The organism is Rossellomorea sp. ABR4_004 (assembly GCF_056159585.1).
This window is the reverse complement of record NZ_JBSWVM010000002.1, coordinates 1-57,671: the sequence shown is the minus strand read 5'-3', so window position 1 is coordinate 57,671 and position 57,671 is coordinate 1. Positions and strand designations below refer to the sequence as shown.

Here is a 57,671-nt window from a genome sequence, read left to right as displayed (position 1 = left end):
TCAGTGATATTAATCCTGTCACTGCTCAAACCGTGGCAGAAACCTTTAACATTCCGAATGTGTTCAGTGATTATCGGGACATGTTCGGGCATGTGGATGCTGTAACAATTTGTACTCCGAATAAATTTCATGCGGAAATTACGATTGCTGCGCTCAAAGCAGGTCTCCATGTGTTTTGTGAAAAACCAATGGCCATGACTCCTGAAGAATGTGAAATGATGATCGAAGCTGCGGAACAGTCAGGGAAGGTTCTGGCTGTCGCTTATCATTATCGTTTTATGAAGGACTCACGTGCTGCGAAGCGAGTGATCATGGAAAATGAAATTGGTGAACCAATGGTCGCAAGGGCAAGAGCGATCCGCCGCCGCAAAGTCCCTGGCTGGGGAGTATTTACCAACAAGGAGCTGCAAGGTGGTGGCAGCTTGATCGACTACGGATGTCACTTTCTGGATCTATCTCTATGGCTTCTTGGGAACCCTGCACCTGTTGAAGTGACAGGGACGACCTATAACAGGCTTAGTAGAATGCCAGTTCAAGTGAATCAGTGGGGAGACTTCGATAAAGAGAAATTTGAAGTTGACGACCATGTTACGGCTTATATCAAGTTCGATAACGGTGCTTCCATGCTCTTCGAAACGTCTTGGTCTGCAAACGTCAAGAGCGATGAAGAAAGCATGAGCATTTCAGGCGAAACGGGGGGAATCGATCTATTCCCGTTCCAAATGAACCAAATGAAACATGGCATGCTTCTGAATAGTGAAGCGGATTGGGTTCCCGGTGAAGATGATCCGAGTCTTCCACAAGCCCGGAACTTTATCAACAGCTGTCTCGGTTTAGAGGAGCTAGTTGTGAAGCCCCTGGAAGCTATGCAAGTGTCTCAAATCATTGATGCCATTTACAAAAGCAGTGAAACCGGACAAAGCATCCGATTGAAATAGGAGGAAGCACAAATGAAACTAGGTGTATTTACTGTATTATTTTCACAGAAGAATCTTGATGAAATGCTGGATTATGTAAAAGAAGCCGGACTTCATGCAGTTGAAATCGGCACGGGAGGATATCCTGGAAATGCTCACTGTGACCTGGACGCCCTTTTAGAAAGTGAAGAAAAGAGAAACGAATACTTAGAGAAAGTTACATCAAGAGGCCTTCAAATCAGTGCCTTCAGCTGTCACGGAAATCCGATCTCGCCAGATGCAGCATTTGCGGAAGAATCCCATGTGGCACTTCAGAAAACGATAAAGCTCGCAAGCTTAATGAATGTACCGGTTGTTAACTGTTTTTCTGGAACAGCAGGTGACCATGAAGGAGCAAAGCATCCGAACTGGCCTGTATCCCCTTGGCCGAATGAATATGGGGATATTCTCAAATGGCAATGGGAAGAAAAATTGATCCCATATTGGAAAGAGATAGGGAAGCTTGCAGAGGATCATAGCGTAAAAATCGGTTTAGAGCTGCACGGAGGCTTCCTTGTTCATACCCCGTATACGTTATTGAAGCTTCGTGAAGAAACATGTGACGCGATCGGTGCCAACCTGGATCCAAGTCACCTGTGGTGGCAAGGAATCGATCCGGTTGCCGCGATTAAAATACTGGGTAAGGAAAATGCGATACATCATTTCCATGCGAAAGATACGTATATCGACCAAGACAATGTCAACATGTACGGTCTGACGGATATGCAGCCTTACGGAAATATCCAAACAAGAGCGTGGTCCTTCCGTTCAGTGGGTTGTGGACATTCCTTGCAGGAGTGGTCTGATATGATGAGTGCACTGCGAACATTCGGATATGATTATGTGGTAAGCATCGAGCATGAGGATCCGATCATGTCGATTGAAGAGGGCTTCGGACGTGCCGTGAAGAATCTGAAGTCGATCTTGATTGAAGAACAGCCATCGGATATGTGGTGGGTATAGGTTTTATAAGGAGGGAGTCCATTGGGCTCTCTTTTTTTTGTGGGGGAGTGGCGTGATTGTATTAGTCTCAAATAAGAGGTAAATAATTTACATTTAATGTAAATGATCTGGGGTTTCTTCAGATTAGCTATGGGTTCTCGTACAAGATTCTCAATAAAAAACAGGATCCCACCAAACAGGGATCCTGCTCAATCTTCTATCCACCCACCACTTCATAGGATCCTTCCCCGCCATGGATCCCGATGAACATATCCATTAACGATTTCGTGAGTTTGCCGCTTTCTTCTATAGTAAGGGAGGGCTTCAGAAAGATGATTTGAACGGCATTTTTGGTTTCTTCGCCGACGGGTGCACGGTCTGAGTCAACGAATGGACTTCCGAAAGGTCCGTCCCCGTCACAGGCGACGATCAGGTTTTCCAGGGAGTTTTCCCGGCCGTTTAGTCCTGTGTAGGTTTGTCCTGTTTCTCCCACTTTTATCTCTATTTTGTCTCCTTTAAGTTGAGCCCTGTCGTAAATACCGATGGGCACTTCGTATTGAAGGGAGAAGAAGTTGTTGAGATCGATACTTGAGTTAATCGTGCTCAGATAATTCTGTTTTTTAACCCGGCGAAAGAGGGCTTCGGCAGAGTGACGATAGCGATTCGGGTCCTTTCCCGTTTTCTTGAAGATGTCCCGCCACGCGGCAATTCCTTCTATTTCCGTCACATTTTTATCGTGAAGATCAAAGAAGATGGATTCTTGGAACAGTTGAAGTCTGCCTTTGAGCATTTGGGGAGAAGCTCCGACTTCGATATGATGGTATTGAATGAATCCCACTTTGAAATCAGGGATTTTGGACGTTATAGGTGAATCGATCGTGATTTCCACTTATTTTCCCTCCACATTTGTTTTAAAATAGTTTATCATAATACACGTTGCCATTTCACGTAAGTAGCCGTAAATATATTAATAGATGGAAGGGAGGAAAGGGCAATGGATATGGATCAGTTAAAACAGGATATCATTGATTATAGTAAGGAAATCGGGATTGATAAAATTGGCTTTACGACAGCAGGTGCGTTTTCGGAAATGAAGAACCGGCTTCTTCGTCAGGAAATGCTTGGATATCAATCCGGTTTTGAAGAGAAAGACATTGAAAAGCGGGTCGACCCCTCATTAATCTTCGATAGTCCCAAATCGATTATTGCCATCGCCCTTGCCTATCCTTCAAAGATGAAAAATGCTCCACAAAGCAAACGGGGAGAAAGGCGTGGGATCTTTTGCCGGGCATCATGGGGGACGGATTATCACCATGTGCTCCGGGATCGTCTTTCAAAGCTTGAAGAATATATCGTATCAAGAGTTCCCCAGGCACGTTTTAAATCAATGGTGGATACTGGTGAACTTGTGGATCGTGCGGTGGCAGAGCGGGCAGGCATTGGCTGGAGCGGAAAGAACTGCTCGATTATCACGCCCGAGTTCGGATCCTATGTGTATCTCGGGGAAATGGTGACAAACCTTCCGTTTGCTCCTGATACACCGATGGAGGACCAATGTGGTACATGCAATAAATGCGTGGATGTCTGCCCAACCGGAGCTCTTATAGAAGGCGGTCAGCTGGATGCTCAGAAATGCATTGCCTTTTTGACGCAGACGAAGGGCTTTCTTGCGGATGAGTACCGGGTTAAGCTTGGGAACCGTCTTTATGGATGTGACACCTGCCAAACGGTATGTCCTGAAAATAAAGGGATGGACTTTCATTTTCACGAAGAAATGGAGCCGGATCCTGAAATTGCAAAGCCGCTATTAAAGCCGCTTTTAAAAATCAGTAACCGTGAATTTAAAGAAAAGTACGGTCATGTATCCGGTTCATGGAGAGGTAAGAAGCCGATTCAGCGAAACGCGATCATCGCACTCGCCCATTATAAGGATACAACAGCCATTGACGATCTGATTGATGTGATGAAAAAAGATGTGCGGCCAGTCATTCGCGGTACCTCTGCCTGGGCCCTTGGTAAAATAGGCGGAGTAGAAGCAGAAGTTGCGTTACTCGCGCAGCAATCGGTTGAAACGGATGAGGAAGTACTAAATGAAATTCAAAAAGGTCTTAACCTTATAACCAAATAATCTAAAAGGGTAAACTCTCATTATCACCTGAGTTTATCCTTTTTTGTTTTGAACAGTCCCTTCTCTGCATAACAATTAGGGAGGAGGGAAGACAATGATCAGAAAGCTGTTAATGGAAAAGGTCCAACATGTGATTGATGAATATACAACCCGTAGTCAGTCAGACTATCACAGTGACAAAGTGAAAAGAAAGAAGGAATCTTGTCTTCAGCGGAATGCGGAAATTGTAAAGGTGGATGCAGCAGGGAAAATCCAAAGCATGACACCTCAGCGAAATGAAACACAAAACATTTTATATGATGTTCACTATAAATATCTTATTAAGCAAGGCGATCTTCTTTATCTAGAAGAAGAAGTAGAGAATAGACATGCATCCTTTTATATGGATAGGATCTATGAAGACGGCGAGATTCCAATTCAATATGAAGAGAATGTCGTACGTGAAGAGAGTTCAACCTTCGACGGGAAAGAGGCTAGAGTGACGTATCAATATGATCGGCTTAGTGCGGTGCAGTATGCTGAACGATGGTGGAACAGCTATAACCCTGCGTTTAAGAAGTTCGAGAATGATTGCACGAACTATATTTCACAGTGCCTCCATGCCGGGGATGCTCCAATGCGGGGGTATCCTGCTAAGGGAAAGGGCTGGTGGATGAGAAATCAGAACTGGAGCTATAGCTGGACGGTGGCGAATTCCATGAGGTGGTATATCCCGAATTCGACGGTCGGGTTAAGGGGGAGACAGGTAAATGACGCTAAAGAGTTGAAGCTTGGTGATGTCATCTGCTATGACTTCGAAGGGGATGGGCGTTTTGACCATACTACAATCGTGACGGGAAAAGATGCTGCGGGAGAGCCTCTCGTGAATGCCCATACGTTCAACAGCAGAATGCGATATTGGAAATATGAGGACTCGACTGCTTATACACCCAATATCAAATATAGATTTTTTACAATAGTAGATGACGGCTAAGTCTTGTTCTATGGGGAGGAAATGGTATAATGTCACTTAGAGTTTTATGAATGAGGTGACAGTAACATGGGAGTACATGTTGTATTATATCAACCAGAAATCCCTGCTAATACAGGGAATATTGCGAGAACGTGTGCAGCAACGGATACAACTCTGCACTTGATACGTCCACTCGGGTTCTCAACAGATGATAAAATGTTAAAACGGGCAGGCCTTGATTATTGGCAGTTTGTAAACATTGTATACTATGATTCAATTGAAGAGTTCTTCGAGAAAAATGACGGCGGAGAATTTTTCTACTTAACAAAATACGGAAAGATCCCTCACACTGACTTTGATTACAGTGTAGAAGAGAAGGATTACTTCTTTATTTTTGGCAGGGAGACATCAGGACTGCCGGATGACATCATCCAAAATAATTTGGATCGTGCCCTGCGCATACCAATGAACGAAAACGTCCGTTCATTGAACCTTTCCAATACAGCGGCGATTCTGATCTATGAAGCATTAAGACAAAGGAATTATCCTGGTCTGTTATAAAAAACGAGGAATGAGAATCATATGATTTTCATTCCTTTTTTTGTTTGGCTTATACTAAGGGAAAGAATGTGAAGGAGAGAGTACATAATGAACGAAACCATTGAAACGATTCTTAAGCATCGATCCATTCGTCATTTCAAGAATGAGCCATTGACAGAGGAGCAAATCCGGACCATTGTCTCGAGTGCCCAGGCTGCGAGTACGTCGAGTTATATTCAAGCATATACAATCATCGGGGTGAAGGACACTGCTAAAAAGAGGAAGCTTTCAGAGCTTGCCGGTCCACAATCATATGTAGAGGAAAACGGTCATTTCTTTGTATTCTGTGCCGATTTGTACCGCCACGAGAAAATAGGTGAATGGGAAAATGCAGATGTCATTCCTACACTGGAAAGCACGGAGAAATTCATGGTGGCTTTGATTGACGCTTCACTAGCGGCTCAAAATGCGTCCATTGCCGCAGAATCGATGGGATTGGGCATTTGCTATATTGGAGGAATCCGAAATGATCTGGAATCAGTGAGTGAACTGCTGGAGCTTCCTGATCGGGTCATTCCTTTATTCGGGCTGGCTGTCGGTTTCCCTGAAGGAAGTTCTGATGTGAAGCCGAGGTTGCCAATGGAAGCCGTTTATCATGAGGATTCATATCAACGTGATGAGGGGTCCATGAAAGAAGAACTTGATCGTTATGACGAAACCATCTCTTCCTATTATCATGCACGAACGGCGGGCAAACGATCGGATCGATGGACGGAGCAAATGGCCAACATGCTTTCAGGGAAGAAGCGCATGTATATGAAGGAATTTATAGAGAAGAAGGGATTCAATAAAAGGTAGATCTCTTTGGTCCAGATAAAGAATCTTGGAAAAAGCCCGAAAGGATCAAATCCTTTTCGGGCTTTTTTTCCTAATCCATCTCCAAAAGCTCAATCTGAAAGTGTTCTGTGACTAACCGGATAAATTCCCTTGTTGTCTTAGGCAGATAGAAGTCTCTTTTCCATACGATTCCGTAGCTTGCGTTGTTCATGTTCTCAATTTCCACCAGTTGAACATCTTTATGCTTAAATACTTGCAAAGCACTATGGGGAACGATGGAGGAAGCGAATCCTTGTTCTACAAGATTGGCAAGGAGGACGGTATCCGAACATTCTGCCTTTACATTTGGAGTCAACCCGATTGAAATAAATGACTGGACAATCATTTCGTACAAGCCCAAACTTTGTGTACTGGGAAGGATTAATGGCTGATGAACAATATCCTCTAATGTAATCGTGTCAAGACTTGGAGTCGGAACACTCGTAATGAAGTAAAATGGCTCATCTTGAAGGACCACCTTCGCCATATTGTCTGCTGAAAAGGGCATTCGGATCAGTGCAGCATCAATCTCGCGTAATTCTAAAAGATGAATGAGCTGTGAGGATTCATTTTGATGAATATTATAAGTGATGTTCGGAAATTTCTTTTCATACTTTGCTAAAATATGTGGCAAATCAATGTCAGATAATGTATTTACACCAATCCTCAGCTTGCCTTTTTCTCCTGAACCAATTTCTTTCACTTCTGCCTCTGCAGCCTCCAGCAGCTTGATCATCTGATATGAATGCTGATAAAGGGCTTTCCCGGCCTCTGTAATCACCAGTTTTCTCCCTTTCCGGTAAAACAGGCTCACACCGAGATTCTCTTCCATCGTGCGCAGCTGTTGACTTAGGGGTGGCTGAGACATATGTAGTCGTTTTGCTGCAGCAAGTATTGTTTTTTCTTCTACAATCGTCATGAAGTAGCGCAGTTGTTTAAGGTCCAGAATGGGAATCACCTCTCTTATATGAAAAATATATAATAATTCAATTTAATAGATATTATTCATATAAATCAAGCCGTGATACCCTAAAAGTTGTTAGGGGGAGTGAAAATGAAGAAAATGCTTATTGCTATCTTTATCAGCACTCTGGCGGGATGTTCGTACAATGCTCAAGAGGAGGAAAAAGAAGTGATTTTCACCTATATAAAAGAAGGATATATTGAAGAAGTTGAAACGTTAATTGATGAAGGTGCCGATATTAATCAACAGGATGCCCTCGGTAGAACGCCTGTAATGCTTGCGACGTATCAAAATAACCCGGATATGGTTCGTTTGCTTATTGATAAGGGAGCTGATATTCATTTAAAGGATGAATTAAAAAACAATCCCTTTCTGTATGCTGGTGCAGAAGGAATGAATGACATTCTGCTTCTGACGATCGAAGCAGGAGCAGATCCTGCTTTAGTAAATCGATATGGCGGAACTGCGCTTATTCCAGCTGCGGAAAAAGGTCACGGTGAGACCGTCAAACTTCTATTGGAAAAAACAAACGTCGATATCAATCATGTAAATGACCTTGGCTGGACAGCCTTGATGGAAGCCATTGTATTGAGTGATGGAGGAAAGGTGCATCAAGAGATTATTGCCACATTAATCGAGTATGGTGCCGATGTAACGATACCTGATCAGGAAGGAAAATCACCAATTGAGCATGCCAGGGAAAGAGGTTTTGTTGAAATTGAGAAGATGCTGCTTAAAGCCGGAGCGGTTAAAGTATCATGAAATACAAAGGGCAGTTCGTAAGAATAACCCTGCAAAGCTTTCAATGGCTCATGTTTTTGATCGGAACGTCGATTGCTCTTCCGATTGTAATTGGTAGTGTGTTTGGATTAAGTGAGACCGAGATATCAGGGTTAATGCAAAGAACGCTTTTCCTGGTTGCTCTAGGCTCCATTCTTCAGAAAGTAATTGGACATTCCCTTCCGATTATTGAAGGACCGGCTGGATCCTGGGTAAGTGTCTTTGTTATTTTGGCTGGCTTTTCTAAGCAAATTGGCCTGTCGGTGGAAGAATCACTATCACTTGGCATGGGCTCACTTGCTTTAGCAGGATGTATACTGATTCTCATGGGATTAGTGAAAAACAAATCATTTTACGAAAGAGTATTTCCACCTTTAGTTTCAGGTGTTTTTTTATTACTTCTAGCGATTCAGCTTAGTGGCATCTTTTTTAAAGGGATGATCGTACAAGAAGAAGGAGTTGTTGATTGGAAACTGACGATGCTTGCCATATTCGTTTTTGTCTTTATTGTCATTCTGTCAATTAAAGCAAAAGGATGGGGAAAGCAGTTTTCACTCTTAATCGGTATCATCGTTGGCTGGGGTGTGTTCGCCCTGTTCGGTGGTGCTTCCAACCCTGTTGGCCAGAGGGAACTTAATGGTGTAGCTTTCCCAGAACTATTTTCATGGGGACCACCTGCAATCAATGGCACTATCATAACTGCGACTATTCTGTTTTCTTTTACGCTCATTCTAAACAATATTGCAGCCATTGATTCGATGTATGAGGTATTTGATGGAAAGAAAATCAATAAACAAGACAGTATAAGAAGAGGGTTTATCATCGGAGGAATCAATCATTGGTTATCGTCCATTTTTTCTGCTCTTGCCATTGTGCCCTTGCCGGTTACATCAGGCTTCGTACAAACGACGAAACAAAGAAATGGTCTTCCATTTCTTATAGCAGCAGGCAGTTTATTACTTATTTCCTTTATGCCACAAGTGGTGCATGTAGTGTCCACTTTGCCTGTAGCCGTCGCGAGTGCAGCATTGCTTTCGACAATCGTGAATATGTTTAACATTTCTTTAAAAAAGATTACTTCTAATGAGTTGAATCACAGGGAGTTATCCATCATTAGTATTTCACTTTTGGGCGGCACTAGTCTCTTCTTTCAATCTCCGGATCTTTTCGAAGATCTTCCAAGTTCCCTTCAAATTGTCATGAGTAATGGTTTGATCGTCGGGACAGTTGTGGTGATTGGTCTTAATTTAATATGGCGCAATAACTAAAAAAACTGGCCATGGCCAGTTTTTTTAGTTTATGAATTAGTTGGAGCCGGGTTTATCATTATATCCAGCAGTGAAAATCGCTACTAAGAACGCTAAAGATACACCTATAATCATTATAGTACCCATGTTGGTAACCTCCCAGTTTCACTTATTCCACAGTCTGTCTTTAGTATAGCCTATTTTTTATTTGATGTGAATGAAATCGTTTAATTTTTTGTTGATCTGTGACAGCTTGGCTGATTGATAATAGAAGCATTATTTTTTCAAAAGTCTCATTCTGCTGTTTATAGTGAATACTGAACCTTTGTCTGTAATAAATATATCTTGTTAACATGTTCAGGTGAACAAGCGCATAGAGTATATTAATCGTCTCTCATTAAGCGACAGGGGGAGGTCCTTATGGATATTTTAAAAAAAATCGAACATTATCGAGAAGAAGAAGAGAAACTGAAATGGGAAGGGACGTTTGCTCAGTATTTAGACCTGCTGAAAGAGAAGCCTTGGGTTGGGCAATCCGCTCATTCAAGAGTCTTTAATATGATTAAGGATGCCGGAGTTGAAGAGGTCGAAGGGAAAAGAAAGTATAAATTCTTCAGCAATCAATTATTTGGCTTAGAAGAGGCGCTGGAAAGACTCGTTGAAGAATACTTTCATCCTGCTGCGAAGCGATTGGATGTCAGAAAGAGAATCTTGTTATTGATGGGGCCAGTCAGTGGAGGGAAATCAACTCTTGTTTCCATGCTGAAACGCGGGCTGGAACAATATTCCCGGACTGAAAGAGGAGGCGTCTTTTCAATCAAAGGCTGTCCGATGCACGAAGATCCGTTGCATCTGATTCCTCAACATTTACGTGAAGATTTTTACAACGAATATGGCATTCGCATTGAAGGAAATCTCTCTCCGTTAAATACTATGCGTTTGGAGAAGGAATATCATGGCCGCATAGAAGACGTTCAGGTCGAAAGAGTCTTTTTCTCTGAAGATAAACGTGTCGGAATCGGTACGTTCAGTCCATCTGATCCAAAGTCACAGGATATTGCCGATTTAACAGGAAGTATCGACTTCTCCACGATTGCTGAATTTGGTTCTGAATCAGATCCACGGGCTTACCGATTCGATGGTGAGTTAAATAAAGCAAACCGTGGATTGATGGAATTCCAGGAAATGCTGAAGTGTGATGAAAAGTTCTTATGGCACTTATTATCCCTTACTCAGGAAGGAAACTTCAAGGCAGGGCGGTTTGCACTGATTTCAGCTGATGAGCTAATTGTGGCCCATACGAATGAAACTGAGTATCGATCCTTCATTTCAAACAAAAAAAATGAAGCCTTACACTCACGTATTATCGTTATGCCGGTTCCTTATAATCTGAAGGTCACCCAGGAAGAGAAAATATATGAGAAAATGATCAACGAAAGTGATGTGTCGAACGTACACGTGGCCCCTCATACGTTACGGGTTGCGGCGATGTTCACCATTTTGACCCGATTGAAGGAACCTAAGCGCGGTGATATTGATTTAATCAAGAAAATGCGCTTGTACGATGGTGAAAATGTCGAAGGATTTAACTCCGCTGATGTGGATGAAATGAAGAAGGAATACCAGGATGAAGGAATGAGCGGAATCGATCCGCGTTATGTCATTAACCGGATCTCGTCTACGATCATTCGAAAAGAAATCCCTACTATTAACGCTTTAGACGTTCTTCGGGCTTTGAAAGAAGGACTGGATCAACATCCATCAATTACGAATGAACTTCGTGATAAGTATTTGAACTTTATCTCCCTGGCCCGTAAGGAATATGATGATATCGCTAAGAAAGAAGTTCAGAAAGCCTTCGTGTATTCATATGAAGAGTCTGCGAAAACGCTTATGGATAACTATCTTGATAACGTTGAAGCTTACTGCAATAAGGCGAAGCTTCATGACCCATTAACCGGTGAAGAAATCAACCCGGATGAAAAGCTGATGCGTTCCATTGAGGAACAAATCGGTATTTCAGAAAATGCGAAGAAAGCATTCCGTGAAGAAATCCTTATCCGTATCTCAGCCTATGCACGTAAAGGAAAGCGATTTGACTACAATTCACATGATCGCTTGAGAGAAGCTATTCAGAAGAAGCTATTCGCTGACTTGAAGGACGTTGTAAAAATCACGACATCATCGAAAACGCCAGACGAACAGCAGCTGAAGAAAGTCAACGAAGTGGTTGCCCGCCTCATCGATGAACATGGCTACAACTCAACATCCGCAAATGAATTACTACGCTATGTGGGCAGCCTGTTGAATCGTTAATAGAAATGAAATCGGGAGGTGCTAAATACACCCCCCGATTTTTCTATGTGGTTTAATTTTTTCTTGTAAGGGGAAAAGTAGTAGCCAAGAGGTGAAAGGTATGAGCAAAAACAAACATGAACTGGATAAAAACTATGAACCTGAAAATGGCTCCATGGCATCTGATATGGAAGAAATGGAGCAGCTGGGAAAGCAAATGGACAAGCTAAGAACGAATGAAGAGCTGATAGAGGACAAAAAGCAGCCGGATCCCGTCCAGTATAAAGAAAAAGACAAGGAATAGTTGACGGAAAACTCTGAATATAATAGTCTATAGATAGAGAGCTGGGCCCATTATCTTACATGAAAGTGGGTGGAGAGGATGCCTTCTAAACCTCATCGTCGAGAAGAAGCAGAACCTCTTAACGGAAGTATGGCCTCCAATATGGAGGAAGTCATTAAGCTAGGGAAGCAGATGGAGAAATTACGTTCCAGTGGCGAATTAAAGATACACAATCGAGTATCAGACCCGGCTCAATATGAAGAGGAAGCTTAATCAGGTGATTCTGCCTGGTTATTTTTTTTGAGGAAATCGGTCATTCACGGACATAGCACAACCTGTCAGAAAAATAGGCTCGTCCAACCTTAAAAGAACGTTTAATTGTCGAAATTATTTGTAAATTTATCAATACTTCTGCATAGGATAGAGTAATCCCCGTTTCACTTCATGGGATACATGCAGTTTAGACAGTCAACATAGTGTATGCAGGAGAATGAAGAAATGTGAAAAAACTTTAAGGAGGGGAATAATTTGAGTCAAATGGATAATCATCAGTTTGTCATTTCCAAGGAAGATTGGGCCCTCCACCGCAAAGGTCACGATGATCAACAAAGACATCAAGAGAAAGTACAGGATGCGATTCGAAATAACTTACCTGATTTGATCACGGAAGAAAACATTGTCATGTCAAATGGTCGAGACGTCGTCAAGATCCCGATTCGTTCTTTAGATGAATATAAAATTCGTTATAACTATGATAAGAATAAGCACGTCGGGCAAGGTGACGGTGAAAGTCAGGTAGGAGACGTCATTGCAAGAGACGGCTCACCGCAGCAGCAGGGTCCTGGTAAAGGTCAAGGGGCCGGAGATAAAGCCGGTGAAGATTACTATGAAGCAGAAGTGTCGATGCTTGAGATTGAAGAAGCCTTATTTAGCCAATTGGAACTTCCGAACCTAAAGAAGAAGGAGCAAGATGTTCAAACCGTCGAGCACATTGAATTCAACGATATCCGTAAAACAGGCCTAATGGGGAATATAGATAAAAAGAAGACGATGATGTCTGCCTTTAAGAGGAATGCCATGAAAGGAGCACCAAGCTTTCATCCGATATATACCGAAGACTTGAAGTTCAGAACGTGGAATGAAGTATTAAAGCCTGAATCCAAAGCAGTCGTATTGGCTATGATGGATACGAGTGGATCCATGGGGGTATGGGAGAAATATATGGCAAGAAGCTTTTTCTTCTGGATGACACGTTTTTTGAGAACAAAATATGAAACCGTGGAAATTGAATTCATCGCACATCATACGGAGGCCAAAGTGGTATCAGAAGAACACTTCTTCTCGAAAGGGGAAAGCGGAGGAACCATCTGTTCATCAGCTTATCGCAAAGCGTTGGAACTAATCGATGGAAAGTACGCTCCAAGCCGATATAATATCTATCCGTTCCATTTCTCTGATGGGGATAACCTGACGTCTGATAACGTACGTTGCGTCAAGCTTGTAGAAGAATTAATGAAAGTATCCAGCATGTTCGGTTACGGGGAAGTGAACCAGTATAACCGCCACTCCACCTTGATGTCTGCCTACAAAAATATTAAAAACGAAGATTTCCGTTATTACATTCTCAAACAGAAAGCCGATGTATTCCATGCCATGAAAAGTTTCTTCCACAATGAGCAGGAAAAAGCATTCGCTTGAGAAAAACCAGCCGATGAGCTGGTTTTTCACTGTCATCTACTTATCTATTTACATATGAAAATAGTAGGTTATTCTGTATTTATAGTGCTAGAATAAAGAGAGGTACTTTTAAAAACATTCTATAAGTGGTGAGGTTTATCATGACAAATGAAAAGAAAGAAATTCAACAACTCAAGAATGAAATTAAAGAATTAAAAGAACAGCTGATTCAATCAGAACAGCTGATCATGGATATTTCAGCACCAATTATCCCCTCCATCGTCCCGGAAACCATCTTGATCCCCATAACCGGCAGACTGAGTCCGGAACGTTTTGAAAGGATCATTTCCAAGATATTAGACGTCTCGTACGGTGGGGATATCAACACAATCATTGTAGATTTCTCAGCCATATCAGAGAAAGAAATCGGGGAAATGGACATCTTCGGCACCTATATCCATAACATGGCCAAGGCCATTGGATTAATGGGAATCGAAACCTTATTTGTAGGATTTACTCCTGCCCTTACTCAAGTGATGATCAACTCAGGAGTGAGAGAGCTTAAAGGGATTAAAAGCTTCCTCACATTCCGTACAGCTTTGCAATATTTGATGAGGGAAAAGGAACTTACCTTCCAGAAGATCAATGAGTAAAAGAATCAGCCTGCATGGTTGGTTCTTTTTATATTTATGGAAATAAGCCTTCATGTTTGTTGAGTGATAGGGGATGCTACTTTTATCAGACTTAAAAAGGATTTGAGTAGCTTATGGTTGATTTCAAGGACTTGGGAATCGTGGCACTGAGGATTTTTACGATACTTCCATTTATGATTTTTGTCACTTTGTATATGGGGAAACGTTCCATTGGGGAGTTGCCGGTATTTGATTTTTTAGTGGTTCTCGTGTTTGGTTCTGTTGTAGGGGCAGATATTGCGGACCCGAGCATCAAACATATCCATACCATTGTCGCAATGATATTAATAGCCATATTACAAAAAGTTTTGACCAAAATGAAAATTTCTTCAAGAAAAGTAGGTAAACTGCTTTCATTTGAACCTACGGTGGTGATTGAAAATGGTAAGGTTTTAAAAGAAGAATTAAAGAATACCGGTTATACGATTGATAATATCCTGATGCTTCTTCGGGAGAAAGAAGTATTCTCTCTGCAAGATGTGGAGATTGGAATCATTGAATCGAATGGGAGTTTATCGATTCATAAGATTCCCCCAAAACAAACGGTTACAGTGGAGGATGCCGGAGTGATGAAGCGGACGAGCCTTGCATTTCCTCTTATTGTAGACGGTGTATTGCATACGGATGTTTTAGATAAATTAAATGTTGAAGAAAAATGGGTTCGGGATGAAATGAGAAAAGAAGGTTTCACGGCAATCCATGAAGTATTCTATGCCTCCATCAATGTAAGAAAAGAAATCCATATCGTGAAAACATCTGATATTCATACGTATCCTCATTTTTTTAACTGAGCATTCATAAAAGAAAAGAGCTGTAGTGTAGAGTATACTATAAGTAAAAAAGGTGATCCCTGTGAAAAAGATACTCAAATGGACTGCCATTGTTCTTCTTGCAGTTGTCCTAATAGGTGGCCTTGGATTTTACTTCTGGTCAGAACAAACGTATTCAGCTACAGAAGAATTATTAAAAACAATCATAATCGAAGAAGATCCATTAATTGAAGAAAAAAAAGACTGGCTTATTTTTCATCCCGAGGAATCTAACAGCAAGGGCCTTATTCTATATCCAGGAGCAAAGGTGGAAGTCGAGGCTTATGGGTATTTAGGGAAGTCACTTTCTGAGAAGGGATACACAGTCGTCATACCAAGGATGCCCTTTCATATCGCTTTTTTTGGTATAGGTGAATCTGAAAAAATTATAAACAGTTTTGATGAGGAGCTTGATTGGTATATGTCAGGTCACTCATTGGGTGGAGTAGCGGCTGCTACATATGCGTATGATCATCAAGATAAGATAAAAGGGGTTATTTTCCTGGCATCCTATCCAACAAACTCAACTGATTTTTCTGAAAGCGATGTTCCTTTTCTAAGTATCTTTGCAGAGAACGATGGGCTTACTACAGAGGATGATATTGAAGAAAGTAAAAAAATATTACCCCAATCAACGGTTTTCCACGAAATTGAAGGGGGAAACCATGCAGGCTTCGGAATGTATGGGAAGCAAAAAGGAGATCTTGAAGCATATATTTCCCCGAGGGACCAGCAAGATGAAATCATACGTACGATGGATGAATGGTTAAAGGAGCATTGATTTCATGATGAAAGCTGTTGAGCAGACTCAGCAGCTATTTTTGTATGTCAAGATAAAGGAATCCTGATGTAGAAGGTAGTATATATAAAATAGAAGGAGGTTCGATTCAGATGGAATTTATCTATGTGTTAAAGCTTATCCCGCGTTTACATAAAGAAGAAAATTGGACGACAGCGGATGAAGACATTGTTCAACATCACTTCCAGAGGCTTAAAGAATTCACGGAAGCAGGAGTGGTAATCCTTGCCGGCAGAACATTGAATGAAGAAGAAAATGCTTTTGGAATCGTTATTTTTGAAGCGGAAGATGCGGAAAAGGCCAAAGCGTTCATGAAGGAAGATCCTGCGGTAAAAGAAGGAATCATGACTGCAGAGCTGTTTCCTTACAGAGTGGCCCTTTCGAGATAGGAAACCAATACTGAAATAGAGTAGGAGAAGGTACGATGGAAAAGTGGATAGAAGAACTGTTTACAGAGGAACGATTGGCTGAAGCTGCCTTACGATATAGTTGCAATACTGCTCAAGCGAAGAAACTCGGAGACTTTGAAAACTATGTGTATGAGGTGCATAAGGGAGACATCCCCTATATCCTACGCCTCACTCACAGTTCTCATCGGTCAGAAAGAGAAGTGGAAGCTGAACTAAAATGGATTAACTACTTACATAAACACGGAGTGAATGTATCATTAGTCAATCATTCTGATAAAGGAAAGCTTGTAGAAGTCATCCAAGCAGGAGATACATATTTCTATGTGTGTTTGTTTGATAAAGCTCCAGGAAGTCCCGTGAAAGTGAATGATCCGTTATTCGATAATGAATTATTTTATAAATGGGGGAAAATGACAGGGCATATGCACAGGGTAACAAAGGCATACGGGCAGGATGACATTCACCGTCTTCGCTGGGATCAGGATGATGTACTGGACTATAAGAAATATTTATCTGAAGAAGACAAGTACATACTTGATGCTGGTCAAAAAAATATGGAGATGATTAAAAGCTTTGTGGAAACAAAAGATACTTTTGGGCTCATTCACTCAGACATCCATCCAGGGAACTTTTTTTACCATGAGGGTGACCTTCATGTGTTTGACTTTGACGATAGTACACAGTTCTTTTTTATAAGTGACGTGGCCATCCCTCTTTACTATTCCGTGTGGTGGAAGTTCAGAAATGAGAACTTGGATACCCGCAGCCAATTCGGCGAAAGGTTTCTCCTTTCATTTATAAAAGGATATTTGACGGAGTGTGATTTAGAAGAAGAGTGGGTGGCCAGAATCCCTCATTTCCTGATGCTCAGGGATTTAACACTGTATTCTGTTTTCCATAAAAAATGGGACCTTGAGAATTTATCCGAGGTCGAGGAGTCGCTTCTTTCTCAGATCAGGGACAGATTGCTCCATGATGAACCAATCGTCGACCTGGACTACGGTGAAATTATTGAAAAAGCGAGGGCAAAATGATTTGGGCACTGCTTATTACAGGTGTGATTATCGGGTTATTAGTCCGTCTTATGAGAACCACCTTTAAGAGTGGATATGGGATGTCTGAGGATTTATTTGATCAGCCCCAGTATGTGAAGACATGCAACCATTGTCACGGTAGGATACCAAAAGAATATCCAAAATCTCTTTGTCCCTATTGCGGAAAGCTCGTCGAATGAAAGAATGGTTTGAAGGATTTCTCCTTCGAGCCTTTTTTAATGGCGTTTCATTTTATATGTTGAGTTAAATTTGGTATGATGCTAAAGACTGTTTACATACAAACTGATGAGGTGAAGAAATGGATAAAACCATTGGGTTTATTGGGTGCGGAAATATGGCACAAGCGATTATGGGGGGGATATTGAAATCCGGGTTGGTGGATGAGCATTCGGTTTTAGCGAGCGCCAGAACTCAGGAAACGCTGGATAAAGTAGCAGGGGAATTTGGAGTGGGGGTTACCAGTGATAATGTAAGTGTAGCAGCCTTTTCGGATATTTTGTTTTTATCAGTGAAACCTGACCAATATCGGAGCATTATCGAATCGATAAAGGATTCCCTGAAAGAGGATGCCATCATCATTACGATTGCAGCGGGTATCACCATTGAACGGATGGAGAGTCAGCTTTCTGAATCAGTGAAAATTGTCCGGACTATGCCAAATACCCCGTCTCTTGTAGGAGAAGGTATGACGGCCTATTGTGTAAATAATGAAGTAACGGAAGAAGATCTTGCAGATGTACAAGCCATTTTAGAAAGCTTCGGAAAGGCTGAAATGGTAGAGGAAAGCCTGATGGATGCCATTCCGGCAGTAAGCGGATCTTCTCCCGCGTATGTGTTTATGTTCATAGAAGCACTGGCTGATGGAGCGGTTCTGCAAGGTATCCCCCGCAAGCAGGCCTATCAGCTTGCATCCCAGGCTGTACTTGGAGCAGCCAAAATGGTTCTCGAAACGGGCACTCACCCAGGAGAACTGAAAGATGCCGTTTGCTCACCAGGAGGAGCAACGATTGAAGCGGTATCAGCTCTGGAGAAGAATAATTTTAAAGGAGCCGTATTAACGGCTATGGAAGCATGCAGCCAAAAATCGAAGTCCCTGGGTGAGTAGGGTGGAAAGCATTGACAAATCCTCAGGACTGGTGTAGTTTGTACATACAAACATAAACGGAGGTCGAGGATAGTGGAAGATCAATTCTGTAACTGTCTTTATTTCTCTGCCAATCACTTGGCAAGAATGATGAACAAGATGGCGGAGGAAGAGTTTGCGCCGATCGGCTTGTCTCCCACATATGCATTTTTGTTGATGACCTTAAAGGATAAAGACGGTCTAACACAAAAAGAGCTCAGCGGAGCTTTGAATATCGCGCCTTCAACAAGTACCCGATTTGTAGATAAATTAGAGATGAAGGGTCTTGTTACACGTAAGAACAAAGGAAAGCTGGCGATTATTGCCCTGACGGATAAAGGCTATAGCATGCAAGGTGACATTTCTCAGTGTTGGAAGAACTTGTTTAAACGCTATGCAGAAATCATGGGTGAGGAACAGGCACGTAAGCTCACGAGTGATGTGAATAAAGCGAATGTAATATTGGAAAATAAAAAATAAATTTTTTTAGTCTTTTTGTTGTATGTACAAACAAATGATGATATTATTTGTACATACAAATAAGGAGTGATAGAAATGAATACATTAGTTTTAGTTGGACATCCAAATTTACAGGAATCACGAATGAACAAAGCCTGGACAGAACGTTTGGAAAAAGAAGAGAGCGTTACAGTGCACGATTTATATAAGGAATATCCAAACATGGACATTGATGTTGAGAGAGAACAAAATCTTTTGTTGGAACATGACCGAATCGTCTTCCAATTCCCATTCTTTTGGTACAGTACACCAGCGATCTTAAAAGAATGGCAGGATAAGGTGCTGGAATACGGTTGGGCTTATGGAGCAGATGGAACGAAGCTTCACGGAAAAGAATTCTTAGTTGTGACTTCAACCGGCGGTCCGGCAGGGGCATATCGATCAGGAGGATTCAATCACTATTCCATGAGCGAACTGTTGAAACCACTGCAGGCTACTGCTAACTTAACGGGAATGGCATTCTTGCCTGCTTATGTTGAGCATGGGGTTAGAATGTTAAGTAATGATGAAGTGGTTGCGTCTGTCGAGAGAGTGATAGCCCATGTAGTAAATCCAGAGTTGAAGTTTGGACGATAGTTTGGGGAGAGCTCATTCGATTTAGGGATGGGCTCTTTAGTATATTTATGAGTGAAGAGGTAATGTTTAAAGACGGATAAATAGTGGAAAGCGAGGTCCGTCCCTCTCTACTATATTCAAACTGCCAAAGTATTGGTATACTTTGGCAGTTTGTTGTTTATCGGGTTTGGTATTCTACTGTCAAGATGGCTGTGACGCCGATTTGTCCTGGTTGCACGGTGGTACTTTCTTCAGCGGCTTTCACAAATCCAGTTGTTACAAAAGGGGTGGCCATTGGGCTTGATTGCTCTGTGATGGATATTGGCTGGGGACCTAGCTGTTGCCCCGATTGGCTCGATAATGTGAGTGCTTTTTGGTATGCCTTTTGATATGCGGAAGTAAGGGCTAACTGATAGGATTCAATAGGATTTGAATTGACAAATTGAATGTTTTCTACCCGATTCGCTCCGCTCTTTATGGCATCATCCATAATCGCACCCACTTTTTCAATATCTTTTAAAGTAACGCGAAATACTTGGCGAACCTCATATCCTGTAAAAATTTGTTTCCCGTCCTCATAATTGTATTGCGGGAATACTTGATAGGTGGAGGTTTGAATATCTTTTTGTGACACACCGTTATTCAATAGTGATTGTACGACTTGAGTGGATTGTTGTTGGTTCTGGTTTTGTGCCGTTTCAAGTTCTTCATCTTTCGTGACAACACCGATAGAGACAATGGCTTGATCGGGATCCACATAAAGTGTATGCTCTCCAGTTACAGTAATCGTCCCATTGGTGTTGCCGGTTCTATAGTAAGGATATGAATACATGAGCAAACCTACACGCAAGTAAAGGATTCAATTTTATCTAAATCGATGCCGAAGTATACCCATGTGAATCCGATCCATCTCCACCCGGCAATGGAACGGCGCCCAACAAAGACAGGATAAAACCAGAAAGCATCTCTTCGTAACCAAATATACGTGTAACGGAATAAACATCTTCTGATGGCACCCGGGTCTACTGCAAAGACACTTGGTCCACCTTGTGTTCCTTGCATCACCGTTTTTTGTGGTTGGAAGTTCGGTGGTGGTCCGGGTGGTGGTTGATTTTGTCCGCCTTGCCCTCCTGCAGGTGGTGGTGAGCTTGGTGCGCCTTGTCCTCCACCAGGAAAGCCAGGAAAGCCAGGAAAGCCACCGCCCGATCCTTGACCTCCACCAGGAAAGCCGGGGAACCCGCTACCTCCCCCAGGAAAACCAGGGAATAGTTGTCTGTAATCGTACATAGAAGAACCTCCTCATAAAGAATTCTCTTTATCATATGAGGAGGTCCAATGGGCGTGCGTGTCTAATCATTTTAACGAAGGGAGTGAATCAAGAATTCATCGCTTTTTTCATCACATTTTTTAGCGTCTCTGCAGAGTGATCGAATTGAGCTTTTTCTTTGTCACTTAACGGAAGCTCGACGACTTTTCTGATACCCTCACCATTAATGATGGCAGGGACACCGATGTATATGTCTTCCTGATCATATTCACCTTCAAGGAGGGAAGAAACGGTTAAAATGCTATTTTCATTGTTAAAGATCGCTTTGGTAATCCTGGCAAGACCCATGGCAATGCCGTAATAGGTTGCGCCTTTCCGTTCAATGATGTGATAGGCTGCATCTCTTACATTGACGAATATTTCATCGAGCTGTTTCTGAACGTCATTCTGGTGGAGATCAATCAACTCACTTAAATGACTTGCACCTACAGTCGTGTGGCTCCAAACTGGAAACTCCGTGTCGCCATGTTCTCCCATAATATAGGCGTGAATATTCCGTGTATCAATATCAAAATGCTCTCCGACTAAGTAGCGAAGTCTGGCTGTATCGAGGATCGTTCCTGATCCGATGACTCTTTCTTTCGGAAGACCGGAAAACTTCCACGTTGCATACGTTAAGATGTCGACAGGGTTCGTCGCCACCAGGAAAATGCCGTTGAATCCACTATTCATGACAGAGTCTACAATGGTTTTAAAGATTTTCACATTCTTTTCCACAAGGTCCAAACGGGTTTCACCCGGCTGCTGGTTCGCTCCTGCCGTAATCACGACCAAGTCAGCGTCCTTACAATCACTGTAATCTCCTGCAGATATTTTCATAGGGGAAGCGAATGCAAGACCATGATTTAAATCACGTGCATCACCATCCGCTTTCTCCTTATTCAAATCAATCATCACAAGCTCATGTGCGATTCCTTGATTCAGAAGAGCAAAGGCATAACTTGAACCTACAAATCCCGTACCGATTAAAGCTACTTTGTTTGTACATTTGATTGTCATACGTCATCACCTATCCACTAAATATTTGTGAAAAATTGGTCACACCAATTTACCAATGGCCAGATAAAAATAAAGTAATAAAGCTTTAAGTATATGAATCTAGATATTGTGAAATTATTCACATACAAATAATAACACGAAACACATTGATATTCTACTCTGAAATATAGCATAACATACATAAATGTGAATAAGTTCACAAACTTGTCATACAAAGAAATGGACCCAGGTCCTTCCCTCAAAAAAAAGGGTTTTTTCTGATGGGTGATGAATGTATAAAGAAAGAGGAGAGGTATGGGAGGTGTGTGTATGAATGTCAGGAGTGGGGATTTATATATCCGTCCGTTAGAGGAGGGGGATAAATACACGTTGGCAAGGTGGTTGCAGGATCCAGTGGTGCTGGAGTTTTATGAAGGGAGGGACTGCCCATTCACTCTTCAGATGGTGGAAGAGAAGTTCCTGGCAGAGAGGGACGTCTTGGGTTGTCTGGTTGAGTACGAGGGGAAAGAAATCGGTTATCTCCAGTATTATCAACTAGATGAAGAAACAATGATACGATATGGTTACACGAATTTAGATGAAGTGATTTACGGTACGGATCAATTCATTGGAGAAGCGACATATTGGAACAGGGGAGTAGGGACGAAACTCATTCGAGCTGTAGTAGAGTACTTGCTTCAGAAGGAGGGTGTCCACCGCCTCGTGGTGGATCCCATGACTTGGAACACCAGAGCGATCCGTTGCTATGAGAAATGTGGATATAGTAAAGCAAGAATACTGCGGGAGCATGAGCTTCATGAAGGCGAACATCATGATTCCTGGTTGATGGAGTTCATTCCCGAATAAATGGGAGACTTTAAAATGAGTAGAAAAATAGAAGAAGCCATTGAATTGAGAGAGTCGGGAGAATACGCAGCTTCCATTGAAAGGTGGAAGCGATTGATTGGGGAAGAACCAGATAATGGCTTTCTGCATTACCAATGTGCGTGGAGCCATGACGCAATGGGAGTCGAAAGCGAAGCCGTTCCTTATTACGAAAGTTCGATTCAATTGGGACTGGAGGATAAAGATTTACAAGGCGCATATCTTGGATTAGGGAGTACATATCGGACATTGGGAGAGTATGAAAAAAGCAAATCCGTGTTCGAGAAAGGAATAGGACGATTTCCTGAAAATAAAGCGTTGACGGTCTTTTATTCCATGACCCTCTATAATTTGAACGAACATAGTCAAGCAATGGAGCTGCTGCTGACATGTATTGGAGAATCGTCACAAGAATCCACCATCGAACCTTATAAAAAGGCGATAACATTTTATGCCAGTCAATTGGACGTCGTGTGGAAATAAGAGTAGCTGTTCTGCACTTTTTTGTGGTTGGAAAGTAAGAAGGAGTGAATGAAGTTGGCAATAACTCAACTGTATCTGGTGAGGCATGCTCACTCGAAATACACCCCCGAGGAATTAACCAGACCCCTATCTGAGAAAGGTAAGGTGGATGCTGAGCATGTAACGGAATTATTAAAGATGGAAAAGATTGATGCAGTATGTTCCAGTCCTTATAAAAGGGCGGTGGAAACCGTTGAAGGGACAGCCCGCCATATTGGGCAGGGAATCAATTTGTATGAAGAATTGAGAGAACGAACTCTCTCCGGAAAACCTGTTCACAACTTTGAAGAGGCAATCTCATTGGTGTGGGAGGATCCTGCTTTTTCCTTGGAGGGCGGAGAGTCGAACCTCACCGCTCAAAAAAGAGGCGTACAAGGGATATTTAAGATCATTGAAGAATATAATGGGAAAAACGTTGTGATTGGAACACATGGTAATATTATGGTTTTGATCATGAGTTACTTTGATCCTCAATATGATATCAGGTTTTGGAGAAAGCTTGAAATGCCGGATATATATTGTTTAACGTTTGATGACAAAAATCTAAAAAGCGTCAAAAGAATATGGACACGACAATCTGAATTTGTACCACAAAAAGACCGTTCATTATGAACGGTCTTTCGAGTATCTTTATCGGGTTAATGAGGCAGGAATGCCAGCTGATAGAAGAACAGGACGGCAAAGATATACACGAGTGGGTGTACCTGCTTCCATTGCCCTTTTACTACTTTTAATAATGGATATGATATGAATCCCAATGCTATCCCGGTTGCGATGCTTGATGTCAACGGCATGCTTAGAATGATTAAGAAAGCAGGGAAGGCTTCATCTAATTGATCCCAGTTAATATGAGAAATGCTCCCCATCATTAAGCTTCCTACGATGATAAGGGCAGGAGCTGTAATGGCTGAAATTCCTGATACGGCACTTACAAGAGGACCGAAGAATGCAGCAACGATGAACAGGATAGAAACCGTTAATGTTGTTAATCCTGTTCTTCCTCCAGCGGAAACACCGGCTGAAGATTCAATATAAGCGGACGTAGGACTCGTACCGAACATCGCCCCTACAGTTGTTGCAATGGAATCCGCAAGTAAGGCTTCACGTGCTCTTGGCATCGTGTTGCCTTTCATAAGACCTGCTTGTTGGGCCACTCCGATCATCGTTCCTGTTGTGTCAAAGATCGTTACAAGTAAGAATGAGAACACAACGGCATATAACCCGTATTGAAAGACATCGGCAAATGCTGTAAGAGGATTTGCTACGATAAGTCCTTCTGGAAGATGTGGGAGAGCCACAAACCCTTCTTTAAATGATAATTCTCCTGTAAAGAATGCAACGAGTCCAGTGACAATCATTCCGATGAATAACGCTCCATGGACACGTAAGACCATGAGGATAAGGGTAACAGCCAATCCGATTAACGCTAGGATCGCTGAAGATGAATGAAGATCCCCCAGCTGTACTAAATTTGTTGGATGAGCTTGGATAAGTCCTGTCAGTCGTAATCCAATAAAGGCAATGAACAAACCGATTCCTGCGGTGATGCCGTGCTTTAGATTTTGGGGTATGGCTTCGATCAATTTTTTTCTGAATGGTGTTAATGAAAGAATGATAAAGATAATACCTGCTACAAAAACGGCAGAGAATGCAACGATATAAGAAATGTCATCATTCGCCCCTACAACAGAGTAAGTAAAATAAGCATTCAATCCCATCCCTGGTGCGATGGCAATTGGATAATTTGCGAACAAGGCCATCCATAACGTGCCGGCTACGGCTGAAATAATGGTTGCTAAGAAGACTTGATCAAATGGCACACCTGCGTCGGCTAAAATAATGGGATTGACAACGACAATGTAAACCATTGTTAGAAATGTTGTAATACCTGCCAGTATTTCAGTTTTGGGATTAGTGCCGTGTTCCTTTAATTTAAACATCGTAATTCCTCCAATAAAAACGAACATTAAAAACGCGCAACTTCTATAATATTCGGTAATAGATCGAATTTCAATAGAAAGGTATGAAATTTTTTTAAGAAATAATCCTGAAACCCCTTCCAAACCCCTTTCATTTTCGATAAGATGTTATCAATTATAGTAGAATCAGTCTCTATAATGCCCAGCAAGTAAACGATTAACCACACATAAGCTGACATTTCTTAAGGAAAGGAGCGGTACTAACGTGTATACACAATTAAAAAACAAATCAATCTCCGAGCAGATTGAATTCATCACACGATCATTAGTCGCTCTGAAAAGCTATAATGGGACAATTGGCGAAAGTGAAAAAGCCCAGTATATATATGAAATGATTTCTTCATTTCCTTATTTTCAAAATCATCCTGATCGAGTCTGGCTCCAAGAAGTACCGAACGATCCGACAGGAAGGAAAAACGTGTTTGCCCTCGTGAAAGGAACGTCTTCGAAAACTGTATTATTTCATGCCCACTATGATACGGTAGGAACCGATGATTATGGTGCACTGCAGGATATGGCACATGATCCCGACTTTCTTCAGAAGTTCTTTATGGACTATGAAGGAGAGGAAAAAGTCAGGGAAGATGCCCTCTCTGGAAACTGGCTGTTTGGAAGAGGGGCATTGGATATGCAGAGCGGAATTGCCGTACACATGGCGAATCTCTTGTACTATACGGGAAAGGAAACACCAGATGGACATTTACTCTTCCTATTTAATGGTGATGAAGAAAGTGAACATGCCGGAATGATTGCCGCTTTAAGCGATCTCTATCGTTTGAAAAAAGAGGGCTTTGACTATTTGGCAGCGATCAATACGGATTTCATTTCTCCGATCTATGATGGAGACTGCAAACGATATATTTACACAGGTGCTGCAGGAAAGCTCCTGCCAAGCTTTTATATTTATGGAAGAGAAGCCCATGTAGGGGATGTGCTGACATCCATCGATCCCACTGTAATTGCTTCCAAGGTCAATCTTGAAATCAACCAGAACCTGGATTACCTGGAGGATATACCAGGTGAATTCACCCTGCCTCCATCTTGCCTGTATTTCAAAGATGACAAGCATACGTATAATGTTCAAACCCCTTTGAGCGCTTCTCTATACTTTAACTATTTTGTATATGAGAGAACTGCCCGGGAAGTCCTCTACGATATGAAGAGGGCAGCATTAAAGGCAGTGAGTGAATTGGAAGAACGCAGCAAAAGACAGTTTGAGCAATATCGGAGCTATCATGGTTTCCCGGAAAGGGAGTTTTCATGGGAAGTGGAAGTGCTGACGTTAAGGGAGTATATCTTCTGGTTGAAGGAAAGAGGCATTGATCCGGATCCTGTCATGAAAAAGGTCTTTTATGATTTGGAGGGAGAAGACAGAAGAACGATTGCGTATGCCATGGTGGAAGCACTGCAGCATCTGGATCCCGATCGAACGCCAAGAGTGATTATTTTCTTCGCACCGCCATTTTTACCTCATAACTTTGTGAATGAAGAAAATGAGTATGGCAAGAGGGTGAGAGAAGCGTTAGGGAATTGCTTAAATGATATAGCCAAAGAAACTGGCGAAGAATTTGTCATTAAACGGTTTTTCCCGTATCTGGCAGATGGCAGTTTTCTCTCTCTTCATGAAGAAGACGAGGATATTGACGTATTCAAGAAGAACATGCCGCTGATCAATCAGTTGTATCCTGTTCCCATCGATATGATCAGAAAGCTGAACATTCCTTCTATTAATATCGGCGTGTACGGAAAGGATGGCCATCAGTGGACAGAGAGAGTGTATAAACCTTACACCTTCTCAGTGCTGCCGGAGATTATCCAGCGTGTGACGAAGGATTTATTGATGATATAACAGGACCCATAAAAATAGAGAGGACATTCGCTTTGGGATGTGCCTCTCTATTTTTATTGATTGGAATTTAGTTTGTGCAGGTTTTGAAATTTTGTAAAATGGCCGGATTATTGGTGATTTGGCTGGATCGTTAGGAAATCGATGAAAAACTAGTCCATCCACGCCCCATTCTATACTAACTGTGTTCTGGAATTGTCACAAAAAGGTCAATCCTAAAAGATGCACAAAGGGAACAAGTCTACTATAATAGAGTTATGAATTTGTGAACTATTTCACTAACTTTTGACCTTGGAGTTGAGAAGAGGTATGAAAGAACTAAATAAATTGGCTAAGCAGCAGAAATCATCCATGATGACACTATACGGAACATCCCTATTAATGGGGGGAATCGTGATTGGACAAGCTTACTTGCTGGTTAGCATTGTAGATAAGATGTTTATAGAGAGAGAGGAATTTCAAGACATCTTCCTAATGCTGGGTGCATTGCTTCTTATTTTAGTAGGGAGAGCAGCCCTCACGTATGTGAATGGAAGAATAGGAATCAGGATGGCTTCGAACGTTAAGGGCGACTTGAGAAAACGGCTCTTGAATAAGTGGGCAAAGAATCCACTGCAAGCGTCCATTCAAGGGCAGTCTGGACAAAAAGTCAGTACGATGATGGATGCTGTCGATGGGCTGGATGGGTATTACAGTCAGTACGTACCCCAAAGAATTCAAACGACCATCGTTCCGTTAATACTTTTAATCACCATTTTTTCTGAGCATATTTATACGGGTCTGATCATGATCATTACGGCCCCGTTCATTCCTCTGTTTATGGCGATTATTGGAGTGATGACAAAAAACAAATCCGAAAAGCAAATGGATAAGCTGACGGCTTTTTCTGGGAGATTCCTCGACACACTGCAAGGATTGACTACCTTGAAGCTCCTTGGTAGAGGGAAACAACAGAAAGAAGGGATTCGTTCTGCCAGTCTTGACTTTCGTGAAGCAACGATGGAAGTGCTAAAAACCGCGTTCTTATCTTCCTTGATGCTAGAGTTTATTTCCATGTTAAGCATTGGACTGATTGCTCTTGAGGTAGGGCTCAGATTGGTCGTCTTTGAAAGCATATCATTCTTCACCGCTTTCTTCGTTCTGGTGCTTGCACCGGAATTCTATTTATCACTAAAAGAGCTTGGGCAAGCCTTTCATACTGGCCGGGGAAGTATGGGGGCAGCGAAGAAAGTCATGGAGGAGCTTGAAGAAAACGATCGACCTGTGCATTGGGGAGGGAAGGAGCTCGATTCAATTAAGGCACCTGCCACAATTGAATTGCGTAATGTCGGGTTTTCCTACGGTGATAAGGGATTGGTTCTTCAATCCATTTCGGCGGTCTTTCCTCCCGGCAGCCAAGTGGCGATCGTCGGTCACAGCGGAGCAGGGAAAACAACCCTTCTTCATCTTTTAGCAGGACTTCTTGAGCCCTCTGAGGGAGACATCGTGATTGATGGACATTCGAGAAGTGAATATAGAGAAAGCGACTGGTTTGATCAACTGAGTTATATTTCACAGAATCCGTATTTATTCTCAGGCACAATCTCAGAGAATATTGGAGTTGGAGGAAGAGAAGGAGTCACCCGGGAAGAGATTGAATACGCTGCTGAAAAAGCAGGAATCTCACAAATGATTGCAGGTCTCGATAAAGGGTTTGACACACTGATCGGTGAAGGGGGGAGAGGGCTTTCAGGAGGAGAAAAGCAGCGCATTGCCATAGCCAGGGCTTTTCTCAAAAAACCTTCTCTTATTCTCTTCGATGAACCGACAACAGGATTGGATCTTAAAACCGAGGGAATCCTTCAAGCCTCCATTCAGGAATTATCCAAGGATTCAACGGTGATTACAGTCGCTCACCGCTTGCATACAATTCGTGAAGCGGATTATATTCTGTTTTTGGAAAATGGGAAATTAGCGGGTATAGGAAATCATGAGGAGTTAATGAAGTCCTCTTCACGCTATCATGGGATGGTGACAGCACAGCAAGGGGTGAATACATGATGAAAGAGTTAGGATTTGTCGTAAAGCTGATGATGAAGGAAAAGAAGGATATAGTGTATTCAATTCTTTTTGGCTTCCTGGCCGGAATGACCTCTGTCGGATTATTTGCTTCCAGTGGTTATTTAATTTCTAAAGCAGCTTTGGAAGTACCTCTTTACGCACTGACGGTGATGATTGCACTCTTGAAGCTATTCGGTTTTACAAAGGCGCTAAGCCGGTACGCGGAACGTTATTTTTCCCACCGTGCAACATTCACGATTCTGGCTAATTTACGAGTCTCGATTTATGAAGCAATCGAACCGTTAGCGCCGGGAATTTTCGGTCGATACAGAAGCGGAGATCTTCTCTCAAGAATTGTCGGGGACGTAGAGAGCCTCCAGAATTTCTTTCTTAGGGTCTTTTATCCGCCGATCATTCTGGTGATGGTGTTCTTAAGTACGATTTTGTTTACGATGTTTTATTCTGTATCTGTTGCATTGATTCTTCTTGTGGGCCTTCTGCTGACGGGATTCGTTGTCCCTGCCTATTTTGCTTTTAAACAGAGGAAGATTGAAGTGACTTTAAGAGAAAGACGGGGGGAGTTGTCTACTGAAGTAACGGAATTTCTATATGGATTCAGAGACCTGAAGATCTATCAGAGACTGGAGGATAAAGAAAGAAGTCTTGTTCATGCATCAACAGGCTATGTGAGTGAACAGGAACGTGAGGGTATCCATTCCCTCTTTAGTCATTCAACCAATATCCTGGTTTCGCTCCTTATTTCATGGATCGTTTTAGCTGCAGGGGCATATTCAGTAGGTTCAGGTCAATTGGACGGCCTATACCTTGCTATGCTTGTCATGATCTCATTAACCGTATTCGAAAACGCCACACCCATGGCAATCCTCCCTTCACACTATGAAGATTCCCGCAGAGCGGCAGCCAGGCTTTCTTCAGTCATTCCAGAAGAGAGCATCGAGAGGGACGGACCTTCATTTGGCGGGAAACTTGGCGGGGATGGTCCGTCCTTTCACCTGAAGGATGTAAGCTTTTCCTTTGAAGGAGAGGAAAGAAAGGCATTGGATGGTGTTGATCTTAAGCTGCCTGCAGGTTCGAAAACAGCGATTGTAGGACCGTCGGGGTCAGGGAAATCAACATTGCTTCAATTGTTGTTAAACTTTTACTCGACAGATCAAGGTTCGATTTTCGTGAATGATGCTTCTATTAAAGATTTCGATAAAGAGACGTTGTGGGAGCATGCCAATGTGGTTCTTCAAGAAAATCATTTCTTCTACGGTACTTTAAGGGATAATCTTATGCTGGTGCGTGATGGACTGACAGACGGAGAAATGGAATCGGCATTAGATAAAGTGAAGCTGAGCCACTTTTCGTTAGAAGACACGGTACTGGAAAAAGGAGAGAATCTTTCTGGAGGGGAAAAGCAGCGATTGGCCATTGCAAGGGCACTATTGAAGGGGTCACCCTTATGGCTGCTGGATGAACCGACGTCTTCGGTCGATGCGTTGACGGAGAAAGAGATCTTTGACCATCTGTATAAAGTGACAGGTGGAGGCACGTTGATTCTGATCTGTCATCGTTTAACCGGTCTTGAAAACATGGACCAAATCGTCGTCATGGATCAAGGGAAGGTTATAGAAGCAGGAAGTTTTGATGAGCTCATGAGTAAAAAAGGCTACTTCTTTGATATGAAACAGATTGAAAAGAGCGTACTCTTTTAACAGATTGAAAAAGCCGCATCCCCTGAGGATGCGGCTTTTTCATAGGCTTATTCCGCCCAATCAATCAAGTTACGGATATCTAAACGATCTGATTTTCTTGCTTCTTGAAGTGGTTTTCCGATTGTAATCAGCATAATCGGGATATAGCGGTCCGACACATTGAACTCGGAAACGAGAGCTGCCGGATTGAATCCGCCGATCGGGCAAGTATCCCAGCCCTTCGCTTTTGCAGCAAGCATGAATTGCATAGCGGCTAAGGAAGCGTTACTGAAAGCGGCGTCTCTTGGATATTCATCACGGCTGTATGCACCGTCAATTTGTTTCTTCAGTACCTCTTTGATTTCCGCCGTCATTTCACCTTTTTCAATGGCAGGGTCAAAGACAGGGTCGACATTTTTATTGGCTTCCAGGTCACCAAGTATTGCCACGACTGCAGAAGCATCTTGTACCTGTTGTTGATGATATGCAATCGGAAGTAAGCGTTCTTGAACTTCTTTACGATCAAAAACAAGGAATTTCCACTGTTGAAGATTCCAGGCAGATGGTGCTTTTCCTGCTGTTTCGAGCAGGCCGACTAATTCCTCACGAGGGATCTCCACTTGAGGATCATATACTTTCGTTGAGCGTCGGTTTTCGACGACTTGAAAGAAATTATCCATGATAAGCCTCCTTGATGTTTAAATAAGTGTTATAATATGGTATATAATTGTATGTTACTTACTTTTTGTAAGTGCATAAGCAATATGAACAATATAACCGACGTTTTAGTATGCGTCAAGTGATAACGATTTAGGATGTGAAGACATAGATGGAAACAAAACTTTGCCCGAAATATGCCGCTGCCTTTGAACTATTAGGCAAGCGATGGATCGGGATGATCATAAAGGTATTATTTGAAGGAACATGCCGTTTTAAAGATATAAATGCAGAAATACCGAATATCAGTCAAAAGGTGCTAACGGACAGGTTAAAGGAGTTGGAGGAAAACGGCATCGTGTCCCGGGAAGTTCTCGACGAAAAGCCTGTCAAAGTCCTTTATAGCCTGACGAAAAAAGGAAAAGAACTGGAGCCCGTGATGGAGGCCGTCCAGGGGTGGGCAGGGAAATGGGTAAAGTAAAAGCCTGCTTCATTGAAAGCAGGCATTTGAACTAGTTGAGTTTATGGTTGTATATGTGCTCAAATGGATCTTGTTGATCGTGGGGAGTATAGAAATGGATGGGCTTTAATGCGGCGTAGCTTCCTCCGATGATGATGATACACAGAACGGGTAAAAATAAAATGCCGAGCATAGTATAGCCTCCTTATCATGTTTTAAGGGTAGACCCCTTGCATGATTAACTTTAAAGTGTGAAACGCGTTTCATAGCAAGCGTTTATTATAAGTTTTGCGCAAAATGGACAGGTGTGCCATTCATAATCTTTAATGAGGGGTATGGGGATGACAAATATTCGCAGTATCGCCAAGCTTGCGGGAGTATCTGTTTCAACAGTTTCTAGGGTATTAAATCAACACCCTTATGTGAAAGAAGAAAAACGCCGGAAGGTTCTCGAGGCCGTCGAGCAATTAAATTATATAAAAAACGCAAACGCTGTCCATTTATCAAAAGGTAAGACCTATAGCATAGGAGTTGTTTTGCCGTATTTGAATCTTCCTTACTTCGGAGAAATTCTTCAAGGTATTGCAGGGGAAGCGTTAAAGCATGGATATCATCTTCAACTTTTTCAAACGAATTATGACAAGGGAGCAGAACTTGATGCCTTTTATCGTCTGCAAATGAAGGAAGTGGACGGGTTGATCTTAACTTCACGGTCAAATTCACTGGATGTTCTCACTCCGTTCATGGACAATGCCAATGTTGTTTTCTGTGAGAATGTGTACGGTCATTCGTGTAAGAAAATATATATCGATCACTATCAAGGAATCAGGAATGGTCTCGAGTATCTTTATTCAAAAGGTCACTCCCAGATAGGTCTATGCCTGCATCGAATGTTTGGGACAAATAGTGAAGAGAGAATCCGGGGGTATTACGATAGCTCAGAAGCTGCGGGCCATCCGGTGCGTGAAGAGTGGATCTTCAATGACTGTTATCACCTGGAAGATGGAAGAGACGTGGTGAAGGCATGGGAACAGCTGAAAGATAAGCCTTCAGCCCTTATCGTAACGAGTGATCAGGTTTCAGCAGGCATGGTGACAGAGGCTGGGAAAAGAGGGATCAGTATACCCGGTGATTTGGCTATCTTAAGCTTTGATAATCATCCTATTGCCGATGCATTGGCCATTACATCCTTTGAAGTACCGATACGAAAAGTGGGGGAAGAATCGTTTAAACTATTTCTTGAAAATACGGACCCTCGTCCCGTGATATTGGAAACAAAATTATTTGAAAGAGGTACCGTGTAAGTTCCTTAAGAGATAGAGGAGGCGAATAGAATGTTAGGGAATAAAGATGAAAAAATGTTGATCATCCTAATGGGGGTAGTCGCTATCATTGTGTTGCTTGCCATTGTAGGGAAATATCTTATGTAGCTTTTTTGCCCTTGTCTTCATAACTCACTCGTTTCTGCCATATGTTTAGAGTAATGAAGCGGTAGGTGAGTTCATTATGTGGTCTGAATTTAAACAATTCATTTCAAGGGGGAATGTAATTGATTTAGCGATTGCAGTCATCATTGGTTCAGCGTTTGGCAAGATTGTGGAGTCTCTCGTTCAAGACATGATGATGCCGGCAATCGGAATGTTATTTGGCGGCATTAACTTAGAAGGCCTGCACCTTCGAATTGGAGCAGAGGTGATTGAATTGGGAAAGTTCTTACAAGCCCTTGTAGACTTTCTTCTCGTGGCCATGAGCATTTTTTTGATGATAAAGGTGGTCAACCGCTTGAAAGGCGGAGAGCAGCAATATAAGGTGAAGCAAACGACTAACCTTGAAGTCTTACAGGAAATCAGGGATATCTTGAAGGACGATCATAGCCCTTCCCCTAGCGATGATTTCCCGAAAACAATCGATCAGCTCACCAAAAGTGGTATGAAAATTCAGATGAGAACCGACAGAAAGCCAAGATAAATTCATGATCATTGACCTAAATCCTACTTTTATAGTAGGATTACTTTGTGTTGTACGACCATTTTTAAAAAATCCTACGAACAAATGGGGTAATGATCGTGAAAAAAATTCATATTATTCATGAAAATAGTGAATGGACCAATCATTTAACGGCTCGTCTTGACGAGCTTCGATTGCCTTATGAGGAATGGTTCCTCGATCAAGGACTCATCGAATTATCATCAGAGCCGCCAGAAGGGGTTTTCTATAATCGGATCAGTGCATCTTCCCATACCAGAAACCATCGTTTTGCACCTGAGTTAACGGAAAGCGTTCTTTCATGGTTAGAGAGATATGAACGAAAGGTATTGAACGGGAGTCGTGCCCTCCGGTTGGAAGTGAGTAAAGTGAATCAGTATATGGCCTTGAACACTGCCGGCATCAAGACACCGGAAACCATTGCAGCCGTTGGAAAAGAGCAGATCATAGAAGCCGCACAAAAGCTCAACAAACCATCATTCATCACCAAGCATAACCGAGCCGGGAAAGGATTGGGTGTTCAGTTGTTTCACTCAGTGGACGCGTTGAAAAACTATGTCTACAGTGATGCATTTGAAGAACCGCTTGATGGAACGACACTACTCCAGGAATACATTGAAGCACCGGACGCTTCGATCACACGTTGTGAATTCATTGGCGGCACATTCATGTATGCTGTGAAGGTGGATACGTCAAAAGGATTTGAATTATGTCCCGCCGATGTGTGCCAGGTCGATGATTTATTCTGCCCAGTGGGGGAGCAGGAGGAAAAGCCTAAATTCCAAATCAGGGAAAACTTTTCCCATGGCATTCTTCCGTCTTACGAAGCATTTTTAAAAGAAAACCGGATTGATGTAGCCGGAATCGAATTCATTCAAGACAAAGAAGGCACCATCTACACGTATGATGTGAACACCAATACAAATTACAACAAGGATGCCGAGGCGAAGTACGGTCAATATGGGATGCTTGAGTTGGCAAAATATCTTGGAGAACAATTGAAAACACTGTAAATTGATGACCCTCCTGTACATGTACAGGAGGGGTTTAGTATGTAAATGCATGATTACAAATATATTTGTGACGATTTTTGCAGTAGTATGGTAGAATTTCTATAAAGTAGACAATATCTGTGAAAGGTCAAAGGGTAAGTATGATTATCTTTAATCAGGATGTTATTAACAATTTCTTTTATATCATTTTGAGTATTTTTTTAATTTTTTTCCTTATTGAAAGAAAGATGATACATGGCTGGTATACAAGGTTAGCAACCCTTGTTTCTTTGAGTATTGCCATTATCCTGTGCATGCTTTCCCCGATCTATCATAATCCATACTGTGTACATGATTTACGGATGATTCCTTTTGTACTCGGAATAATGTATGGAGGACCATACACAGGGCTCGCACTATTAGTTGTTTTATTGGTATCCAGGACTATGATATATAGTTGGAGTTTAGTAGCATTTGTTATTTATGTAGTGATCTACCTCTTGACGGTAATCGGGATGAAGTGGTTCCATTTTGACCGGTTAACGAGCCGTAAGAAGATTATATTCTCAGTGATTCTCTTTACCATTCATTCCATAGTAGCGGCACTAATTGCGAATGCCATGACAGTGTTTGTAATTGATGAAAGCTATCTCATTAATTTCATCTTACTCCCTTCAGTGGGAATGCTCATCTTGACATATATATGTGAAACATTGCTTAAACAGATTCAAATCAAACACGCTCTCGTAAAGATAGAAAAAATGGAAGTACTCGCTCAACTGGCAGCCAGCATTTCACACGAAGTGAAGAATCCGTTAACGGTTATTAAAGGATTTCTACGATTGCTCAATCAAGAAAATCTTCCAGTCGGAAAAAAAGAGCAATACTTAGCCATCGCATCATCAGAACTGAATCGGGCAGAAGATATCATCAATGACTATCTCACATTTGCCAAGCCGGACCCTGATCAAGTAGAGGACATCTCAATTTCCGAACAACTCAATAAGCTCGTTGATATGGTAGAGCCCCTGAGCAACCAGCAATCGGTGGACGTACATAAAAGCATCATGGACGCCACCATTGTCGGAAATACAAGGAGCTTTCAGCAAGCATTTCTCAACATCATCAAAAATGCGATCGAATCCATGCCAAAAGGAGGCACCCTTACGTTACTTTCGAAGGTTCAGAAAGGGAACGTGAGCATCACCATCACTGATACTGGAGTCGGGATGACCTCTGAACAACAGGCAAGACTGGGGGAACCTTATTTTTCTACGAAGGAAAAAGGGACAGGTCTTGGGCTTATGGTATCCTATCGCATCATTGAAGCGATGAGAGGCGTCATTACAGTCGAAAGTAGAGTTGGCAAGGGGACGAGTTTTCAGATGGTGTTTCCTGTGGATCGTATGAAAGACCCTTCATCTTTATAGGTGGAGGTTTTTTAATTTTACTGACCTCAAGCCGCCTCCGCTTTTCGCTATGTCCAGCTCCGGCGGCTAGTCCCTCGAGGTCATAAGTCAAGGACACCAAAAAGGCAAAGAGCGCCTTTCCGGTGTCCTCGCCTTATGCTTGTCGGGCCTGAGCAAGCCGCCTCCGCTTTTCGCTATGTCCAGCTCCGGCGGCTAGTCCCTCGAGGTCATAAGTCAAGGACACCAAAAAGGCAAGGAGCGCCTTGCCGGTGTCCTCGCCTTATGCTTGTCGGGCCTGAGCAAGCCGCCTCCGCTTTTCGATATGTCCAGCTCCGGCGGCTAGAGGCTCGAGGTCATAAGTCAAACCAGCCAAAAAGGCAAAGAGCGCCTTTCCGGCAGGTTCGTCTTATGCTTGTCGCCTCTAAGCAAGCCGCCTCCGCTTTTCGCTATGTCCAGCTCCGGCGGCTAGTCCCTCGAGGTCATAAGTCAAGGACACCAAAAAGGCAAAGAGCGCCTTGCCGGTGTCCTCGCCTTATGCTTGTCGGGCCTGAGCAAGCCGCCTCCGCTTTTCGATATGTCCAGCTCCGGCGGCTAGAGGCTCGAGGTCATAAGTCAAACCAGCCAAAAAGGCAAAGAGCGCCTTTCCGGCAGGTTCGTCTTATGCTTGTCGCCTCTAAGCAAGCCGCCTCCGCTTTTCGCTATGTCCAGCTCCGGCGGCTAGTCCCTCGAGGTCATAAGTCAAGGACACCAAAAAGGCAAAGAGCGCCTTGCCGGTGTCCTCGCCTTATGCTTGTCGGGCCTGAGCAAGCCGCCTCCGCTTTTCGATATGTCCAGCTCCGGCGGCTAGAGGCTCGAGGTCATAAGTCAAACCAGCCAAAAAGGCAAAGAGCGCCTTTCCGGCAGGTTCGTCTTATGCTTGTCGCCTCTAAGCAAGCCGCCTCCGCTTTTCGCTATGTCCAGCTCCGGCGGCTAGTCCCTCGAGGTCATAAGGCGAGGACACCAAAAAGGCAAAGAGCGCCTTTCCGGTGTCCTCGCCTTATGCTTGTCGGGCCTGAGCAAGCCGCCTCCGCTTTTCTATTGAACTTTCTTAAATTATCTGATAATATATATTCCTGCTCCCAAACGCCTACATAATTTATCCGGATTTCCGTATGCATCCACTGAGAGTCGTTACCTCAGTGGATTTGATAAGACGTTTTTTTCTCCATTACGGCTACTACCATTTGGAAGGAGAAATGTATGACGAAGGAATCAACCATTCATCCCGATTATTCAACTGAATCAGAACGCTTAGAGTTTACAAAACGCTACATTGACGTTGTGATCAATACATCCCAGACAAGCAAGGAAAAGTATAAAGAAAACATGGAAAAAGCTTTTGGAGATATCGATTGGGGCGAATCCAGTGCTGCCTACATCGATATTCTGACCAACTCAAGCTTTTTTGAGATGTCGAAGGAAGAACTGGAATCCCTCCTTAAAGCGAAGAACAAGCCTTACTTTGCACGAATTGATTTTCAACAAAAGGGTGCTGACAATGTAGAGAAACATTATATCGGCAAGACTTCCTTGTACCAGCGTGAAAATCAAGAACAAATCATAGTGGACTGGCGTTCCCCCATAGCCAATCTTTACTACGAAGGTAGAATCGGTGATGTTTCCTATGAAGCGGAAGACGAGACATATGAAGGAGATCTTTCATTAAAGCGTCAATACATGATTGAGGATGGTATGTTAGAAGAAATCCGTGATATCGATTTAACGACCACTGATGAATTGCTTCAGGATTCATTAGCGAAAAGCTCCAGCAACCGTTTAACCGAGATCATTTCCACCATCCAAGAAGAACAAAACCGGATCATCCGGGCAGATCTCAACAAGCCCATCATTGTTCAAGGTGCGGCGGGAAGCGGCAAGACAACGATCGCCCTTCACCGGATTTCTTATTTCATTTACAATTACAAACAACATTTTGATCCCAGGCAACTAATGATCCTAGCGCCGAGTAATTTATTCATCGACTACATTTCTGAGGCATTGCCGGAACTTGGAGTGGAACGTGTCAGACAAACGACGTTCACGGATTATGTCATGACCTGCTTAGAGAAAAAGCTGAATTTAGTAGAAGATAACAAGCTCATTCAGTTAATTGAAACCCACGGTGAAGACGTAGAGGCTGCCTCCTGGATATCAGGGTTTAAAGGCTCCAAAGCATTCAGGAGAATTCTTGATTATTATATAGAAGAAATTGAACAGCGTTTTTATACATCAAAGGACTTCTATGTTGATAAATACAAGCTCTACACGGCAAAGAAGTTAACTCATCTTTTTAAAGATGAATATACGTATATGCCAATCTATCGCCGGGTGGAAAAGCTGAAGGCCCTTTTACAGAGTTATGTTCGGACAAATAAGAAACAAATGATAGAGGGTGTTGAAAAGTTCTTTGATGAGCGAATCGAAACTGCTCTCTTTGAGCGATCAAAGGCAGCGAACCGGAAGGACTATGTATCAAAAGCATTGGACAAGAAAGTTGAGCGTGTAGATGAAGTCAAGAAAGCCATTCGCACAAGCGTAACGGGTTACATGAAACAGTTTGAAAAGAAGAACCTTGATCAATATTTCATCGAATTATTTTTAGATCCAGAGCGCCTTGTATCTTACTCAAAAGGGGAGCTAAGCAGGGAACAAGCTGAACAGCTTTGTCACTATACCCTTAGACACGCGAAGAAAAAACAGTATGAAGTAGAAGATTTAGCGATTCTTCTTTACTTGCAATCCCACTTATTCGGAATAGACAAATTTCATAAAGCAAAAAACATCGTCATTGATGAAGCCCAGGATTATAGTTATCTGCAGCTTTATTCACTGAAGAGGGCACTTGAAACCGATATGTTCACTCTGGTGGGGGATCTTGCTCAAGGAATCCATTCTTACCGGGGCCTTCAGTCGTGGGATCCGGTCTATCGTGATGTGTTCCCAAGGGCAACTTATACCGAACTCCAAAAAAGTTACCGAACCACTATTGAAATCATGGAGGAAGCAAATAAACTGCTGAGTCTCTTACCCTATGATTTTCCTAAAGTGAATCCAGTGGTGAGACACGGAGATTCTCCCAGCTTCGAGGAGTATGTGGAATTGGAAGAATTGGCTGCCGCAATCGAGGAGAAGGTGAATACTGGACGAGAAGAAGGATTCCAAACCTTTGCCGTGATCGGAAAAAGCATGAAGGATTGTGCGAAAATCAGCGAAATCCTTCAAGATAGGCAGCCTGGGAAAGTGAAGTTGTTGGAAGAACAGGAGTCGATCCCGAAAGATCAAATTGTCATTGTCCCATCTTATCTGTCAAAAGGACTCGAATTCGATGTGGTCATCATCGCAGCGGTGGATGAAGCATTCAACCCGGAAAACGAACTCGACATCAAGCTCCAATACGTTGCAATGACACGCCCCCTGCATAAGCTTGCGTTTATCTGGAAGAGAAAAGACCAATTTATCGGCCTGTAAATGCTCCATATAGGTCCGTCCCTCATGGAGAGGGACGGACCTTAATTTAGTATATAAACCAATCTTTCAATCATAACATTCGCAAAAAGCTAAGTGAATTTGTAAAATAGGAAATCAGGAGGGATGCAAAATGTTAAAAAACTTACAGAGCACGAAGACACTACATAACGGAATCGAAATTCCTTATGTCGGTTTAGGAGTTTACCAAATGAAAGATCCGTCTGAAACGGTGCAGGCAGTTCGCACTGCGATTGAGTCAGGGTACCGTTCCATCGATACAGCGGCGATCTACGACAATGAAGAAAGTGTGGGTCAAGGTGTGAAAGAAGGTGGAGTAGCGAGAGAGGAGCTGTTCATTACATCGAAAGTATGGAATAGTGATCAAGGCTACGATACGACATTGAAAGCATTCGAAACCAGCCTGAAAAAGCTTGATATGGACTACCTGGATCTTTACTTGATTCACTGGCCGGTAGAAGGTAAATACAATGATACATGGAAGGCATTTGAAAGACTTCAGAGTGAAGGATTAGTGAAATCCATCGGTGTAAGTAACTTCCATCAGCATCACCTTGAAGATTTGATGAAGAACAGTAATGAAAAGCCTGTATTAAATCAAATCGAATTACATCCTCGTCTGAATCAGGAAAAAATAAGAGAATTCTGTGCAGCTCAAAATATTGCAGTGGAAGCATGGTCACCAATCGCTCAAGGGCGTGTACTGGATGAACCAACACTCAATCACATTGCGGAAAAGCATGAAAAATCCGCTGCCCAAGTCATTCTGCGCTGGCACCTCCAGAATGATGTCATCATCATTCCTAAATCTGTACATGAAAATCGTATCAAAGAAAACGCAGACCTGTTTAACTTCGAGTTATCACTTGAAGAAATGAACCAAATCAACGGGTTGAATCTTGACGAACGTTTCGGGCCAAACCCGGACAACTTCGATTTCTAATCAATAGATATAAATAAGAGGTCCGTCCCTCCAGAAGAGGGACGGACCTCTTGTTTTTGCCCTCCTGCCTTCAGGTACCCTTTATTAAAAAGTTGTAAAATAGTTATTGACAGAGAAGTGAGGAGTATTATACAATTATCTCGAAATCAAAATAATTACATTCGAGATAACAGTTGCTCTTTTTTTACACATATATCTCAAATTCAAGATAAATGATTTGAGAATAATTGAATTTGAAATGTTTGAAGCTACATCTCGATGGGAAAACATAAAGGAGGAAGTAAGATGACAGCATTAGCTGCGTTCGGTTTATTGGTTATTCGTTTAGTAGTAGGGGTAACATTCGCTGCTCATGGAACACAGAAATTATTTGGCTGGTTTGGAGGTCATGGACTACAAGGAACAGGCGGTTTCTTTGAGTCCATTGGAATCAAGCCTGGAAAAACGATGGCATTACTTGCAGGACTTTCTGAAGTTGCAGGGGGATTATTATTCGCTGCAGGTTTCCTGACGCCATTAGCAGCGTTACTTATCATTGGAACGATGATTGTAGCGATCGTGAAAGTTCACGGACCCAATGGTTATTGGGTAACACAAAATGGTGCAGAATATAATGTGATGATCATCGTTGTTGCTCTCGGAGTAGCACTTATAGGGGCAGGATCATTTTCTATAGACGCACTTTTATTTTAGATAAGTTCATTTTCAACACATATCCGATGTGGAAATCCAACCCAGAAACTCGGCGTGCAATCCAACATCACTATGTTAAATTAGGTAGCAAATGATTAATGCAGGTGAATGTTGATTGATTTACCTGCTTTCAGATTCCGTGTTTCACATATTTACTATATATAAACCATATTTAAAGGAGAGATTTCGACAATGTCTAACGTAAAATTAGCAATCATGTACTACAGTTCAACGGGAACAAATTATCAAATGGCAAAATGGGCAGAAGAAGCTGCGAAAGAAGCAGGCGCAGAAGTGAAGGTACTTCGGTTTGAAGAAACTGCACCTGAAGGAGCGATCGCTTCAAACCCGGCATGGGAAAAGCACTATAATGAAACAAAAGATATCGTGCCTGTTGCGACACTTGACGATCTTGAATGGGCAGACGCATACCTTTTCAACGTTCCAACACGATTCGGAAATGTTCCTTCTCAAGTCAAAGCCTTCCTGGATACTACTGGAGGTCTATGGTTCAACGGGAAGCTTGCGAATAAAGTAGTAAGTGCCACATCATCTGCAAGCAACTCACACGGTGGACAGGAGCAGACGGTTCTGGCTCTATACACAACTATGATGCACTGGGGTGCAATCATCGCGGCTCCAGGGTACACAGACCAATCAAGCTTTACTACAGGAGGAAACCCTTACGGAACGAGTGTAACAGTCGATCAAGAGGGCAATATGGTTGAATCCGTAGAGCCTGCAGTGAAACACCAAGCTCGCCGTACGATCCAAATCGCTGAAGCGGTGAAAAACGGATTGAAATAAATAACATCAAAAACACGAGTCCATCGTTCGGTTGATTAGGAGAAAGATACAATTATTCACAACTAAAATTGAATGCTTATTAACACATCAACTAACACAAAAAAGAGCAGACCAAATGGTGAAACTTTTGGTCTGCTCTTTTTGTTATGTAGTGTTTTTCAACAGGATATTTGGAAGATGCTGCCGCGAGGTTACTTGAAAAAGCTCATGATAAGACATAGCTATATATCACAAGCAAGTATGAGAAAAAATTCACCCTTGAAATAGTAATCGGGGAGAAGGTACTAATTACAAACGTTTATAGCGTTCCAAAAATTGAGGCTGAAATTGCACAATTATTGAAAAACTGTAAAAGAGAATATCGGATGTGGCTATAAATTCTATTAGCAGATACGAAAGATGGGAAGGTGAAGAGTGAGTAATCAGGGATAGAAAAATAAGCGGAGATTTTTCTGTTATATGGAGATTAGAACTAGTTTTTTGGGAAATTAAGTGGAGTTTTTCCCTCTATACAAGGCAAAGCTACTTATTTTCACGTTTTTCGAGTCAAATAAGAGGATTTTCTCCTTTTATTTAAGCTGTTTTCAGTACTATTTGCTAATTAAGGGGAATTTTTTCCTATATAAACCTCCTTAATTGTTTATGAATGCAAAAGTTCAACGGGAAACCTGATGTTCAACTATTCAGCGATCGTGGGCTTTCATGAAATACCAAAGGATCATCCAACTTGGATGGTCCTATTTTTATCTTCAGTGTTATTTTCAACAATGGAATTCACAACCCTTTTAGCAGTCGTGAATAAATTTATTCATTACTGCTAAAAGGGTTGTTAAAACGGATGTTAATTTGTATGCTAAAACATTCTTTTATAGTTATAAACGTTGTCATATCAATAAAAAAAGGAGGAGCGAATGAACGTGCTAATTCCACCTCCAAAAACAATGTTACTTTACGTTTTCTCCCGCTCAACCGAACGGGCTAGCTCGAGAGTGGCTAGTGTTTTTTGTCCTCACAGTCCTACATCATCGGTACAATCAGCCTCACACTCAATCCATTCGCCAGTCAGGGGATGTGGAAATGAAATCCGTGCTGCATGCAACGCTTGCCTTTTGAAAATCGGCTTTCCTCCATATAATATATCACCGACTAAAGGATGACCGATGTGGCTCATGTGGACGCGAATCTGGTGGGTGCGTCCCGTATCAAGCTGGACTTCCACTAATGTATAAGGATTTTTATACTCCAGCACCTTGTAGTGAGTGACCGCATTCTGACCAGAAGGTGAAACTCTCCTTCTAGTATTGTGATGGCGGTCCTTGCCAATTGGTTCAGAGATGGTGCTTTTCTTCTGCTTCAATCGACCATGGACGAGGGCGTGGTATGTACGCTTGATCTGCCGTTCAGTAAGAAGGCGGTCAAGAATCGCTTTACTTAAAGGGTGCTTGGCGAATATGATCGCTCCCGATGTATCATGATCCAAACGATGAATGTGCTGGACGCGGCAGCTTTCTCCCCGGGCTTGATAATGAAAAGCCACCAGATTTGCAAGGGTATCCGTCTCATTCGGATGGTTTGGGTGAGTATCAATCCCCGCAGGTTTGTTGACGACAATCAGATGATCATCTTCGAATAGTACATCGATTTCTCCATAGGTCGGTGGGACATCGTATTCTACCTCTTTAAATAAATGAAGCTGAAGCGTATCTCCCTGAGAAAGGGGCCGGGTCCAGGAAATCGATTCCCCGTTCACTTTAATATCACCTGCCATCCTCATGGAATGAATCAGTTTCTTAGGTGCTTGCCAGTGATTTCTAAGAATTGTTTCAATCGTTACATTTTTCCATTTATCTGGAATGACTAGTTCAAATAGTTCTCCTTTTTTCTGTGTTTTCATCAAAAAACTCCTTCAAATGACAAAAATCTAATACACGTGTGGGTATTTAAACCTAATTTAACTCCTAATCAACCCATTTCATGGGTATAATTACCACGCTGTTGGTTCTACTTCTATGTTATCCTTAATATATCTATTACAGAGAGATTACAACCATTACAAAGGTGGGTTATGACGGTGAAAGTTTTACTAGCATCAACACATGAACAGGAAGACAAAATTCAAGAGCTCATACAGTACATGTATTGTACTATTTTCCCTGATTATTTCACAGATGATGAGATTGAGCAATTTGATGATATGCAAGTATTACATACGACGACGAGAAACTTTGAATACTTCGGAACCCTTAAAGAAGCGTTCCAGGTAATTTCAAGCCTACAAACATTGATTTCCATTGTCGAGAGCGGATCAAAAGAAGAAGTGTATGAAGAAATGTTTTACCACAATGCTGAAATTCTTCAAGGGTTTGGAATGTTTTTCCCGTTGTCATATGATCAATTCAGTGAAGAGTCTGATTGTAAGCATAATTTAAGTATTTATTCGAGAGCGGATAACCAGCTGCTTGTTTAGAACATCACGCCAAGAAAAGTTTGATACTTTAGAAAATTCGCATAAAAATGTTTAGAAAATTCCAGTGAGGGGAAAATAGCTTGTAATAAGTTGATATTGAAGATATATAGTATCTTCATCTTGAAATTCCTCCTCACTTGAAAGGGGCTGACTCGTGGAAAAGTCAGCCCCTCTTTTTTTCTGATTTATTCTTTCGTTACGTACTCTTCAAAAAACTTCTTAAATTCTTCTTCAGGCTGTTCTCCTACGATTCTCGCTACTTCTTTTCCACCTTCGAAATGTACAAGTGTTGGAGTGGATTCGATTCGGTACTGGTCCCATCCTTGTTCAAATTCAAGTAGATTGTACTGAACCATATCGACTCCCATGTCTTCGGCAAGTGGAGCAAGTATAGGAGTAGTCCTCTTACAATGAATACATGATGAGCTGTAGAAATACACAGTCATATCTTCGTTATTTTTTAATTTCTCTTCTAATTCCTCCGGCAGGATCACATTCTGATAGTTAGGGTCGTCCAGTAGTTCGACGGTGGCCGGTTCAAGATTCGCTTTTTTAAACTTATTTCCTTCTGCTTTTTGACTGTTTTGCATGCTTGTGATGAGAGCGATGGCAGCAAATAATGCGACAATCGCTACTAGAAATATGATGATTTTCTTCATTCTATTTGTCCTCCTTTAATGCTTTTAATACCATTACACTTGCGATGAAGATGATGATGAAACCTGTCAATGCCAGGAATGGGATCGTGATAAAGCCGAACAGGTTGATGTATTCGCCTGTACATGGGACCCGTCCGCAGGCAGGTGCACTCTCTGTTAGGATCGAAACTTTTTGAATAGAGTAGTGATACAAGGAGACGAGAAGGCCGATTCCCGATAAAATAGTAGAATAAATAGCCGCTTGAAAATCTTTGCGAACGTATGCCACTCCTAATAGAATGACCATCGGATACATTAAAATACGCTGATACCAGCATAATACACATGGTTCATATTTCATGATTTCAGAGAAATATAAGCTCCCCATAGTTGCGACAAGAGAGGAAGCCCATGCAAGGAACAACAGAGAATCTGCTTTTTTATTCATATAGAATTCCTTTCTTAGTATATTCTATCAAATTATAGTATGTTATTATTATAAATGTAAAATGAGAAATCTTTATGAAGAAATATGATATTTTTTTAACGATTAATGCAAACGTTTGCAGAAAGCGTTTTATACGTTTTAATTGACCTAACAGGAGGAAATCACATATGACAAAACAATGGTGGAAAGAATCGGTCGTTTATCAAATTTACCCTCGCAGCTTCATGGACTCAAATAATGATGGCGTTGGTGATATTAGAGGAATTATTTCTAAATTGGACTATCTGAAAGAACTGGGGATTGATGTGGTTTGGTTATCTCCTGTGTATGAATCTCCGAATGATGATAATGGTTATGATATAAGCAATTATAAAAAGATTATGGACGAGTTCGGCACGATGGCTGATTGGGAAGAAATGCTGGAGGAAATGCATAAGCGTGGTATGAAGCTTGTGATGGACTTAGTGGTGAATCACTCTTCCGATGAACACGGCTGGTTTGTGGAATCTAGGAAATCAAAAGACAATCCCTATCGTGATTATTATATTTGGCGTGAAGGAAAAGATGGTAAAGAACCGAACAACTGGGAGTCGGTATTTAGCGGTTCTGCTTGGGAATATGATGAAACGACAGAGGAATATTTCTTACATCTCTTTTCTAAAAAGCAGCCGGATCTAAACTGGGAAAATCCGAAGCTCCGCCAGGAAATCTATGACATGATGAAATTCTGGCTGGACAAAGGGATCGATGGTTTCCGTATGGACGTCATCAACTTCATTTCGAAAGTGCCAACACTGCCTGATGCGCCTAATCCTGAAGGGAAGATGTATGCTTCCGGTCATGAGTACTTTATGAACGGTCCGCGCATTCATGAATTCCTTAAGGAAATGAATCAAGAGGTCTTATCCCATTATGATGCGATGACGGTTGGTGAAATGCCGGGTGTGTCACCGGATGAAGCCGTACTATACACAGGTGAAGACCGCAATGAGGTGAATATGGTATTTCAGTTCGAACATATGGATGTGGACTCGGGACCAGGAGGGAAATGGGACGTCATTCCTTTCGACCTTGTAAAATTGAAAACCATTTTAACGAAGTGGCAGACAGAACTTCACGGGAAGGGCTGGAACAGTTTGTACTGGAACAACCACGATCAGCCAAGGATTGTGTCACGACTTGGTGACGATGGAGAGTACCGCGTGAAATCTGCCAAAATGCTGGCAACACTTCTTCATCTGATGCAGGGGACGCCTTACATTTATCAAGGGGAAGAATTCGGAATGACGAATGTCCGATTCTCTTCCATTGAAGAGTATAAGGATATCGAAACCCTGAATATGTATCGTGAAAAAGTAGCGGATGGCATGAATCCGGAAGAGATCATGAAGTCCATTTATGTAAAGGGAAGAGACAACGCAAGAACCCCTATGCAGTGGAACAGCGGGTACCAGGCAGGGTTCACTGAAGGAGAACCCTGGATTGCCCTTAACCCGAACTACAAAGAAATCAATGCCGAAGAAGCGTTAAAAGCTCCGGAATCTATTTTTTACTATTATCAAAAATTGATTGCTCTTCGTAAAGAGCATGAAATTATCCCATACGGATCATTCGAACTTCACTATGCAGATCATCCTTCCGTATATGCCTATACGAGAACATATGGAAACGAGAAGATTCTGGTTCTTTGCAATGTATCCGAAGAAAAACAAGTCATTGATAACATCGCTTCTTTTGATATCAGTCAGGCTGAAATCCTTATAACAAACGAAGAGAAGCATAAAAAAGATGAGTTTACTTTAAACCCTTGGGAAGCAACGGCTTACTATTTTAAAGGGTAATGGAAGGAAGCACCCATATGATCGGGTGCTTCTATTTTTAAGGACATTTTTTGTAAAGTTTGTTTGGTGTTAAAGATCTATGAAATAAATAATTACCAAGTTGATTGGAGCGGAAGGTGCTCAACTCACGCCCCGCGGAAAGCGAGCACCTGGAGCGGAAATCAACCACTACTGGCTGCTTTAAGAATATTTAACACCAAATCAAATTTCTTCAAATCATCCACCCTCCTTTGCTAAAATAAAAGGGATGGATTGTCATGAACTTCGTTTCAACAGTGCACTATAAGGGTATATAATTCAGGTATTTTATGAAGGAGTAGATCATAGATGGCAGAAAAACTAGACTTATCACAGTTTGAAAAGAAAATGATCATTCGTCCAATGGAACATAAGGACATTCAAGATATTATCAACATGCAGTCTGTTTGTTTTCCAGGGATGGATCCCTGGAAGGTGGAGCATCTGGAAAGTCACTTGGACGTGTTTCCGGAAGGCCAGCTTGTCGCCGAATTAGAAGGGGAAATTATTGCATCATGCTCGAGTCTGATCATTAACTTTGATGAGTATGACGACCGCCATACATGGGATGACGTAACGGATAATGGTTATATAACGAATCACAATCCCGATGGCTATAACCTGTACGGAATCGAAGTCATGGTGCACCCTGAATACCGACGCATGAAGGTAGGGCACCGTTTATATGAAGCAAGGAAGGATCTTGCACGCCAGTGGAATTTAAAGAGCATCATCATCGGGGGGCGCATCCCGAACTACCATAAACACTCAGGCGAGATGTCTCCAAGGGAGTACGTGGATTCAGTAGGGCGACATAAGATCTATGACCCTGTACTATCCTTCCAGTTATTAAACGGCTTCACCCTGATGCGGATCAACCCGAACTATTTACCTGATGATAAACGATCACATAAATACGCCACACTGATGGAATGGAATAACGTCGATTACCGTCCGTCCAGCAAGCGGCATTTTAAAACAAGTTATCCTGTCAGAATCTGTGTTGTACAATACATGATGCGTAAAATCAATTCCTTCGAGGAGTTCGCGAACCAGGTTGAATACTTCACAGATGTAGCATCAGATGCAAAGTCTGATTTCGTCGTGTTCCCTGAAATCTTCACCACACAGCTCATGTCATTCTTGAACATCCAGTCACCGAGCTTAGCTGTGAGAAAGCTGACGGATTTTACTGAGGAATATATCGAACTATTCACGGATTTGGCGGTTCGTTACAACGTGAATATCATTGGGGGTTCTCACTTCGTTAAGGAAGAAGACGATGAAATCTACAACATCGCATACTTGTTCCGTCGTGATGGAACGATAGAGAAACAGTACAAGGTTCATATCACACCAAATGAACGAAAATGGTGGGGAATCAGTCCTGGAGATTCAGTAAGGGTATTCGACACGGATTGCGGGAAGATCGCGATTCAAATCTGCTATGATATCGAGTTCCCCGAACTTGCCCGTATCGCAACTGACAAAGGGGCGAAGATCATCTTTACTCCATTCTGTACAGAAGATCGCCAAGGGTATCTCCGTGTCAGATACTGTGCCCAAGCCCGTGCTGTCGAAAATCAGATTTATACGGTCATTTCCGGTACAGTCGGTAATCTTCCACAGACAGAAAACATGGACATTCAATACGCTCAATCAGGTATCTTTGCTCCGTCTGACTTTGAATTTGCCCGTGATGGAATTGTCGGAGAGACGAATCCGAACATCGAAATGGTCATGATTGGAGATGTCGACCTCGAAGTCCTGCGCCGCCAGCGTCAATCGGGTACGGTCCGCCAGTTGAAGGATCGCAGGCATGATGTGTACGGTGTGAACTATAAAAAATAATAATGCGTGTAATGAAAAACTCACCGGAGAAAATCACCGGGTTTACTTGTGAGGTGCAAAACGGTAACTCGCAGACTAGATCTATTAGCAAATCTCATAAACTTCACAGCATAATTCACAGTCAAAAAGGCTTAGAGATGCAAATATCTCTAAGCCTTTTTTGAGTTTTCTTTTTTTCATTAAATATCGCTAAAGCGAGGCGAGTCTGATAAATAGGCGGAGAATTTACTCTTAATGAGGAAATAACACTGAAAATAGCTTAAATAGACGGAAAGTTTTCCCCTATTGACTCAAAAACGTGAGAATCGTTAATTTTGCTTTGCATAAGGTAAAAAACTCCCCTTATTCACCCCGAATAGAGCTCTATTCCACAGAATAACGGGAAAATCTCCGCTAATTTTACCTATCACTGGTTGCTCAATTTTCTTACTAAATCACACCATATCCTCCAATAATTATTTCATACCCTGTGATTTACTATGTGAATTAGGAAACAATAAGCCATTAACATTCGTCAAAATGCTGCTGAAACAATAAAAAAACGCACTGTGAATAATATTGTGAATTCAAGTGCGCTTTCCAATGTGTTTTACAATTTTTGCACCTCTAAAGTAAACCACTTAGGAGAAAATCCGGTGATTTTTTTGATGAATTTACTTATATGAGTCTAGTAATGTCTGAGTGAAGAAAAAGGGATGTTTAGATGAAAATAATTTGAAAATACTATTACTAATAGTACGAACTTGAAGGAGTGAAGAGTGTGTCTGTCAAAATGATTCTGTGGTTGATCCTCATTATACCCTGGATTACTTTGTTTTTTTTGAAGAAAAAAGAAGTTAAACGGTTTATGCCTGTAGGGATTTTAGCTTCATTTATAATGGTTTTATATAATTTAGTTGCTTACAACCATCAGCACTGGAAAATAAATGTTTCAATTATACCATCACTAAATCCAGCCTTTGTATCGGGTGTTTTAGGTGCATTTTTAGTAGTGACAATTTGGATTTTTAACTATTCATACGGCCATTTTTGGAAATATCTCCTGGTTAATATTATAGCCGATTTTATGTTTGCCGTTTTTCCTTTTCATTATTTACTTCAAGAAAAACTACAGATCTACCAACTTGTGACTATTTCACCTTGGGAAAGATGGGGATTGTTTGTCTCCATGTCTATTGTGATTTATGGGTATCAGCTGTGGCAGGAAGGGGTTTTACAACCGATAGCTCAAGATGACTATATGGGTTGAGGGAAATGGACTACTTACAAGAGGAGTAGTTCGTTTTTTATTTTCCTAACTTCTTTTCCATCATTCAACACTCAACAATTATGCTAGAATAAAGATTGTGAAAATCTTGTCGACATGTGACGGATTGTTTTAGCAGGATTTCTACAATATGTGATAGAATTTATTATTATACAGCATTAGGAGGGGATCGTTTTGAGTTGGAAAACATCATGGGAAAAATGGAGCAACTACTTACATCTTGATGAAGAAGTGAATGAGCTGTTAGAAACAATGAAAGACGACGAGAAAACCTTAGAAGACGCATTCTACAAAAACCTGGAATTCGGTACTGGTGGAATGAGGGGAGAAATTGGTCCCGGAACCAATCGAATGAACATTTATACAGTTAGAAAGGCCTCTGAAGGATTAGCACGATACATAGAAGAACAAGGTGAAGAGGCTAAAAAGCGCGGAGTTGTAATCGCTTACGATTCCCGTTATAAATCTCCTGAATTTGCCATGGAATCAGCTAAGACGCTTGCTACACATGGTATTCAAACATATGTGTTTGACGAACTGAAACCAACCCCGGAGCTTTCATTTGCCCTTAGACAATTAAAGGCATTCTCTGGAATCGTGGTCACGGCAAGCCATAATCCACCTGAATATAATGGTTATAAAGTATACGGTGAGGATGGAGCTCAGCTGCCTCCACACATAGCCGATGCCGTTATCGATAAAGTGAATGAAGTGGAAAATGAGCTGGAAATTGAAGTTAAATCCGAAGAAGAATTGAAATCATCCGGCCTGATTAAAATGATTGGCGAAGAAATCGATCAATCTTACCTGGAGCACCTGATTTCGATTTCTGAAAAACCGCAAATCGCCAAGGAAGTCGATCTGAAAATCGTATTTTCTCCATTACATGGAACAGCTTTAAAGATGGCTGAAAATGGTCTGAAAGCTTTAGGATATGAGTCTGTTCACATTGTAAAAAGGCAGGCGATTCCAGATCCTGAGTTTACGACTGTGAAATCCCCGAACCCGGAAGATAAAGCGGCGTTTGAATATGCCATCCGTGACGGGAAGGAAATCGACGCAGATATCCTGATTGCGACAGATCCCGATGCAGACCGATTGGGTGTAGCCGTTAAAGGTGAATCAGGCGAGTATATCCTTCTCACTGGAAACCAAACAGGTGCTATTCTGATGGATTATATTCTGGCACGTAAACAAGAAAAAAATATGATTCCTGAAAATGGACGCGTATTCAAAACCATCGTTACATCTGAATTAGGCCGTAAAGTGGCTGAACATTACGGAGCTTCAGTAGAGGATGTACTGACAGGTTTCAAATTTATAGGTGAAAAAATCAAAAAGTATGAAGAAACAGGCGAATACTCCTTCTTATTTGGTTATGAAGAAAGCTATGGGTACTTAATCGGCGACTTCGCACGCGATAAAGATGCCATTCAAGCCGTGCTGATGGCAGCAGAGGCGGCAGCCTACTATAAGAAGCAAGGCAAAACCCTATATAATGTACTGCATGATTTATTTGAACAGCATGGCTTCTATCAAGAGGGATTAAAGAGCTTGACTCTTAAAGGAAAAGAAGGCGCTGAACAAATTCAGGGGATTCTGAAGGACTTCAGAAACGAGCCTTTGAAAGAAGTGGCAGGTATGCAGGTCGTTTCATCGGAAGATTATAAAGTAAGTAAGAAAGTCGATTTACAATCAGGTGAAGAATCAATCATTCACCTTCCATCATCCAATGTTTTAAAATACTATCTTGAAGACGGATCATGGATTTGCTTACGCCCATCTGGAACCGAGCCTAAGATCAAATTCTACTTCAGCGTGATTGGTGAGACACAAAGCGACAGCGATGATAAATTACATGCTCTGCAAGAAGACATCATGGCGAAGGTGGAAACGATGGTAAGTTCATCTGTAGGAGAGGCGTAAAGCCTTTACAGCAGTATTGCTTTGCGTAATACAAAACAAGAGATGTGCTGGTGCATCTCTTGTTTTTTTGGATTGAAATAGAACAAATGTTTTCAGTCAAAGGTCGTAGAACGTTTCATTCTTTTTGAGAATACCGGTTTTGTGTAAAATCTATATAATAGTAATGAAGGATCGGAGAGGACGATGAAGATGAATCAAGAATCCCTTTCAAATATCGGGCTTTTGAAAGAGATAGCCGAATTGCTGAACAATGAAACAGAGCTTTCTTCCATGCTTTCAGGTGCTGTCAAGAAGTTGATCAGAGGAACAAGCTTCACCACGGGATGGATTTTCTTTATTGATAAGGAAGGAAGTCACGAGCTTGTTTCCCATGAAAATCTCCCAAAGTCACTATCTGACCGGAATTGTGAACTGATGAAAAAGGGAGGCTGCTGGTGTGTCAATCGCTTTCGAAATGGAAAGCTGACGAAAGCATCCAATATCATCGAATGTCAGCGGATTGAGCAGGCCATCGAAGAAAACAGAGGGGATACGGATGAAATAACGTATCATGCAACCGTCCCTCTTCAGTCCGGAAATGAATCCTTCGGGTTATTGAATGTCGCAGCTCCGAATAAGACTCACTTTTCTACTGATGAATTGGCTCTTCTGGAATCAGTTGCCTTTCAAATCGGTTCTGCCATTAAGCGTATTATGCTGACTAAAAAGGAGCAGGAAGTCGCTCTTATTGGTGAAAGGAACCGATTGGCACGGGATCTTCATGACTCAGTGAACCAACTGTTGTTTTCCCTTACGTTGACGGCAAGAGGTGGGGCGGAGATGACCGGGGAAGCGGAAGTAAAGGACACCTTCAAGACCATTCAAAGTCTTGCCCAGGAAGCGCTATCGGAAATGCGAGCCCTCATCTGGCAATTAAGGCCACATGGTTTGGAAAACGGAGTGGTCGAGGCTGCTAAAGGATACGCAGACATGCTCGGTTTAACCCTTGAATTGAAAGTGGAGGGGGTCATTTCCCTAAGCTCTAAAATGGAAGAAGTATTGTGGCGTGTCAGTCAGGAAGCCCTGAATAATTGTAAAAAACATTCAGGTGAAAAGAATATATTCTATTCATTAAAAAGTGAAGCACAATCGGTTCGGTTAACGATTGAAGATAAAGGATACGGATTTCAATATGACATGAAACAGTCTCTGCCGTCAGTAGGAATACAAGGTATGAGAGAGCGTGTGAAAAGCATTGGCGGGGATTTATCGATAGATAGTGGGCTTGGGAAAGGAACGACGATTATCGTTCAAATACCGTATTAGGAGGTGCCATGCATGATCAGAGTGTTAATAGCCGATGACCATCACGTCGTACGAAGGGGTCTTGTCTTCTTTTTGAAAACACAAAAGGATCTGGATATCGTAGGGGAAGCAAAAAATGGGGCTGAAGCCGTCCATCTAGCTGAAACACTTGAACCCGATATCATCTTGATGGATTTAATGATGCCTGTCATGGACGGGATTCAAGCAACAAAGGAAATTAAAAAGAATCACCCTGCCATTCAAATCCTGATGCTTACCAGCTTTTCTGATCAAAATCAAGTGATTCCTGCCATTGAAGCAGGAGCAGCGGGATACCAATTAAAAGATATTGAACCCGATGAATTAGTGAATAGTATCCGGAAGCTTTTATCCGGGGAAAACTCTCTCCATCCTAAGGCAACCAACCATTTACTTACCCGTATCTCCAGAAAAGAACCACCCCACAAAATCCATGAGCTTACCAAACGGGAAAAGGATGTTTTGATTGAGCTCACGAAAGGGAAGAGTAATAAAGAGATTGCTTCCAGCCTTTTTATAACGGAAAAAACCGTCAAGACTCATATTTCAAACATTTTTTCCAAGCTGGAAGTATCCGATCGAACCCAAGCGGCATTGTATGCTGTTAAACATCAATTGACATCAAACTAAACCGGAAAGGATTTTTTCTAATATGAGTATTGTAATTATTAATGGAAGTCCAAGAAAACGCGGGCGTACTGGAATTGCATCACGATTCATTGCCCGGACCTATGACTGTGACCTTATCGACTTAAGTGATGGGGCACTCCCCTTGTACAACGGGGAGCAAGATCAATCTGAGCTTGAATCCGTTCGATCACTTAAACAAAAAGTGAAGGATGCAGACGCCGTCATTTTAGCTTCTCCTGAATATCACAGCGGTATGAGCGGGACACTGAAAAATGCACTCGATTTCCTGAGCAGCGAGCAATTTGCCCACAAACCAGTGGCACTACTTGCATGTGCCGGTGGAGGAAAGGGTGGGATCAACTGCTTGAACAACCTTCGCATCGTCGGCCGTGGAGTGTATGCAAACGTCATTCCAAAGCAGCTCATCCTTGATCCACACTGCTTTGATTATGAAGGGGACGGACTGTTAGAAGAACCTGCTAAATTAGTCGATGACTTGATGAGGGAACTGAAGGTGTATGTGAAAGCGGCTGAACTAGTGAAAAGTGAAATATCTTCTTAATCGGGAAAATCGGCATTGTGCCGGTTTTTTTATTAGGTTCAATTTATACAATTCAAAATAATAAAAGCTGATCCAATAGCGCATACTAATTGGATCAGCCGAGGTGGAATTCTCTTTTTGTTACATCTCTGCAAAGGTTTCCTCAAGTGGTTGCTCGACACTATAGGTGAAGTTTGCATGTTCAATGTATCGTAAAAGCGTATATAGGTTACGCTCTACAATCGTGTAATCATTAGAAAAATGATACGCATGTAAGAATTGTTCAATTTTTTTCGAAAGAAGGTCATCCTTCGTTCTCACCATTAGGATCAACAGGTTATCCCATTCTGATCGGTGAGTGTAATACAAGGCCCGATCGTAATCGACTTTGTTCACTTGGTTTCCCTCCTTTTGAAGGGGTAATCATATTGTATGGAGAAAACCGCTTTTATTTCTCTGTAAAAGTTGGTTATGTTGCAAATGCTGGCTTTCCTACTATTGGGTGAATAAATCAGTGAATTTAATTCATCCTATTAATGAAACGTAAACAGAGGTGATGATAATGAAGAAAGTTATAGTGATTGCATCAACCGTATTTTTTCTGTTATTTTCAAGTCATGCAAATGCTCAACCAACGGATTATCAAAAATTTGGCCGGATTGCTACAGCCGTCATTAAAGAAGATTATCCTGGTCAGCCTGTGAAGGATTATCAATACCAGGGTAGAAAGAAAATGACTGAAAACAAAGTGGCCGATTCATTTGAATTTACCGTTCAAGAGAACAATGCAGAGAAAAAGGTACTTGTAGTCGTCGTACACGATCTTGATAATGAAAAAATACTGAACATTACGGTGCAGGAATAGGTGCAACAGATAAAGTCTTCTTAATAGAAGGCTTTTTTTGTTCGGAGTACATAAAATAAAGTATTCTCTGCAAAGATTGAACCCATTTGATAAAATAAACCTATACATCATTTATTTTTGATTTTGAAAGGGGATCTTTGTTCCAATGTGATGCCATCTTTTCTCACCTAAATAAAAACTGAATAGAGGGAGGAAAAGATATGCATTCCACTGCATTTAGAAATCTTTGGTTCGGTCAAGCGTTAGCAAATATGGGAGATATTTTGTACATTGTAGGGTTAATCTCCCTTGTATACAATATAACGGGTTCTGCTGTTTATATGACGGCCGTTCCTTTGGTGATCACGTTTTCGAAATTCATCAGCAGCATGGCGGCACCTCTTCTGTTGAATCGCACGCAAATGAAGAATTTAATTGCCTACTCACAAATGGGAAAAACATTCTTCTTATGTTTCTTCCTCTTGTTAATGGTACTCAATATTGAAAATGTGTGGTTCTTTTTAGGGTGTGCGAGTATCATTTCATTTTTAGATGGATGGGCATTGCCTGCCAGGAATTCGTATGTGCCTTTTCTTGTGAAACGGGAAGAGTTGATGGGAGCGAACGGGTTTCTATCCACCGTCGATCAGACGATACAATTTTCAAGCTGGGCATTAGGTGGAATTCTCTTATCGCTCATAAATGAAACGAATCTTTTTATCGTGATCATTGTTTTGTTTCTTGCAAGTACCTTGTTTATGATGAAGCTGCCTGTTATCCCAAGTACCAGCTTAGAAGTGAGGAAAGTTTGGTGGAAACAGCTTGGAGAAGGGTGGTCAGAAGTTACAAAGAGAAAGGGATTACTTCTAGTGTTTTGGATCTATGGGTTAGAGTCGATTTCAGGCACTGTTTGGATTGCGGCTGTTTTGTATTTGTATGTTGATCTGCAATTGCAGCGGGGAGAAGAATGGTGGGGGTTCATCAACTCCAGCTTCTTTGTAGGCTTGGTTCTTGCTTCGTATTTGATTTTTAAGCTTCACGGCTTGTTTTCAAAGCACAGGCATAGATGGCTCCCCCTTTGCATGGTCTTTACCTCAAGTGTGACACTCGTCTTTGCCTGGAATAAGATTGCTCTCCTCGCACTCGTTTTATCCTTTGTGTTCGGTTTGTTTGATCAAATTAAAAATGTCGTTCTTCAGACGTATTTGCAAGAAAGTGCACCACCCGAAGAGCTTGGGAAAATCTATGCTGCACAAGGAGCGTTAACCACTTTGCTGTTTGGATTATCATCTGTTGGAGTAGGGCTGCTTCTTGAAGTACTCAGTATTTCAATGATTTTCTCACTATCAGCACTCTTACTGCTGGGTACTCTCATTCCAGTTATGCTCCTTCAAAAGAATTTCCGGACATAACATCGATAAAAAAGCTGTTCCCAACTCGTGACAGGGAGCGGCTTTTTTTTGTTGACATTCTTCTTATGCTTGTCGGGCCTGCCCAACCCGGCTCCGCTTTTCTTCATGTCCAGCTCC

The 57,671-nt window shown here is 41.9% G+C and carries 57 protein-coding genes (1 of these 57 running past the window's edge); 45 read left to right on the top strand and 12 right to left on the bottom strand.

All coding sequences use genetic code 11. The features are described from left to right. Both ACXAF2_RS13085 and ACXAF2_RS13080 read left to right on the top strand, forming a co-directional pair. Positions 1–938, top strand: the 3' portion of a protein-coding gene (locus ACXAF2_RS13085; RefSeq protein ID WP_475139281.1) for a Gfo/Idh/MocA family protein. Its footprint begins 103 nt before the window's first position; the window shows 938 of its 1,041 coding nt (coding positions 104–1,041); its start codon lies off the left edge, out of view; it ends in the stop codon at positions 936–938. Between the two features lie 12 nt (positions 939–950). After that, positions 951–1,919 (top strand): sugar phosphate isomerase/epimerase family protein, encoded by a 969-nt coding sequence (locus tag ACXAF2_RS13080; protein WP_475139279.1) that lies wholly within the window; start codon positions 951–953, stop codon positions 1,917–1,919. A 196-nt stretch (positions 1,920–2,115) separates the two neighbouring features. Here the strand turns inward: ACXAF2_RS13080 and ACXAF2_RS13075 are convergent, their stop codons facing one another. After that, a complete protein-coding gene (locus ACXAF2_RS13075; RefSeq protein WP_475139277.1) occupies positions 2,116–2,787 on the bottom strand; it encodes a B3/B4 domain-containing protein in 672 nt (223 codons plus the stop codon). Between the two features lie 105 nt (positions 2,788–2,892). Here ACXAF2_RS13075 and queG point away from each other — a divergent pair, with 105 nt between their 5' ends. The 4 genes from queG to nfsA all read left to right on the top strand — a co-directional run bounded on the left by queG (position 2,893) and on the right by nfsA (position 6,376). Continuing rightward, positions 2,893–4,026 carry a tRNA epoxyqueuosine(34) reductase QueG gene (gene queG / locus ACXAF2_RS13070; protein WP_475139276.1) on the top strand — a complete coding sequence of 378 codons (1,134 nt, stop codon included), beginning with the start codon at positions 2,893–2,895 and terminating at the stop codon, positions 4,024–4,026. Positions 4,027–4,120: 94 nt separating this feature from the next. Beyond that, positions 4,121–4,999, top strand: coding sequence for an amidase domain-containing protein (locus ACXAF2_RS13065; RefSeq protein WP_475139274.1), 879 nt, complete (start codon positions 4,121–4,123; stop codon positions 4,997–4,999). A gap of 66 nt (positions 5,000–5,065) precedes the next feature. Continuing rightward, positions 5,066–5,539 (top strand): tRNA (uridine(34)/cytosine(34)/5-carboxymethylaminomethyluridine(34)-2'-O)-methyltransferase TrmL, encoded by a 474-nt coding sequence (gene trmL / locus ACXAF2_RS13060; protein WP_113971500.1) that lies wholly within the window; start codon positions 5,066–5,068, stop codon positions 5,537–5,539. 87 nt (positions 5,540–5,626) lie between these two features. After that, positions 5,627–6,376 carry an oxygen-insensitive NADPH nitroreductase gene (nfsA, locus tag ACXAF2_RS13055; RefSeq protein WP_475139272.1) on the top strand — a complete coding sequence of 250 codons (750 nt, stop codon included), beginning with the start codon at positions 5,627–5,629 and terminating at the stop codon, positions 6,374–6,376. A gap of 70 nt (positions 6,377–6,446) precedes the next feature. Here the strand turns inward: nfsA and ACXAF2_RS13050 are convergent, their stop codons facing one another. After that, positions 6,447–7,352: a LysR family transcriptional regulator gene (locus ACXAF2_RS13050; protein WP_475139270.1), complete on the bottom strand. Its 906-nt coding sequence runs from the start codon at positions 7,350–7,352 to the stop codon at positions 6,447–6,449. 96 nt (positions 7,353–7,448) lie between these two features. Between ACXAF2_RS13050 and ACXAF2_RS13045 the strand changes: the two genes are divergently transcribed. The 14 genes from ACXAF2_RS13045 to ACXAF2_RS12980 all read left to right on the top strand — a co-directional run bounded on the left by ACXAF2_RS13045 (position 7,449) and on the right by ACXAF2_RS12980 (position 19,623). Beyond that, positions 7,449–8,120: an ankyrin repeat domain-containing protein gene (locus ACXAF2_RS13045; protein WP_475139269.1), complete on the top strand. Its 672-nt coding sequence runs from the start codon at positions 7,449–7,451 to the stop codon at positions 8,118–8,120. Then, the gene (locus ACXAF2_RS13040; protein ID WP_475139268.1) at positions 8,117–9,406 is read left to right on the top strand and encodes a purine/pyrimidine permease; all 1,290 of its coding nucleotides are present in this window, start codon (positions 8,117–8,119) and stop codon (positions 9,404–9,406) included. The genes ACXAF2_RS13045 and ACXAF2_RS13040 overlap by 4 nt, the downstream gene beginning before the upstream one ends. Before the next feature lie 399 nt (positions 9,407–9,805). Beyond that, positions 9,806–11,701 carry a PrkA family serine protein kinase gene (locus tag ACXAF2_RS13035; protein ID WP_044337899.1) on the top strand — a complete coding sequence of 632 codons (1,896 nt, stop codon included), beginning with the start codon at positions 9,806–9,808 and terminating at the stop codon, positions 11,699–11,701. 100 nt (positions 11,702–11,801) lie between these two features. After that, complete coding sequence (locus tag ACXAF2_RS13030) at positions 11,802–11,984, top strand: hypothetical protein (protein ID WP_475139266.1); 183 nt, start codon at positions 11,802–11,804, stop codon at positions 11,982–11,984. A gap of 78 nt (positions 11,985–12,062) precedes the next feature. Beyond that, positions 12,063–12,236 (top strand): hypothetical protein, encoded by a 174-nt coding sequence (locus tag ACXAF2_RS13025; RefSeq protein ID WP_148968243.1) that lies wholly within the window; start codon positions 12,063–12,065, stop codon positions 12,234–12,236. A gap of 264 nt (positions 12,237–12,500) precedes the next feature. Next, positions 12,501–13,661: a sporulation protein YhbH gene (gene yhbH, locus ACXAF2_RS13020; RefSeq protein WP_475140386.1), complete on the top strand. Its 1,161-nt coding sequence runs from the start codon at positions 12,501–12,503 to the stop codon at positions 13,659–13,661. A gap of 140 nt (positions 13,662–13,801) precedes the next feature. Then, positions 13,802–14,293 (top strand): STAS domain-containing protein, encoded by a 492-nt coding sequence (locus ACXAF2_RS13015; protein ID WP_475139265.1) that lies wholly within the window; start codon positions 13,802–13,804, stop codon positions 14,291–14,293. A gap of 113 nt (positions 14,294–14,406) precedes the next feature. Next, positions 14,407–15,123 carry a DUF421 domain-containing protein gene (locus tag ACXAF2_RS13010; RefSeq protein ID WP_475139263.1) on the top strand — a complete coding sequence of 239 codons (717 nt, stop codon included), beginning with the start codon at positions 14,407–14,409 and terminating at the stop codon, positions 15,121–15,123. A gap of 61 nt (positions 15,124–15,184) precedes the next feature. Then, on the top strand, positions 15,185–15,922 hold the full coding sequence (locus ACXAF2_RS13005; protein ID WP_475139261.1) for an alpha/beta fold hydrolase: 738 nt from the start codon (positions 15,185–15,187) through the stop codon (positions 15,920–15,922). A gap of 110 nt (positions 15,923–16,032) precedes the next feature. Continuing rightward, positions 16,033–16,329, top strand: coding sequence for a YciI family protein (locus ACXAF2_RS13000; RefSeq protein ID WP_475139259.1), 297 nt, complete (start codon positions 16,033–16,035; stop codon positions 16,327–16,329). Positions 16,330–16,364: 35 nt separating this feature from the next. Next, the gene (locus ACXAF2_RS12995; RefSeq protein WP_475139258.1) at positions 16,365–17,384 is read left to right on the top strand and encodes a phosphotransferase enzyme family protein; all 1,020 of its coding nucleotides are present in this window, start codon (positions 16,365–16,367) and stop codon (positions 17,382–17,384) included. Positions 17,385–17,703: 319 nt separating this feature from the next. Continuing rightward, positions 17,704–18,510 (top strand): pyrroline-5-carboxylate reductase, encoded by an 807-nt coding sequence (gene proC / locus ACXAF2_RS12990; protein WP_475139257.1) that lies wholly within the window; start codon positions 17,704–17,706, stop codon positions 18,508–18,510. A 72-nt stretch (positions 18,511–18,582) separates the two neighbouring features. After that, positions 18,583–19,008, top strand: coding sequence for a MarR family winged helix-turn-helix transcriptional regulator (locus ACXAF2_RS12985; RefSeq protein ID WP_475139255.1), 426 nt, complete (start codon positions 18,583–18,585; stop codon positions 19,006–19,008). A gap of 75 nt (positions 19,009–19,083) precedes the next feature. After that, the gene (locus ACXAF2_RS12980; RefSeq protein ID WP_475139254.1) at positions 19,084–19,623 is read left to right on the top strand and encodes an NAD(P)H-dependent oxidoreductase; all 540 of its coding nucleotides are present in this window, start codon (positions 19,084–19,086) and stop codon (positions 19,621–19,623) included. A gap of 157 nt (positions 19,624–19,780) precedes the next feature. Here ACXAF2_RS12980 and ACXAF2_RS12975 read toward each other — a convergent pair whose 3' ends face one another. The 3 genes from ACXAF2_RS12975 to ACXAF2_RS12965 all read right to left on the bottom strand — a co-directional run bounded on the left by ACXAF2_RS12975 (position 19,781) and on the right by ACXAF2_RS12965 (position 21,928). Beyond that, the gene (locus ACXAF2_RS12975) at positions 19,781–20,434 is read right to left on the bottom strand and encodes an SIMPL domain-containing protein (RefSeq protein ID WP_475139252.1); all 654 of its coding nucleotides are present in this window, start codon (positions 20,432–20,434) and stop codon (positions 19,781–19,783) included. 8 nt (positions 20,435–20,442) lie between these two features. Then, entirely contained in the window at positions 20,443–20,889 is a 447-nt protein-coding gene (locus ACXAF2_RS12970; RefSeq protein ID WP_475139250.1) for a hypothetical protein, read from the bottom strand. 88 nt (positions 20,890–20,977) lie between these two features. Beyond that, on the bottom strand, positions 20,978–21,928 hold the full coding sequence (locus ACXAF2_RS12965; RefSeq protein WP_475139248.1) for an L-lactate dehydrogenase: 951 nt from the start codon (positions 21,926–21,928) through the stop codon (positions 20,978–20,980). 309 nt (positions 21,929–22,237) lie between these two features. On the opposite strand from ACXAF2_RS12965, the gene ACXAF2_RS12960 reads away from it, so the two are divergent. Genes ACXAF2_RS12960 through ACXAF2_RS12950 form a run of 3 tightly spaced genes read left to right on the top strand, consistent with a single transcriptional unit; the run spans position 22,238 to position 23,926 of the window. Further along, positions 22,238–22,774: a GNAT family N-acetyltransferase gene (locus tag ACXAF2_RS12960; RefSeq protein WP_475139246.1), complete on the top strand. Its 537-nt coding sequence runs from the start codon at positions 22,238–22,240 to the stop codon at positions 22,772–22,774. Positions 22,775–22,789: 15 nt separating this feature from the next. Continuing rightward, positions 22,790–23,275 carry a tetratricopeptide repeat protein gene (locus tag ACXAF2_RS12955; protein WP_475139245.1) on the top strand — a complete coding sequence of 162 codons (486 nt, stop codon included), beginning with the start codon at positions 22,790–22,792 and terminating at the stop codon, positions 23,273–23,275. Between the two features lie 60 nt (positions 23,276–23,335). Further along, a complete protein-coding gene (locus ACXAF2_RS12950) occupies positions 23,336–23,926 on the top strand; it encodes a histidine phosphatase family protein (protein ID WP_475140384.1) in 591 nt (196 codons plus the stop codon). Between the two features lie 26 nt (positions 23,927–23,952). On the opposite strand, the gene ACXAF2_RS12945 is transcribed toward ACXAF2_RS12950, so the two are convergent. Beyond that, on the bottom strand, positions 23,953–25,254 hold the full coding sequence (locus ACXAF2_RS12945) for an NCS2 family permease (protein WP_475139243.1): 1,302 nt from the start codon (positions 25,252–25,254) through the stop codon (positions 23,953–23,955). Between the two features lie 244 nt (positions 25,255–25,498). Here ACXAF2_RS12945 and ACXAF2_RS12940 point away from each other — a divergent pair, with 244 nt between their 5' ends. From ACXAF2_RS12940 to cydC, 3 genes are all read left to right on the top strand, one after another. After that, entirely contained in the window at positions 25,499–27,142 is a 1,644-nt protein-coding gene (locus ACXAF2_RS12940; RefSeq protein ID WP_475139242.1) for a M20/M25/M40 family metallo-hydrolase, read from the top strand. Positions 27,143–27,448: 306 nt separating this feature from the next. Next, entirely contained in the window at positions 27,449–29,179 is a 1,731-nt protein-coding gene (gene cydD / locus ACXAF2_RS12935) for a thiol reductant ABC exporter subunit CydD (protein ID WP_475139241.1), read from the top strand. After that, positions 29,179–30,897, top strand: coding sequence for a thiol reductant ABC exporter subunit CydC (cydC, locus tag ACXAF2_RS12930; protein ID WP_475140382.1), 1,719 nt, complete (start codon positions 29,179–29,181; stop codon positions 30,895–30,897). Before cydD ends, cydC begins: the two co-directional genes overlap by 1 nt. Before the next feature lie 47 nt (positions 30,898–30,944). Here cydC and ACXAF2_RS12925 read toward each other — a convergent pair whose 3' ends face one another. Further along, entirely contained in the window at positions 30,945–31,556 is a 612-nt protein-coding gene (locus ACXAF2_RS12925) for a nitroreductase family protein (protein WP_475139239.1), read from the bottom strand. A gap of 149 nt (positions 31,557–31,705) precedes the next feature. Here ACXAF2_RS12925 and ACXAF2_RS12920 point away from each other — a divergent pair, with 149 nt between their 5' ends. Next, positions 31,706–32,014, top strand: coding sequence for a winged helix-turn-helix transcriptional regulator (locus tag ACXAF2_RS12920; RefSeq protein ID WP_475139238.1), 309 nt, complete (start codon positions 31,706–31,708; stop codon positions 32,012–32,014). Between the two features lie 31 nt (positions 32,015–32,045). On the opposite strand, the gene ACXAF2_RS12915 is transcribed toward ACXAF2_RS12920, so the two are convergent. After that, entirely contained in the window at positions 32,046–32,186 is a 141-nt protein-coding gene (locus ACXAF2_RS12915; protein WP_427600035.1) for a hypothetical protein, read from the bottom strand. 148 nt (positions 32,187–32,334) lie between these two features. Here ACXAF2_RS12915 and ACXAF2_RS12910 point away from each other — a divergent pair, with 148 nt between their 5' ends. The 8 genes from ACXAF2_RS12910 (at position 32,335) to wrbA (ending at position 42,348) form a co-directional block, all read left to right on the top strand. Then, on the top strand, positions 32,335–33,297 hold the full coding sequence (locus ACXAF2_RS12910; RefSeq protein WP_475139236.1) for a LacI family DNA-binding transcriptional regulator: 963 nt from the start codon (positions 32,335–32,337) through the stop codon (positions 33,295–33,297). A gap of 202 nt (positions 33,298–33,499) precedes the next feature. Then, entirely contained in the window at positions 33,500–33,961 is a 462-nt protein-coding gene (gene mscL, locus ACXAF2_RS12905; protein ID WP_148968263.1) for a large conductance mechanosensitive channel protein MscL, read from the top strand. A 98-nt stretch (positions 33,962–34,059) separates the two neighbouring features. Beyond that, the gene (locus ACXAF2_RS12900; protein ID WP_475139235.1) at positions 34,060–34,992 is read left to right on the top strand and encodes an ATP-grasp domain-containing protein; all 933 of its coding nucleotides are present in this window, start codon (positions 34,060–34,062) and stop codon (positions 34,990–34,992) included. Between the two features lie 140 nt (positions 34,993–35,132). Continuing rightward, a complete protein-coding gene (locus tag ACXAF2_RS12895) occupies positions 35,133–36,401 on the top strand; it encodes an ATP-binding protein (RefSeq protein ID WP_475140380.1) in 1,269 nt (422 codons plus the stop codon). Positions 36,402–37,619: 1,218 nt separating this feature from the next. Then, a complete protein-coding gene (helD, locus tag ACXAF2_RS12890; protein WP_475139234.1) occupies positions 37,620–39,887 on the top strand; it encodes an RNA polymerase recycling motor HelD in 2,268 nt (755 codons plus the stop codon). A gap of 130 nt (positions 39,888–40,017) precedes the next feature. Next, positions 40,018–40,848 carry an aldo/keto reductase gene (locus ACXAF2_RS12885; RefSeq protein WP_475139232.1) on the top strand — a complete coding sequence of 277 codons (831 nt, stop codon included), beginning with the start codon at positions 40,018–40,020 and terminating at the stop codon, positions 40,846–40,848. 285 nt (positions 40,849–41,133) lie between these two features. Further along, the gene (locus tag ACXAF2_RS12880) at positions 41,134–41,541 is read left to right on the top strand and encodes a DoxX family protein (RefSeq protein WP_475139231.1); all 408 of its coding nucleotides are present in this window, start codon (positions 41,134–41,136) and stop codon (positions 41,539–41,541) included. Positions 41,542–41,733: 192 nt separating this feature from the next. Further along, positions 41,734–42,348: an NAD(P)H:quinone oxidoreductase gene (gene wrbA / locus ACXAF2_RS12875; RefSeq protein WP_475139229.1), complete on the top strand. Its 615-nt coding sequence runs from the start codon at positions 41,734–41,736 to the stop codon at positions 42,346–42,348. Between the two features lie 1,009 nt (positions 42,349–43,357). Here the strand turns inward: wrbA and ACXAF2_RS12870 are convergent. After that, positions 43,358–44,242 (bottom strand): RluA family pseudouridine synthase, encoded by an 885-nt coding sequence (locus tag ACXAF2_RS12870; RefSeq protein ID WP_475139228.1) that lies wholly within the window; start codon positions 44,240–44,242, stop codon positions 43,358–43,360. Positions 44,243–44,419: 177 nt separating this feature from the next. Here ACXAF2_RS12870 and ACXAF2_RS12865 point away from each other — a divergent pair, with 177 nt between their 5' ends. Continuing rightward, positions 44,420–44,815, top strand: a complete 396-nt coding sequence (locus ACXAF2_RS12865) for a YhcU family protein (protein ID WP_475139226.1) — start codon at positions 44,420–44,422, stop codon at positions 44,813–44,815. A gap of 185 nt (positions 44,816–45,000) precedes the next feature. On the opposite strand, the gene ACXAF2_RS12860 is transcribed toward ACXAF2_RS12865, so the two are convergent. Both ACXAF2_RS12860 and ACXAF2_RS12855 read right to left on the bottom strand, forming a co-directional pair. Continuing rightward, a complete protein-coding gene (locus ACXAF2_RS12860) occupies positions 45,001–45,474 on the bottom strand; it encodes a thioredoxin family protein (protein WP_475139225.1) in 474 nt (157 codons plus the stop codon). Between the two features lies 1 nt (position 45,475). Beyond that, a complete protein-coding gene (locus tag ACXAF2_RS12855) occupies positions 45,476–45,901 on the bottom strand; it encodes a disulfide oxidoreductase (protein ID WP_475139223.1) in 426 nt (141 codons plus the stop codon). A 167-nt stretch (positions 45,902–46,068) separates the two neighbouring features. On the opposite strand from ACXAF2_RS12855, the gene ACXAF2_RS12850 reads away from it, so the two are divergent. The 7 genes from ACXAF2_RS12850 (at position 46,069) to ACXAF2_RS12820 (ending at position 55,319) form a co-directional block, all read left to right on the top strand. Next, a complete protein-coding gene (locus ACXAF2_RS12850; protein WP_475139222.1) occupies positions 46,069–47,742 on the top strand; it encodes a glycoside hydrolase family 13 protein in 1,674 nt (557 codons plus the stop codon). A 327-nt stretch (positions 47,743–48,069) separates the two neighbouring features. Continuing rightward, a complete protein-coding gene (locus ACXAF2_RS12845; protein WP_475139220.1) occupies positions 48,070–49,611 on the top strand; it encodes a GNAT family N-acetyltransferase in 1,542 nt (513 codons plus the stop codon). A 760-nt stretch (positions 49,612–50,371) separates the two neighbouring features. Continuing rightward, positions 50,372–50,860 carry a hypothetical protein gene (locus ACXAF2_RS12840; RefSeq protein ID WP_475139218.1) on the top strand — a complete coding sequence of 163 codons (489 nt, stop codon included), beginning with the start codon at positions 50,372–50,374 and terminating at the stop codon, positions 50,858–50,860. Between the two features lie 192 nt (positions 50,861–51,052). Beyond that, positions 51,053–52,804, top strand: a complete 1,752-nt coding sequence (locus ACXAF2_RS12835) for a phospho-sugar mutase (RefSeq protein WP_475139215.1) — start codon at positions 51,053–51,055, stop codon at positions 52,802–52,804. A 189-nt stretch (positions 52,805–52,993) separates the two neighbouring features. Further along, on the top strand, positions 52,994–54,109 hold the full coding sequence (locus tag ACXAF2_RS12830) for a GAF domain-containing sensor histidine kinase (protein ID WP_475140378.1): 1,116 nt from the start codon (positions 52,994–52,996) through the stop codon (positions 54,107–54,109). Positions 54,110–54,121: 12 nt separating this feature from the next. Then, positions 54,122–54,757 (top strand): response regulator, encoded by a 636-nt coding sequence (locus ACXAF2_RS12825; protein WP_475139213.1) that lies wholly within the window; start codon positions 54,122–54,124, stop codon positions 54,755–54,757. Between the two features lie 22 nt (positions 54,758–54,779). Further along, positions 54,780–55,319, top strand: coding sequence for an NADPH-dependent FMN reductase (locus tag ACXAF2_RS12820; protein WP_475139211.1), 540 nt, complete (start codon positions 54,780–54,782; stop codon positions 55,317–55,319). A gap of 120 nt (positions 55,320–55,439) precedes the next feature. On the opposite strand, the gene ACXAF2_RS12815 is transcribed toward ACXAF2_RS12820, so the two are convergent. Then, complete coding sequence (locus ACXAF2_RS12815; protein ID WP_475139208.1) at positions 55,440–55,694, bottom strand: YhdB family protein; 255 nt, start codon at positions 55,692–55,694, stop codon at positions 55,440–55,442. Positions 55,695–55,860: 166 nt separating this feature from the next. Between ACXAF2_RS12815 and ACXAF2_RS12810 the strand changes: the two genes are divergently transcribed. Both ACXAF2_RS12810 and ACXAF2_RS12805 read left to right on the top strand, forming a co-directional pair. Then, positions 55,861–56,163 carry a DUF3889 domain-containing protein gene (locus ACXAF2_RS12810; RefSeq protein ID WP_148968280.1) on the top strand — a complete coding sequence of 101 codons (303 nt, stop codon included), beginning with the start codon at positions 55,861–55,863 and terminating at the stop codon, positions 56,161–56,163. Positions 56,164–56,363: 200 nt separating this feature from the next. Further along, entirely contained in the window at positions 56,364–57,554 is a 1,191-nt protein-coding gene (locus ACXAF2_RS12805; RefSeq protein WP_475139205.1) for an MFS transporter, read from the top strand. Positions 57,555–57,671 lie beyond the last annotated feature (117 nt).

What these genes read in the sequence shown, in the direction of transcription:
- ACXAF2_RS12805 (WP_475139205.1), top strand. Translation starts at nt 56,364, where the DNA reads ATGCATTCCACTGCATTTAGAAATCTTTGGTTCGGTCAAGCGTTAGCA.
- ACXAF2_RS13015 (WP_475139265.1), top strand. Translation starts at nt 13,802, where the DNA reads ATGACAAATGAAAAGAAAGAAATTCAACAACTCAAGAATGAAATTAAA.
- ACXAF2_RS13000 (WP_475139259.1), top strand. Translation starts at nt 16,033, where the DNA reads ATGGAATTTATCTATGTGTTAAAGCTTATCCCGCGTTTACATAAAGAA.
- ACXAF2_RS12970 (WP_475139250.1), bottom strand. Translation starts at nt 20,889, where the DNA reads ATGTACGATTACAGACAACTATTCCCTGGTTTTCCTGGGGGAGGTAGC.
- ACXAF2_RS13080 (WP_475139279.1), top strand. Translation starts at nt 951, where the DNA reads ATGAAACTAGGTGTATTTACTGTATTATTTTCACAGAAGAATCTTGAT.
- ACXAF2_RS13025 (WP_148968243.1), top strand. Translation starts at nt 12,063, where the DNA reads ATGCCTTCTAAACCTCATCGTCGAGAAGAAGCAGAACCTCTTAACGGA.
- queG (WP_475139276.1), top strand. Translation starts at nt 2,893, where the DNA reads ATGGATATGGATCAGTTAAAACAGGATATCATTGATTATAGTAAGGAA.
- ACXAF2_RS12980 (WP_475139254.1), top strand. Translation starts at nt 19,084, where the DNA reads ATGAATACATTAGTTTTAGTTGGACATCCAAATTTACAGGAATCACGA.
- ACXAF2_RS12880 (WP_475139231.1), top strand. Translation starts at nt 41,134, where the DNA reads ATGACAGCATTAGCTGCGTTCGGTTTATTGGTTATTCGTTTAGTAGTA.
- ACXAF2_RS13030 (WP_475139266.1), top strand. Translation starts at nt 11,802, where the DNA reads ATGAGCAAAAACAAACATGAACTGGATAAAAACTATGAACCTGAAAAT.
- ACXAF2_RS12830 (WP_475140378.1), top strand. Translation starts at nt 52,994, where the DNA reads ATGAATCAAGAATCCCTTTCAAATATCGGGCTTTTGAAAGAGATAGCC.
- proC (WP_475139257.1), top strand. Translation starts at nt 17,704, where the DNA reads ATGGATAAAACCATTGGGTTTATTGGGTGCGGAAATATGGCACAAGCG.
- ACXAF2_RS12885 (WP_475139232.1), top strand. Translation starts at nt 40,018, where the DNA reads ATGTTAAAAAACTTACAGAGCACGAAGACACTACATAACGGAATCGAA.
- ACXAF2_RS12820 (WP_475139211.1), top strand. Translation starts at nt 54,780, where the DNA reads ATGAGTATTGTAATTATTAATGGAAGTCCAAGAAAACGCGGGCGTACT.
- yhbH (WP_475140386.1), top strand. Translation starts at nt 12,501, where the DNA reads ATGGATAATCATCAGTTTGTCATTTCCAAGGAAGATTGGGCCCTCCAC.
- ACXAF2_RS13065 (WP_475139274.1), top strand. Translation starts at nt 4,121, where the DNA reads ATGATCAGAAAGCTGTTAATGGAAAAGGTCCAACATGTGATTGATGAA.
- ACXAF2_RS12955 (WP_475139245.1), top strand. Translation starts at nt 22,790, where the DNA reads ATGAGTAGAAAAATAGAAGAAGCCATTGAATTGAGAGAGTCGGGAGAA.
- trmL (WP_113971500.1), top strand. Translation starts at nt 5,066, where the DNA reads ATGGGAGTACATGTTGTATTATATCAACCAGAAATCCCTGCTAATACA.
- ACXAF2_RS12995 (WP_475139258.1), top strand. Translation starts at nt 16,365, where the DNA reads ATGGAAAAGTGGATAGAAGAACTGTTTACAGAGGAACGATTGGCTGAA.
- ACXAF2_RS13035 (WP_044337899.1), top strand. Translation starts at nt 9,806, where the DNA reads ATGGATATTTTAAAAAAAATCGAACATTATCGAGAAGAAGAAGAGAAA.
- ACXAF2_RS13010 (WP_475139263.1), top strand. Translation starts at nt 14,407, where the DNA reads ATGGTTGATTTCAAGGACTTGGGAATCGTGGCACTGAGGATTTTTACG.
- ACXAF2_RS12960 (WP_475139246.1), top strand. Translation starts at nt 22,238, where the DNA reads ATGAATGTCAGGAGTGGGGATTTATATATCCGTCCGTTAGAGGAGGGG.
- ACXAF2_RS12850 (WP_475139222.1), top strand. Translation starts at nt 46,069, where the DNA reads ATGACAAAACAATGGTGGAAAGAATCGGTCGTTTATCAAATTTACCCT.
- ACXAF2_RS12825 (WP_475139213.1), top strand. Translation starts at nt 54,122, where the DNA reads ATGATCAGAGTGTTAATAGCCGATGACCATCACGTCGTACGAAGGGGT.
- ACXAF2_RS12920 (WP_475139238.1), top strand. Translation starts at nt 31,706, where the DNA reads ATGGAAACAAAACTTTGCCCGAAATATGCCGCTGCCTTTGAACTATTA.
- ACXAF2_RS12965 (WP_475139248.1), bottom strand. Translation starts at nt 21,928, where the DNA reads ATGACAATCAAATGTACAAACAAAGTAGCTTTAATCGGTACGGGATTT.
- ACXAF2_RS12845 (WP_475139220.1), top strand. Translation starts at nt 48,070, where the DNA reads ATGGCAGAAAAACTAGACTTATCACAGTTTGAAAAGAAAATGATCATT.
- ACXAF2_RS13040 (WP_475139268.1), top strand. Translation starts at nt 8,117, where the DNA reads ATGAAATACAAAGGGCAGTTCGTAAGAATAACCCTGCAAAGCTTTCAA.
- ACXAF2_RS12925 (WP_475139239.1), bottom strand. Translation starts at nt 31,556, where the DNA reads ATGGATAATTTCTTTCAAGTCGTCGAAAACCGACGCTCAACGAAAGTA.
- wrbA (WP_475139229.1), top strand. Translation starts at nt 41,734, where the DNA reads ATGTCTAACGTAAAATTAGCAATCATGTACTACAGTTCAACGGGAACA.
- helD (WP_475139234.1), top strand. Translation starts at nt 37,620, where the DNA reads ATGACGAAGGAATCAACCATTCATCCCGATTATTCAACTGAATCAGAA.
- ACXAF2_RS13045 (WP_475139269.1), top strand. Translation starts at nt 7,449, where the DNA reads ATGAAGAAAATGCTTATTGCTATCTTTATCAGCACTCTGGCGGGATGT.
- ACXAF2_RS12975 (WP_475139252.1), bottom strand. Translation starts at nt 20,434, where the DNA reads ATGTATTCATATCCTTACTATAGAACCGGCAACACCAATGGGACGATT.
- ACXAF2_RS12895 (WP_475140380.1), top strand. Translation starts at nt 35,133, where the DNA reads ATGATTATCTTTAATCAGGATGTTATTAACAATTTCTTTTATATCATT.
- mscL (WP_148968263.1), top strand. Translation starts at nt 33,500, where the DNA reads ATGTGGTCTGAATTTAAACAATTCATTTCAAGGGGGAATGTAATTGAT.
- ACXAF2_RS12855 (WP_475139223.1), bottom strand. Translation starts at nt 45,901, where the DNA reads ATGAATAAAAAAGCAGATTCTCTGTTGTTCCTTGCATGGGCTTCCTCT.
- ACXAF2_RS12910 (WP_475139236.1), top strand. Translation starts at nt 32,335, where the DNA reads ATGACAAATATTCGCAGTATCGCCAAGCTTGCGGGAGTATCTGTTTCA.
- cydC (WP_475140382.1), top strand. Translation starts at nt 29,179, where the DNA reads ATGAAAGAGTTAGGATTTGTCGTAAAGCTGATGATGAAGGAAAAGAAG.
- nfsA (WP_475139272.1), top strand. Translation starts at nt 5,627, where the DNA reads ATGAACGAAACCATTGAAACGATTCTTAAGCATCGATCCATTCGTCAT.
- ACXAF2_RS12810 (WP_148968280.1), top strand. Translation starts at nt 55,861, where the DNA reads ATGAAGAAAGTTATAGTGATTGCATCAACCGTATTTTTTCTGTTATTT.
- ACXAF2_RS12860 (WP_475139225.1), bottom strand. Translation starts at nt 45,474, where the DNA reads ATGAAGAAAATCATCATATTTCTAGTAGCGATTGTCGCATTATTTGCT.
- ACXAF2_RS12945 (WP_475139243.1), bottom strand. Translation starts at nt 25,254, where the DNA reads ATGTTTAAATTAAAGGAACACGGCACTAATCCCAAAACTGAAATACTG.
- ACXAF2_RS12915 (WP_427600035.1), bottom strand. Translation starts at nt 32,186, where the DNA reads ATGCTCGGCATTTTATTTTTACCCGTTCTGTGTATCATCATCATCGGA.
- cydD (WP_475139241.1), top strand. Translation starts at nt 27,449, where the DNA reads ATGAAAGAACTAAATAAATTGGCTAAGCAGCAGAAATCATCCATGATG.
- ACXAF2_RS12870 (WP_475139228.1), bottom strand. Translation starts at nt 44,242, where the DNA reads ATGAAAACACAGAAAAAAGGAGAACTATTTGAACTAGTCATTCCAGAT.